Annotated in this window: 39 protein-coding genes; 11 read left to right on the forward strand and 28 right to left on the reverse strand. The window is 67.7% G+C overall.

What is annotated here, in order from left to right; genetic code table 11:
• From A9Z05_RS17415 to A9Z05_RS17425, 3 genes are all read right to left on the reverse strand, one after another.
• Positions 1–1,022, reverse strand: a 1,022-nt coding sequence (locus A9Z05_RS17415) for an enolase C-terminal domain-like protein (RefSeq protein ID WP_256122021.1), incomplete at its 3' end; no start/stop codon positions are given.
• Between the two features lie 62 nt (positions 1,023–1,084).
• Positions 1,085–2,425, reverse strand: coding sequence for an MFS transporter (locus tag A9Z05_RS17420; protein ID WP_069619219.1), 1,341 nt, complete (start codon positions 2,423–2,425; stop codon positions 1,085–1,087).
• A gap of 210 nt (positions 2,426–2,635) precedes the next feature.
• Positions 2,636–3,550 carry a LysR substrate-binding domain-containing protein gene (locus tag A9Z05_RS17425; RefSeq protein WP_249190666.1) on the reverse strand — a complete coding sequence of 305 codons (915 nt, stop codon included), beginning with the start codon at positions 3,548–3,550 and terminating at the stop codon, positions 2,636–2,638.
• A 100-nt stretch (positions 3,551–3,650) separates the two neighbouring features.
• Here A9Z05_RS17425 and A9Z05_RS17430 point away from each other — a divergent pair, with 100 nt between their 5' ends.
• The 3 genes from A9Z05_RS17430 (at position 3,651) to A9Z05_RS17440 (ending at position 6,498) form a co-directional block, all read left to right on the forward strand.
• The gene (locus A9Z05_RS17430) at positions 3,651–4,382 is read left to right on the forward strand and encodes a glutathione S-transferase family protein (protein ID WP_069619221.1); all 732 of its coding nucleotides are present in this window, start codon (positions 3,651–3,653) and stop codon (positions 4,380–4,382) included.
• 130 nt (positions 4,383–4,512) lie between these two features.
• Positions 4,513–5,151 carry a DUF2239 family protein gene (locus A9Z05_RS17435; protein ID WP_069619222.1) on the forward strand — a complete coding sequence of 213 codons (639 nt, stop codon included), beginning with the start codon at positions 4,513–4,515 and terminating at the stop codon, positions 5,149–5,151.
• A 15-nt stretch (positions 5,152–5,166) separates the two neighbouring features.
• Entirely contained in the window at positions 5,167–6,498 is a 1,332-nt protein-coding gene (locus A9Z05_RS17440) for a carotenoid oxygenase family protein (protein WP_069619223.1), read from the forward strand.
• A 22-nt stretch (positions 6,499–6,520) separates the two neighbouring features.
• Here the strand turns inward: A9Z05_RS17440 and A9Z05_RS17445 are convergent, their stop codons facing one another.
• From A9Z05_RS17445 to A9Z05_RS17460, 4 genes are read right to left on the reverse strand one after another with little or no spacing between them, the layout of a single operon-like run.
• A complete protein-coding gene (locus tag A9Z05_RS17445; protein WP_069619224.1) occupies positions 6,521–7,687 on the reverse strand; it encodes an ABC transporter permease in 1,167 nt (388 codons plus the stop codon).
• A gap of 7 nt (positions 7,688–7,694) precedes the next feature.
• Positions 7,695–8,849, reverse strand: a complete 1,155-nt coding sequence (locus tag A9Z05_RS17450) for an ABC transporter permease (protein WP_069619225.1) — start codon at positions 8,847–8,849, stop codon at positions 7,695–7,697.
• Positions 8,850–8,870: 21 nt separating this feature from the next.
• Positions 8,871–9,569: an ABC transporter ATP-binding protein gene (locus A9Z05_RS17455; protein ID WP_069619226.1), complete on the reverse strand. Its 699-nt coding sequence runs from the start codon at positions 9,567–9,569 to the stop codon at positions 8,871–8,873.
• Positions 9,570–9,574: 5 nt separating this feature from the next.
• Complete coding sequence (locus A9Z05_RS17460; protein WP_069619227.1) at positions 9,575–10,780, reverse strand: efflux RND transporter periplasmic adaptor subunit; 1,206 nt, start codon at positions 10,778–10,780, stop codon at positions 9,575–9,577.
• A gap of 338 nt (positions 10,781–11,118) precedes the next feature.
• Between A9Z05_RS17460 and A9Z05_RS17465 the strand changes: the two genes are divergently transcribed.
• The 3 genes from A9Z05_RS17465 to A9Z05_RS17475 all read left to right on the forward strand — a co-directional run bounded on the left by A9Z05_RS17465 (position 11,119) and on the right by A9Z05_RS17475 (position 13,115).
• A complete protein-coding gene (locus A9Z05_RS17465) occupies positions 11,119–11,352 on the forward strand; it encodes a hypothetical protein (protein ID WP_012327737.1) in 234 nt (77 codons plus the stop codon).
• A gap of 51 nt (positions 11,353–11,403) precedes the next feature.
• The gene (locus tag A9Z05_RS17470) at positions 11,404–12,399 is read left to right on the forward strand and encodes an NAD(P)-dependent oxidoreductase (RefSeq protein WP_256122020.1); all 996 of its coding nucleotides are present in this window, start codon (positions 11,404–11,406) and stop codon (positions 12,397–12,399) included.
• 74 nt (positions 12,400–12,473) lie between these two features.
• Positions 12,474–13,115, forward strand: a complete 642-nt coding sequence (locus A9Z05_RS17475) for a LysE family translocator (RefSeq protein WP_069619228.1) — start codon at positions 12,474–12,476, stop codon at positions 13,113–13,115.
• 89 nt (positions 13,116–13,204) lie between these two features.
• On the opposite strand, the gene A9Z05_RS17480 is transcribed toward A9Z05_RS17475, so the two are convergent.
• Positions 13,205–14,488, reverse strand: a complete 1,284-nt coding sequence (locus A9Z05_RS17480) for an MFS transporter (RefSeq protein ID WP_069619229.1) — start codon at positions 14,486–14,488, stop codon at positions 13,205–13,207.
• A 95-nt stretch (positions 14,489–14,583) separates the two neighbouring features.
• On the opposite strand from A9Z05_RS17480, the gene A9Z05_RS17485 reads away from it, so the two are divergent.
• Positions 14,584–15,513: a LysR family transcriptional regulator gene (locus tag A9Z05_RS17485; RefSeq protein ID WP_069619230.1), complete on the forward strand. Its 930-nt coding sequence runs from the start codon at positions 14,584–14,586 to the stop codon at positions 15,511–15,513.
• Positions 15,514–15,697: 184 nt separating this feature from the next.
• On the opposite strand, the gene A9Z05_RS17490 is transcribed toward A9Z05_RS17485, so the two are convergent.
• From A9Z05_RS17490 to A9Z05_RS17520, 7 genes are all read right to left on the reverse strand, one after another.
• Positions 15,698–16,531: an OmpW family protein gene (locus A9Z05_RS17490; protein WP_069619231.1), complete on the reverse strand. Its 834-nt coding sequence runs from the start codon at positions 16,529–16,531 to the stop codon at positions 15,698–15,700.
• An 18-nt stretch (positions 16,532–16,549) separates the two neighbouring features.
• Positions 16,550–17,791: a DUF2957 domain-containing protein gene (locus A9Z05_RS17495; protein ID WP_069619232.1), complete on the reverse strand. Its 1,242-nt coding sequence runs from the start codon at positions 17,789–17,791 to the stop codon at positions 16,550–16,552.
• A 147-nt stretch (positions 17,792–17,938) separates the two neighbouring features.
• Positions 17,939–19,360: a DUF2957 domain-containing protein gene (locus A9Z05_RS17500; RefSeq protein ID WP_069619233.1), complete on the reverse strand. Its 1,422-nt coding sequence runs from the start codon at positions 19,358–19,360 to the stop codon at positions 17,939–17,941.
• Positions 19,361–19,795: 435 nt separating this feature from the next.
• Entirely contained in the window at positions 19,796–20,746 is a 951-nt protein-coding gene (argC, locus tag A9Z05_RS17505) for an N-acetyl-gamma-glutamyl-phosphate reductase (RefSeq protein ID WP_069619234.1), read from the reverse strand.
• Between the two features lie 178 nt (positions 20,747–20,924).
• The gene (locus A9Z05_RS17510) at positions 20,925–21,497 is read right to left on the reverse strand and encodes a flavodoxin family protein (protein ID WP_011546661.1); all 573 of its coding nucleotides are present in this window, start codon (positions 21,495–21,497) and stop codon (positions 20,925–20,927) included.
• A 216-nt stretch (positions 21,498–21,713) separates the two neighbouring features.
• Positions 21,714–22,310: a YbhB/YbcL family Raf kinase inhibitor-like protein gene (locus A9Z05_RS17515; protein ID WP_069619235.1), complete on the reverse strand. Its 597-nt coding sequence runs from the start codon at positions 22,308–22,310 to the stop codon at positions 21,714–21,716.
• Positions 22,311–22,563: 253 nt separating this feature from the next.
• Positions 22,564–23,250 (reverse strand): orotate phosphoribosyltransferase, encoded by a 687-nt coding sequence (locus A9Z05_RS17520; protein WP_011546659.1) that lies wholly within the window; start codon positions 23,248–23,250, stop codon positions 22,564–22,566.
• Positions 23,251–23,709: 459 nt separating this feature from the next.
• Here A9Z05_RS17520 and A9Z05_RS17525 point away from each other — a divergent pair, with 459 nt between their 5' ends.
• Positions 23,710–25,980 carry an NADP-dependent malic enzyme gene (locus A9Z05_RS17525; protein ID WP_069619236.1) on the forward strand — a complete coding sequence of 757 codons (2,271 nt, stop codon included), beginning with the start codon at positions 23,710–23,712 and terminating at the stop codon, positions 25,978–25,980.
• Between the two features lie 177 nt (positions 25,981–26,157).
• Here the strand turns inward: A9Z05_RS17525 and A9Z05_RS17530 are convergent, their stop codons facing one another.
• A complete protein-coding gene (locus A9Z05_RS17530; RefSeq protein WP_069619237.1) occupies positions 26,158–29,748 on the reverse strand; it encodes an indolepyruvate ferredoxin oxidoreductase family protein in 3,591 nt (1,196 codons plus the stop codon).
• Positions 29,749–30,078: 330 nt separating this feature from the next.
• On the opposite strand from A9Z05_RS17530, the gene A9Z05_RS17535 reads away from it, so the two are divergent.
• Positions 30,079–30,273 carry a hypothetical protein gene (locus A9Z05_RS17535; protein ID WP_069619238.1) on the forward strand — a complete coding sequence of 65 codons (195 nt, stop codon included), beginning with the start codon at positions 30,079–30,081 and terminating at the stop codon, positions 30,271–30,273.
• Positions 30,274–30,374: 101 nt separating this feature from the next.
• Here A9Z05_RS17535 and hppD read toward each other — a convergent pair whose 3' ends face one another.
• Entirely contained in the window at positions 30,375–31,472 is a 1,098-nt protein-coding gene (gene hppD / locus A9Z05_RS17540) for a 4-hydroxyphenylpyruvate dioxygenase (protein WP_069619239.1), read from the reverse strand.
• 215 nt (positions 31,473–31,687) lie between these two features.
• Between hppD and A9Z05_RS17545 the strand changes: the two genes are divergently transcribed.
• Complete coding sequence (locus tag A9Z05_RS17545) at positions 31,688–32,203, forward strand: Lrp/AsnC family transcriptional regulator (protein WP_059578229.1); 516 nt, start codon at positions 31,688–31,690, stop codon at positions 32,201–32,203.
• Positions 32,204–32,239: 36 nt separating this feature from the next.
• Here the strand turns inward: A9Z05_RS17545 and A9Z05_RS36965 are convergent, their stop codons facing one another.
• The 11 genes from A9Z05_RS36965 to paaA form a co-directional block, all read right to left on the reverse strand.
• Positions 32,240–32,623, reverse strand: a complete 384-nt coding sequence (locus A9Z05_RS36965) for a DUF805 domain-containing protein (RefSeq protein ID WP_069619240.1) — start codon at positions 32,621–32,623, stop codon at positions 32,240–32,242.
• A gap of 2 nt (positions 32,624–32,625) precedes the next feature.
• The gene (locus tag A9Z05_RS36970) at positions 32,626–33,111 is read right to left on the reverse strand and encodes a hypothetical protein (RefSeq protein WP_069619241.1); all 486 of its coding nucleotides are present in this window, start codon (positions 33,109–33,111) and stop codon (positions 32,626–32,628) included.
• Between the two features lie 18 nt (positions 33,112–33,129).
• Positions 33,130–33,717: a hypothetical protein gene (locus tag A9Z05_RS17560; protein ID WP_069619242.1), complete on the reverse strand. Its 588-nt coding sequence runs from the start codon at positions 33,715–33,717 to the stop codon at positions 33,130–33,132.
• Positions 33,718–34,152: 435 nt separating this feature from the next.
• Positions 34,153–34,788, reverse strand: a complete 636-nt coding sequence (locus tag A9Z05_RS17565; protein ID WP_069619243.1) for a GNAT family N-acetyltransferase — start codon at positions 34,786–34,788, stop codon at positions 34,153–34,155.
• A gap of 232 nt (positions 34,789–35,020) precedes the next feature.
• Complete coding sequence (locus A9Z05_RS17570; protein WP_069619244.1) at positions 35,021–35,626, reverse strand: TetR/AcrR family transcriptional regulator; 606 nt, start codon at positions 35,624–35,626, stop codon at positions 35,021–35,023.
• A 16-nt stretch (positions 35,627–35,642) separates the two neighbouring features.
• Positions 35,643–36,455 (reverse strand): DUF1835 domain-containing protein, encoded by an 813-nt coding sequence (locus A9Z05_RS17575; RefSeq protein WP_069619245.1) that lies wholly within the window; start codon positions 36,453–36,455, stop codon positions 35,643–35,645.
• Between the two features lie 129 nt (positions 36,456–36,584).
• Positions 36,585–37,673, reverse strand: a complete 1,089-nt coding sequence (gene paaE, locus A9Z05_RS17580; protein ID WP_069619246.1) for a 1,2-phenylacetyl-CoA epoxidase subunit PaaE — start codon at positions 37,671–37,673, stop codon at positions 36,585–36,587.
• A gap of 2 nt (positions 37,674–37,675) precedes the next feature.
• Positions 37,676–38,236, reverse strand: a complete 561-nt coding sequence (gene paaD / locus A9Z05_RS17585) for a 1,2-phenylacetyl-CoA epoxidase subunit PaaD (RefSeq protein ID WP_069619247.1) — start codon at positions 38,234–38,236, stop codon at positions 37,676–37,678.
• Positions 38,237–38,261: 25 nt separating this feature from the next.
• A complete protein-coding gene (paaC, locus tag A9Z05_RS17590; RefSeq protein WP_069619248.1) occupies positions 38,262–39,065 on the reverse strand; it encodes a 1,2-phenylacetyl-CoA epoxidase subunit PaaC in 804 nt (267 codons plus the stop codon).
• Between the two features lie 10 nt (positions 39,066–39,075).
• Complete coding sequence (paaB, locus tag A9Z05_RS17595) at positions 39,076–39,360, reverse strand: 1,2-phenylacetyl-CoA epoxidase subunit PaaB (protein WP_069619249.1); 285 nt, start codon at positions 39,358–39,360, stop codon at positions 39,076–39,078.
• A 36-nt stretch (positions 39,361–39,396) separates the two neighbouring features.
• On the reverse strand, positions 39,397–40,395 hold the full coding sequence (paaA, locus tag A9Z05_RS17600; protein ID WP_069619250.1) for a 1,2-phenylacetyl-CoA epoxidase subunit PaaA: 999 nt from the start codon (positions 40,393–40,395) through the stop codon (positions 39,397–39,399).
• A 201-nt stretch (positions 40,396–40,596) separates the two neighbouring features.
• Here paaA and A9Z05_RS17605 point away from each other — a divergent pair, with 201 nt between their 5' ends.
• The gene (locus A9Z05_RS17605; RefSeq protein ID WP_069619251.1) at positions 40,597–41,871 is read left to right on the forward strand and encodes an SGNH/GDSL hydrolase family protein; all 1,275 of its coding nucleotides are present in this window, start codon (positions 40,597–40,599) and stop codon (positions 41,869–41,871) included.
• Positions 41,872–42,106: the final 235 nt, after the last annotated feature.

Consider the following 42,106-nt stretch of genomic DNA (forward strand, 5'->3'; position numbering starts at 1 on the left):
ACCGAGCCCTGCATCGTCCAGAAATGCGGATCGGCGAGCGGAATGTCGACCGCCTGCAGCCGCACCGCATGATCCATTTGCCGCCAGTCGGTCGCGATCATGTTGGTCGCGGTCGGGATCCCCGTCGCGCGGCGGAATTCGGCCATCACCTCGCGGCCCGAATAGCCGCCTTCCGGCCCGCACGGATCTTCCGCGTACGCGAGCAGGTGGCCTTGCCCGCGGCACAGTGCGACGGCCTCGTCGAGCGACCACGCGCCGTTCGGGTCGAGCGTCGTGCGCGCGTCGGGAAAGCGCGCCTTGATCGCCGCGATCGCCTCCATCTCGTCGGCGCCGGCCATCACGCCACCCTTCAGCTTGAAATCGGCGAAACCGTAGCGTTCGACCGCGGCTTCGGCCTGTCGCGCGATCGCGGCCGGCGTCAGCGCCGTCTCGTTGCGTAGCCGGAACCAGGCATCCGATGCGTGAGCGTCGTCGCGATACGGCAAATCGGTGCGACGTCGGTCGCCGAGATAGAACAGGTACGCGAGCATCGGTACCGCATCGCGCTGCTGGCCTTCGCCGAGCAGCGCCGCGACCGGCACGTCGAGGTGCTGGCCGAGCAGGTCGAGCAGCGCGGCTTCGATCGCCGTGATCACGTTGTCGAGCCGCAGGTTGATTTCATGTGGCTGGCGCAGCACGGCCGCCTCGCCGGCAGACGTCACTTCATGGCGGATCGTGCGGCCGGCACCGGCGCCCGCGCCGGACAGCGCCGCGCGCACCGCGTTGAGCGTCGCCTGGTAGCGCCCGATCGACTGGCCGACCACGAGATCCGTCATGCGTTCGAGCGCCTGGCGGATGCCTTCGCCGCCCGGCACTTCGCCGACGCCCGTGTGCCCGCTGCTGTCGTCGAGGATCACGAGGTTGCGCGTGAAGTACGGCGCGTGCGCGCCGCACAGGTTGAGCAGCATGCTGTCGCGGCCGGCGACGGGAATCACCTGCATGCGCGTGACGCGCGGGGTGCCGGCACGGCTGGGTTCGGACATCGGTTCGCTCCTGGTTCCGGTGGCGTGCGGGCCGCCGGACGCGCCGGCGCGGCCCGCGCCGTTCATTGAAGCTCGACGCGGCGGATCTCGCCGACGACGAACAGGTAGCAGATCACGGCGACGAGCGCATGCGCGACGACATAGACGAGCGCGCCGTTGAACGAGCCGCTGCGGTCGACGATATAGCCGATCGCGATCGGCGTCGTGATGCTGGAAAGATTGCCGCACGTGTTGAGCAGCGCGCCGCTCAGGCCGGCGATCTGGCGCGGCGCGGTGTCGGCGTTGACGGCCCAGCCGAGCGCGCCGAGCCCCTTGCCGAAGAACGACAGCGCCATGAACAGCACGACGAGCACGTGCGAATCCGTGTAGTTGCAGACGATCATCGACATCGACAGCAGCATGCCGATCACGATCGGCACCTTGCGCGCGACCGACAGCGACCGGCCCTGCTTGAGCAGCGCATCGGACACGACGCCGCCGAGAATTCCGCCGAGGAACCCGCACACGGCCGGGATCGACGCGACGAGCCCCGCGTTGAGGATCGACATCCCGCGCGCCTGCACGAGATAGACGGGAAACCACGTGATGAAGAAGTAGGTGAGCGCGTTGATGCAGTACTGCGCGACGTACACGCCGACCAGCATCCGGTTTCTCAGCAGCGCCTTCACGTGACGCATCGACGGGCCGTCGGCGCGTGCGCCCGTCGCCTGATCGATGTTGACGAGCGCACCGCCTTCGGCGAGGTAGTCGAGTTCAGCGCGGTTGATGGTCGGGTGCGCCTTCGGGTCGTACATCGTGCGGTTCCACACCAGCACGAACGCGAAGCCGAGCACGCCCATCACCGCGAACACCGACTGCCAGCCGAACGCGTGCACGAGCCAGCCCATCAGCGGCGCGAACACGACGGTCGCCGCGTATTGCGCGGCGTTGAAGATCGCCGACGCGGTGCCGCGTTCGGCGGCCGGGAACCACGCGGACACGATCCGGCTGTTGGCCGGGAACGACGGCGCCTCGGCCGCGCCGACCAGGAAGCGCAGCCCGAACAGCAGCGCGAACGCCGCCGCGCCGCCGAAGAAGCCGATCCCGCCCTGCAGCAGCGTGAACAGCGACCAGAAGAAGATGCTGAATGCGTAGACGATCCGCGACCCGAAGCGGTCGAGCAGCCAGCCACCCGGCAATTGCGCGATCACGTACGACCAGCCGAACGCGGAAAAGATGAAGCCCATCTGCACGTGGCTCAGGTGCAGCGCGCGGGCGAGGCTCGGGCCCGCGATCGCGATCGCCGCGCGATCCGCATAGTTGATCGTCGTGACCGCGAACAGCACGGCCAGCACCAGCCAGCGCACGCGGGTGCGCCGGGCCGTTGCCGACGCGGACGCCGGCAATGCGTGAAGCGGATTCATGACCTGTCTCCTCCGAAGGGCGGAAGGCGCCGTCGTGCGGCAGGCGCGTCGGGTGCGCGCGTAATGTGTGGATGCCGCCGGCGGAGGCCGGGCACCGGACGCCGAGGCGGGCAGGGCGTCCGGGCCATTCTGTCATGTCGGTATTTGCGCTTTCATGCCAATTGCTGACTTGATCGATTCAGCATTTGAATCGATCGATGAAGGGCGCGGTCACGCGCGCGCGTCGTCCGCGCCGCTGCCGTGATGGCGCGCCACGTGCTGCGCGAGAAACTCGACGGCGGCGCGTACGCCGGGCAACTGGCCGCGCCGGTGCGGCATCAGCAGCGTCGTCGTGACGGTGCCGGCGCGCCAACCGGGCAGCACGCGCACGAGCGCGCCGGACGCGAGCCCGGTATCGGCGATCCAGTCGGGCAGGCACGCGAGGCCAAGGCCGGCGGCCGCCGCCTGCAGCAACAGCGTCGATTCGTCGGCCTGCAGCCGCAGGCGCGGCGTCACGTCGACGGTATCGCCGCCGCGCTGCAGCCGCCATGGCTGCGTGCCCGGGTGGAGCCCGTCATGCTGCGCGAGATCGGCCGGCGTGTCGGGCGTGCCGGCCCGCGCGAGATAGGCCGGCGCTGCCACGACGACGATCGGCGACGCCGCGAGCGGCCGTTGCACGAGCGCGGAATCGGGCAGCGGCGCGAAATGGCTGCGCACCGCGATGTCGAAGCCTTCCTGCGCGATGTCGACGAGGCGGTCGCTCGCATGGATCTGCAGCAGCAGCTTCGGATGCGCGATCGCCAGCGCCGGCAGGCACGGCGCGAGGATGTGCTGCGCGACCGGCACCGAGCTCGTGATCCGCACGACGCCGGCCGGCTCGGCGGTTTGCCGCAGCACCGCGTCGCGCGCGCTGTCGGCCTCGATCACGGCCGCGCGCGCATGCTCGAAGAATTCGGCGCCGACCGGCGTGAGCCGGAAGCTGCGCGACGTGCGATGCACGAGCCGCGCGCCGAGCGTGCGCTCGAGTTCGGCCACGCGCTTGCTGACCGTCGATTTCGGCAGGTCGAGCCGGCGCGCGGCCGCCGACATGCTGCCGGCATCCACCGCCTGCACGAACAGGTAGAGATCGTTCAGATTCACTTCCAGCGTCCATATGGAGAAACGACGGGTTTCGATTTTATCGGCTACTGCGCCATCGTTCGCCGTGGGAGCATGACTGCTCGTTCAACTTCCGCGGAATTCCCCGATGTCTCCGATCCTTCTCTACGGTATTCCCGCCGGCTGCTCGTTCGGCTCGATCGTCGCGCTCGAATGGACCGGCCGCCCGTACCGGCTGTCGCGCATCACGATGCCGGGCGCCGTGACGAGCGACGCCTTCGTCGCACTGAACCCCGTCGCCGAGACGCCGGCGTTCGTCACCGCGGCCGGCGACGTGCTGACCGAAAGCATCGCGATCCTCGGCCATATCGGCGCGCAGGCGCTCGACAGCGGCCTCGCGTTTCGCCAGGGCAGCGCGGATTTCGACCGGCTGAACCGGATGCTGGCGTGGCTGAACACGACGTTCTTCAGCGCGTTCGGCGCGCTCTGGTACGTGTACGAACACGGCGCCGAAGGCAGCGAGAAGGCGGCGCTGCAGGCGTACGGCCGCGGCAAGGTGCTGAAGGCGCACCGGCAGCTCGAAGCGCTGCTCGAGCGTGGCGAAGGGCCGTGGCTGCTGGGCGCACGGCGCACGCTGGCCGACGCGTACTTCACGGGAATCGCGCGCTGGGCCGACTATCACGCGGTGTTCGAGCGCGATGCGTTCCCGCGCGTCGCCGCGCTGCGCGCGCGGCTCGCCGACGATGCCGGTGTGCAGTTCGCGCACGCGATCGAGGAGAACCTGCCGCCGCCGGCGTCGTCGGCGTTCGAAGGGCATGTGTCGCTCGACGACGCGCTGGCCAGCGCGCGCGGCATCGTGGCGCCGGCGCGGGCGATCTGATCGGCCACCGCGGTCGCCCCCGCAGGATGGAATTCGGTAACGACGATTTTTTTACCCGGATAATATTGACATTCAATTAATACCCGGATAAAAATAGCGCCATTCCGATTCCAGCCCGCGGGCGACCACGATGACCTCTTCCACGCTCCTTCCTTCTTACACGGCCTTCGACGGCCATCGGCGGCTCGCGTCGGGCCCGCTTGCGACGGTCGCGCTCGCGGTCCGGCAGGCGGCCGGCGACGCGACGCCCGGCACGATCCTGATCTTCAACGACGCGACGGGCCGCTCGATCGACCTCGACCTGCGCGGCACGGCGGACGACATCCGCGCGCGCTATGCGGCGCCGTCGGGCGACGCATCCGGCGGCGCCGGCGAGCCGGCAGGTGCAGGCGCAGGCGCAGGCGAACAGCGCGGCCGAGGCCGGCCGAAGCTCGGCGTGGTGTCGCGCGAGGTCACGCTGCTGCCGCGTCACTGGGAATGGCTCGGCGCGCAGCCGGGCGGCGCGTCGGTCGCGCTGCGCAAGCTCGTCGAGGACGCGCGACGCACGCATGCGGCAGCCGACCGGCACCGCGACGCGCAGGCGCGCGCGTACCACTTCATGTCGGCGATGGCGGGCGACCTGCCCGGTTTCGAGGAAGCCGCGCGGGCGCTGTATGCGAACGATCCGGCGCGGCTGGCCGAGCTGATCGCCGGCTGGCCGGACGACGTGCGCGATCATGCGCTCGCGCTGGCGCGCGGCGACCTGCCGCCGGCCGCCGACGACTGCTGACGGAGCGCCGACGCGATGACCGTATTCGACCTGAACCGCGGCGCGCTCGCGCCGGTCGCCGACGAAGTCGACCTCGTCGACCTGCGCGTGACGGGCGCCATTCCGCGCGAACTCGACGGCGCGTTGCTGCGCAACGGCCCGAACCCGCCGGGCGGCCGCTTCGAAGGCAACGACGTGCTGTCGTGGTGGCCGGAGGCCGCGATGCTGCATGCGATCGCGTTCGACGGCGGCCGCGCGGCCGGCTACCGGAACCGCTGGGCGCGCACGCGGCGCTGGGCTGCCGTCCACGCACCGGGGCAAGTGCCGCATCTTCCCGACACCAATCCGAACGTGAACGTGCTGCAGCATGCGGGCGAACTGCTCGCGCTGGCCGAGGGCGGCGCGCCGCTCGCGATCACCGCCGCGCTCGATTCGTTCGGCGTGCCGGCGCGGCACGCGGGCTTCGACGGAGCGATGACCGCGCATCCGAAGGTCGACCCGGTAACCGGCGAGCTGATCCTGTTCCGCGCGGACTGGCGCGCACCGTGGCTGCGCTACGGCGTCGCGGATGCGCACGGCGTGCCGCGCGTCGATCTCGAGATCGAGCTGGGCGCGCCGTCGATGATGCACGACCTCGCGATCACCGAAACCCGCAGCCTGCTGCTCGATCTGAACGTCGGCTACGACTTCTCGCTGCTGAAGCAGGGCCACCGGATGCCGCTGCGCTGGCACGACGACCGGCCCGCGCGCATCGGCGTGCTGCCGCGCCACGGCGGCGACGTGCGCTGGTTCGGCGTCGAGCCGTGCTTCATCCAGCACGTCGTGAACGCGTACGACTGCGACGCGTCGTGCATCGTGCTCGATGCGGTGCGCTATCCGTCGTTCCTGCGGCTCGACGCGCGCACGGGCCGCTTCGCCGACAACCCGGTCGGCGAGCTGTGGCGTTACGTGATCGACACCGCGAACGGCCTGATCGACGAAGGGCCGCTCGCCGAAGGCGGCATCGAGCTGCCGCGCATCAACGAAAGCCGGACCGGGCGCCGCTATCGCTATCTGTATGCGGCCGAGCAGCCGAATAACGCGGAAATGCGCGGCGTGATGCGCTTCGACCATGTGCGCGGCACGACGATGCACTACGTGGTGCCGGCCGGCGACCAGAACGGCGAGCCGGTGTTCGTGCCGCGCCCGGGCGGCGCGGACGAGGACGACGGCTGGCTGCTCGTGATGGTCTACCGCGCGGCGACGGATACGAGCGACGTCGTGATCCTCGATGCGCGCGCGATCGACGCGGGGCCGGTCGCGACCGTGCACCTGCCGCGCCGCGTGCCGGCCGGGTTCCACGGCGCGTGGGTGCCGCGCGAACGTTGAACGTGTGCGTCGGCGGTGCGCGTCACTGCGCGCGCAGCGCGTCGACGATTTTCAGCCGCGCGGCGCGCATCGCCGGCAGGAACCCGCCGACGAGCCCCATCACGAGCGAGAACAGGAGCGTCTTCACGACGATCGCGGGCGTCAGCACGAAGCGGAACGACAGGTCCGAGAAGGTCTGGAAGTTGGTCGTCGAGAACGACGCGAACTGCATCAGCGACGCGCACGCGAGCCCCGCGACGCCGCCGACGAAGCCGAGCAGCAGCGCCTCCAGCAGGAATGCGGCGAGCACGTTGGTGCGCTTGAAGCCGAGCGCGCGCAACGTGCCGATCTCGGCCACGCGGTTCGCGACCGACGCATACATCGTGATCATCGCGCCGATCATCGCGGCGATCGAGAAGATCGTCGACAGCGTGATGCCGAGGATGTTGATGAACGTCGACAGCGCCTTCGACTGGTCGCCGTAGAAGGTCTGCTCGCGCTTCGCCTCGTCGGTCAGCCGCGGGTCGACGTCGATGTCGGCCTTGAAGCGCGCGAATCCGTCGGCGCTCGGGATGCGCAGCACCATCGACGAATAGCTGGTGCGGCGGAACGACTGCATCAGCTGGTCGACGTCGCCCCAGATCTCCGAATCGAAGCCGCTGCCGCCCGCGTCGAAGATGCCGACGATGGTCCAGTCGCGCTGCGCGAAGTGCAGGCTGTCGCCGAGCTGCGTGCCGCTGAAGCCTTTCGCGATCGCGCTGCCGACGACGATCTCCGACGAGCCGGGTGCGAACGGGCGGCCGGCCACGAGCTTCACGTGCGGCCGCAGCGCGAGGCCGGCCGGCGACACGCCGCGGATCACGACGTTCGACGGCTTGCCGGTCGACGTTTTGACGAGCGAGATCAGCACCACGGCCTCCTTCGACACGAGCGGCCGTCCGTCCGGGCCGAGCGCGACGGCCGGGTGCATCTCGAGCGCGTTGGCCTGCTGATGGTCGATCGAACTCTGGATCTCGGTCTCGGCGCCCTTGCGGATAACCACCGCGTTGTCGGGTTCGCCGGTCGACACGAGCGTTTTCGTGAGGCCCGCATCGAGCATCTGCACCGTCGCGAACACGAAGATCACGAGCGCCATCCCGCCGGCGGTGAGCGCGGTGGTGAGGCGCCGGGTCCACAGATTGCGTGCGATGTAGGTGAGCGGGATCGCCATGCGCGTCTTACCCGATCGCCCGCAGGCCTTCGACCACGCGCACGCGCGCGGCCTGCCACGCCGGCACGAGCGCGGCCGCGAGGCCGACCGCGACCGAACACGCGGCCTGCAGCACGACGGTTTCGGTCGACACCTTGAATACCGGGAAGATGCCGCCCGCCGCCTGCTTGAACAGGCTCGCGGCGGGCGGCGTCGCGAGAATCCCGAGCCCGCCGCCGATCACCGCGATCACGACCGATTCGCCGAACACGATCAGCGCGAGGAACCCGGGGCCGAAGCCGAGCGCCTTCAGCGTCGCGTATTCGGCCGTGCGTTCGCGCGCGCTCATCGCCATCGCGTTGGCCATCACGGCCATGATGATCAGGATCACCACGTACGACACGAGGCGGATCGCCGCGATGATCTGGTTCGACATCGCGACGAAGCCGAGCTGGAACGCCTGCTCGGTCTCGGTCAGCGTTTCGGCGAGCGAGTTCTTGAATACCGCGTCGACGTTGCGCGCGATCGACGCGCCATCGTCGGGGTTCGCGACGCCGAGCACGAACACGCCGACCTGGTCGGCCTGCTTCGGCGTGCGCTTGCGCACCGTCTCGTTCAGGTAATCCCAGTGGAACACCAGTTGACGCGTGATCGTCGAATCGTCGCGGCCGTCGAGGATCCCGCGCACGACGAAGTCCCACGTGCCCGGGTAGATCGTGCCCTTCAGCGGAATCACGTCGCCGACCTTGAAGCCGAACTGCGTCGCGAGCTGGCGGCCGACGAGGCAGCCGCGGCGGTCGCGGTCGTAGTCGGCGCGCTGCTGTGCCGGCAGGATGAATTCCGGATACAGGTCGAGATAGTTCTCCGACACCGCGAAGCTCGCGAAGAAGTTCTTCGGGTCGCGGTAGATGCCGCCGAACCAGTTCGAGCGGACCACGGCCGTCACGCCGTCGACGCCGCGAATGCGGTTCTCGTAGCTGACCGGCAGCGGAAACACCAGCGAGATCGCGTTGCGCGTGACGAGCCGCCCGCTGGACGCGGCCGCCGCGCCCGCGTACCACGCGTCGACGACAGTGTGCAGCAACCCGAACGCGAGCACGGCGATCGTGAGCCCGAGCACGGTCAGCAGCGTGCGCAGCCGGTGCCGCAGCGCGTTGCGGGCGATCAGCTTCAGCACGTACACGGCGCGCGCCCCCGCTGCCGGTCAGCCGGCGTGCCCATCGATCAGTTCCCCTTTTTCCAGATGGACGAGCGAGCGCGCGGCGCCGGCCGCGTGCGCGTCGTGCGTCACCATGATGATCGTCTTGCCGAGCTCGGCGTTCATCCGCTGCAGCATCGCGAGCACGTCGGTGGCCGATGCGCGGTCGAGGTCGCCGGTCGGCTCGTCGGCGACGATCAGTACCGGATCGGTGATCAGCGCGCGCGCGATCGCGACGCGCTGCTGCTGGCCGCCCGACAGCTCGGACGGGTAGTGGCTCGTGCGATCGCCGAGATTCACCATGTCGAGCACGAGCTCGACGCGTTCGCGTCGCTCGCGGCGCGACAGGTGCGTGAGCATCAGCGGCAGCTCGACATTCTCGAACGCGGTGAGCACGGGCATCAGGTTGTAGAACTGGAAGATGAAGCCGACGTTCGCCGCGCGCCATTCGGCCAGTTGCGCCTCGGCGAGTTGCGAGATGTCGAGGCCGCCGACGCGCAGCTCGCCGCTGTCGGGCCGGTCGATGCCGGCCACGAGGTTCAGCAGCGTGCTCTTGCCGGAGCCCGACGGCCCCATCAGCGCGACGAAGTCGCCTTCGCCGATGTCGAGCGTGATGTCGGTCAGCACGGGCACGACCTGGTTGCCGCGCCGGTACGACTTCGCGACGTGGCTGAGCTCGACGAGGGGCGGCCGGGCGTCGTTCACGCGCGCTACTTCTTCGCGACGGCCACTTTCGCGCCGTCCTTCAGCTTCGCGCCCGGCGCGAGCACGACCGTGTCGCCGGCTTTCACGCCGCGCACCGCGACGAGCTCGCCGATCCGCGCGCCCTTCGTCACGGCCACCGCATGCACGGCGTCGTCCTTCACGACGAACACGACCGGCCGGCCGTCGCGCTCGACCACCGCGCTCGCCTGCACGGCCGTCACCGGCTGCCGGTCCTGCGGCGACGCGGGCTTCGACAGGAACGCGATCTTCGCGCTCATGTCGGGCAGCACGCGCTCGTCGCGGTCGACGAAGCGCACCTTCACGAGCACGGTGGCCTTCGAGCGGTCGACGGTCGGCACGATGCGCGACACGCGGCCGGCGAAGCGCATGTCGGGCAGCGCGTCGAGCTGGATCTCGCACGGCTGCTCGGCGCGGATCTTCGCGATGTTCGATTCGGCGACGTCGGCCTCGACCTCGAGCGTCTCCATGTCGGCGATCGTCACGACCGCGCCCTTGCTGTCCGACGCGGACGAGAACGGCGTGATGTTGTCGCCGACGTTCGCGTGCTTCGCGAGCACGATGCCGTCGAACGGCGCGCGGATCACCGTCTGGTCGACCGCCACCTGCGCGGCCTGCGCGTTCGCTTCGGCCGACGCGATCGCGGCCTGGTCGCTGTTGAGCGTCGCGCGCGCCTTGTTCACGCGCGCCGTGTCGGTGTCGAGCTGCGCGGCCGGTACCGCGCCCTTCGGCGCGAGCGCGGCGGTGCGGCGCAGCGCGATTTCGGCGTCCTTCAGTTCGGCCTGCGCGACGCCGAGGTTCGCGCGGGACACCTGCACCTGCGCGCGCGCCTGGGCGAGCGACGCCTGCACGTCGCTGCTTTCGAGCCGCGCGATGATCTCGTCCTGCTTCACGCGCGTGCCTTCGAGCACGCCGAGCCACTCGACGCGCCCCTGGCCCTTCGACGCGACCGCGGCCTTGCGCTGCGGCACGACATAGCCGGTCGCATTGAGCTGCGTGTCGTTCTGGTACGGGTAGGCGGACGTGACGGACGTGGTGTCGACGGTCGGCCGGCCGGTGAGCGCGAGGCCGGCGACGATCGCGATGACGACGAGCGCGGCGGCGACCGCATAGCGCGCCCAGCGACGCCGGCGTGGCGCCGGGGCGATCGGACGCCGGTCGATTTTCAGTTTGTCCAGATTGTGATCGGGCAATTTGAGCGCCTCGAGACGGCGGCGGTCGTGCGACCGGCCGCGACCCGGTTTCCGGGGAAAGGGACGGATGGACGCCAGTATAAGCGTCGCTCCGGCGCCGCGCGAGCCGGTTTGCGGCGCCGCGCGGCGGCGGCCGACGCGGCCGCCCCCCCGGGGAAACCCGAGGATGCAGGCAACGTGTCAACTTGCGGCGAACGCGGTGCGTTATGGAACGAGTGCGCCAGGTTTTGTCGCGACGGAACGGCGAAAGCCGGCCTCGCGGCCTGGGGCTCCGGTGCGAATGCCTCGCATCTCTCATTACCGGTACGTTTGATTTTTTCTCCGCTAAAGGAAGAACAATGAAGAAGACGCTCGCTTCGATCATCGCCGCAGCATTCGCTCTCGCATCGGTTTCGGCATTCGCACAGGCGTCCGCGCCGGCAGCCGACACGTCGGCCGCCGCTTCGGCACCGGCCAAGAAGGATCACAGCAAGCCGAAGCACCAGCTGAAGCACCACGGTTCGAAGAAGGGCCAGGCGAAGGCGGCAGCCGCATCGGCAGCCGGCACGAACGACGCAGGCACGCAGAACTAAGCGGCTCGCGGCCACGGCCGGCGTTGCCGGTCATCGGTCGGCCAACCCCGCATGCTCCGGCATGCGGGGTTTTGTTTTTTCTGGCGCCGGTGCGCACCGCGCCCGGCCGGCGGCAGGCGCTGCAGCGCGCCGGCATCTGTGTTTAACTCGCGGCTTCACGGAGCGAAGGAGCGGGACATGGATCTCGGGTTTATCGGGCTGGGCGAAATGGGGCAGGCGATCGCGACGAACCTGCTGAAGGCGGGCCACACGGTGCGGGTCTGGAACCGGTCGCGCGAGCGGGCCGAGCCGCTCGCGGCATTCGGCGCGCGGATCGTCGACACGCCGGCCGACGCGTTTCGCGGCGATGCGGTGTTCTCGATGCTCGGCGACGATGCGGCCGCGCGCGCGGTGTTCGACGACGCGCTGCTGGCCCAGGCGCCGCGCGGGCTGATCCACGTGAACATGGCGACGGTGTCGGTCGCGCTCGCCGAATCGCTCGCGCACGCGCATGCGTCGCGCGGCATCGACTATGTCGCCGCGCCGGTGATGGGGCGGCCCGACGTCGCGGCCGCCGCGCGCCTGACGATCATGGCCGGCGGCCCGGCCGAGGCGATCGACCGCGTGCAGCCGCTGTTCGATGCGATCGGCCAGAAGACCTGGCGGTTCGGCTCGCTGCCGCAGCATGCGAACGTCGCCAAGATCGCCGCGAACTTCACGCTCGCGTCGGCGATCGAGACGCTCGGCGAGGCGTCCGCGCTGCTCGGCGCGCACGGCGTCGCGATGCGCGATTTCCTCGACGTGATCACCAGCAGCGTGTTTCCGGGGCCCGTCTACGAAGGCTACGGCGCGATGATCGCCGAGCGGCGCTACGAGCCCGCGCGCTTCAAGGCGCGGCTCGGGCTGAAGGACGTCCGGCTCGCGCTGGAGGCGGGCGACGCGACGTCGGTGCCGCTGCCGGTGGCGAGCGTCGTGCGCGACAGCCTGCTCGACGCGCTCGCGCACGGCGGCGGCGACCAGGATTTCGCGGTGCTCGGCGAGGCCGCGCTGCGCCGCGCCGGCCGCTGACGCGCCAGAAGCGCGCTGCGCACGGCATAATCGACAGTCCGTTTTCCCTACATTTATTTCAGGCAGAGGCAGTCATGAACTTGCATACGTGGTGGCTTTTCGTGGCGACGGTGTTCGTCGTGTCGGCGATTCCGGGCCCGAACATGCTGCTCGTGATGACGCACGGCGCGCGCCACGGGCTGCGGCGCTCGTCCGCGACGATGGCCGGCTGCCTGAGCGCGCTGGTGCTGATGCTCGCGGTTTCCGCGGCCGGGCTCGGCGCGGTGCTCGAGGCATGGCCGGCGACGTTCGATGCGTTGCGCTTCGCGGGCGCGGCCTACCTGATCTATCTCGGCGTGAAGGCGTGGCGCGCACGGGTGGACGACGCGCCGGCGGCCGACGTCGATGCGGTGTCGCAAGCGGCATCGGCATCGGCATCGCGCGTCGCACTGTTCCGCAACGGCTTCCTGGTCGCGGGCAGCAACCCGAAGGCGATCCTGTTCGCGGCCGCGCTGCTGCCGCAGTTCATCAACGCGGCCGAGCCGACGCTGCCGCAGTTCGGCATCCTCGTCGTCACGTTCGCGGTGATCGAGGTGAGCTGGTATCTCGTCTACGCGTCGTTCGGCACGCGCATCGGCGCCACGCTGAAGAGCCAGAGCGTCGCGAAGGTGTTCAACCGGCTGACGGGCGGGCTGTTCGTCGGCTTCGGCGCGATGATGGCGCTGGTCCGGCACTGATTCCCGGCCGACCCCGGCGTACCGAACGCCCCGTCCCTCGCGAGAGGGCGGGGCGTTCGGCTTTTGGGCGCCGCTTCACCGGTGCGTGCTCACGCACGCGGCCGATCCAGCGCCGCCGCGCCGGCCCCGCGTCCGGTCGCCAGCCCGAACACGGCTGCCGCGCCGGCGAACGCGAGCCCGACACCACACACCGCGCTCCAGCCGCCCCATGCCCACGCGCTGCCCGCGAGCGCCGCGCCGAGCGCGCCGCCGACGAAGAACAGCCCGACGAACAGCCCGTTCAGGCGTCCGCGCGCGGCCGGGTTCAGCAGGTTGATCGCGCGGCGACCGATCGTCTGGTCGACGATCACGCCCGCATCGAGCAGCGCCGCGCCGCCGGCCAGCAGCGCGAGCGCGACGCCGCGATGCGCGTGCGTATCGAAATCGAACCAGCCTGCGCCGGCGACGCCGAGCACGACGAGCGCCGCGAGCATCGTGCCGTGCGCGAGCCGCTGCGCGGTCGGGCCGTGGCCGCGGTCGCCCGCGCGGCCGGCGAGCGGCGTGACGATCGCGCCGCTCGCGCCGGCGAACGCGAACAGCGCGATGCCGTGCAGATCGAGCGCGAACGGCGGCTGTGCGAGCCGCAGCCCGACGGCGGTCCAGAACGCGCTGAACGCGGCCATCGCGAGCGCGGCCGACAGCGCATGCCGGCGCAGCACCGGCTCGGCGGCAAGCAGGCGTCCCATCGACGCGAGCAACGCGCGGTAGCTGGCCGTGATCGACGGCGTGCGCGCCGGCAGGCGCAGCGCGAGCACGACGGCGATCGCCGCGTTCGCGAGCGCGGCCAGCAGATAGAACGCGCGCCAGCCGGCCGATCCCGCGATCAGGCTCGCGAGCGGCCGCGACAACAGGATCCCGAGCATCAGCCCGCTCGTCACGTTGCCCACCGCGCGGCCGCGCTGCGCGTCGGGCGCCATCGACGCGGCCATCGGCACGAGCATCTGGATCACGCTCGACGCCGCGCCGGCCACCAGCGTCGCAAGCAGGAACACGGTCCCCGACCGCGTGAAGGCGGGCAGCGCGAGCGCGGCCGCGCAGACGGCGAGCGTCGCGACGATCAGGCGGCGGTTCTCGAGCAGGTCGACCAGCGGCACGAGCAACGCGAGCCCGGCCGCGTAGCCGAACTGCGGCAGCATCGCGACGAGGCCGGCGAGGCCGGGCGGCAGGTGCAGGTCCGCGCTGATCGGGCCGGTCAACGGCTGCGCGGCGAACAGGTCCATCACGATCACGCCGACCGTCGCGGCGAAGAACAGCGTCATGCCGGTGCTCAGTGCGGGCGGCGCGGCGACGGACGGAGAAGCAGGTGCGGAGCAACGATGGGCAGGGCAGTTCATTGCAAACCAGTGGGAGGTCGAAGGAACTCCCATCGTAGGTGCCCGATGTTTATGCGACAATTGAAATATGTCTAACATGATTATGCGAGTTTGTTTTGAATACGCGTGATCTCCAGGCGTTCGTCGCGGTCGTCGACAGCGGGTCGATGGTCGCCGCGGCCGCGAAGCTCCACCTGACGCAGCCGGGCCTGACGCGGCGCGTGCAGAACCTCGAAACGCTGCTCGGCGTGCCGTTGCTCGAACGGCAGAGCAAGCCGCTGAAGCCGACCGCCGCCGGGCGCGACGTCTACGCGCTCGCGCGCAACGTGCTTGGCGCGGTCGACGAGCTGTTGGCGGCGGGCACACCGGACAGCGAGCCGTCGGGCGAGCTGCGCATCGGCGTGCCGCCGTTTCTGTCCGAACTGGCGCTGGAGCGGCCGGTCGACCGGCTGCGCGACGCGTTTCCGCGCCTCACGCTGCGCGTGACGGCCGGCTGGTCGCCCGCGCTGGTGCAGGGCATCGAGCGCGGCGCGCTCGACGTCGCGACCGTGATGGTGCCCGCGAGCGCGGCGCTGCCCGACGCGCTGACGGCGACGCTGCTCGCCACGCAGCCGACGGTGCTCGTCGCCGCGCGCGATTTTCCGCTGCCCGACGGCCCGCTGTCGCTCGACACGCTGTCGGGCTTTCCATGGGTGCTGAGCCAGGACGGCTGCGGGATGCGTTCGGCGCTGAGCCGTGCGCTCGGCGCGGCCGGGTTGCCGTTCGACGTCGCGGTCGAGGCATTCGGCTCGGAACTGCAGTTGTCGCTCGTCGCGCGCGGTGCCGGCATCGGCATCGCGCCGCCGAACGCGCTGGCGCGCAGCGCGCATCGCGATGCGCTGAGGGTGGTGGAAACGGCGGGGCTGGAAACGCGGATCAACGTATGGATCGTGCACGGCACGTTGCCGGGCCGCCTGATGCGGCCGGTCGCGCTGCTGCGCGACGCGCTGGGCGAAGTGCTCGACGGGGAGAATGAAAAGGGGTCGGGCGCCGTCACGACGGGCTAGAGGCCGCGTTCGAGGGAAAATCCTTATTTTCTCTACGGAAATGTTGCATTGCGGAAACTGATTCGCTATGATTGCACCTGTCTCCTCCATGTCTCCTCTGATATGGATTCAGCCCGCCGATCAGGCGGGCTTTTTTTTGCCTGCGATTGTGTCGCGGCATGCCATTCGCCGGCGGTCGCCGCGCTCAGAACTTGTACGTCATCCCGACGTAGCTGATGATCGGGTCTGCCTTCAGGTCCGATTTCGATTCGGCGAGCACCGAGCCGTCCGCCGCCTTGATCGTCACCGTCGACGTCGTCTTCAGCGGGATGTAGGTCACCGACGCGACCAGCCCGAAGTGTTCCGTCATGTTGTATTGCAGGCCCGCGTTGAACACCGGCTGCCACGACGACGACGCCTTCGCCTCCACCGAGGTCGTGCCCGGCTTGCCCGCGCCCGCCGCGAGGATCGCGCCGAGGTTGTCCTGCGTCTGCTTGATGAAGTTCGTGTTGAGCTGCAGGTCGCTGAACCAGTTGTACGACACGCCGAGGCCGAGGAACGGCCGGAACTTCGCGGTCGCCTGCCCGAAGTAGTACTGCAGGATCACCGCCGGGCTCCACTGCCGCACGCTCTTCACGATCGGATTGACCGAGGCCAGCCCGATGTTCTGCGTGCCGAGCGCGCCGGCCGGGCCCGGCGGCTTGATCGTGCCCTGGCCCGACACCTTGAACACCGGCGGCACGCCGGCCACCGACGTGACCGCGATGTGGTCGGTCAGGAAGTGGCTGACCGTCAGGCCCACCGTGTCGGCGCCGCTCGTGTGCAGCCCGGTGCCGGCCGACGTGAACGACGGCGGCAGCCGCAGCGGCGTGTTGATCGGCGTCGGCGCGACGTGGGTCGTCATCGGCGTGCTGCTCTGCTGCGGCATGATGTGGAACCAGCCCAGCGTGACGACGTTGCTGCCGGCGCTCTGCGCGTGCGCGGCGAGCGGCGCCACGGCGGCGGCGCCGGCCGCCGCGCAGAGAAGGGTTTTCTTCATCACGGCTTTCCCCTCCGCTTACTGGACGAATGCGCCGATCGTGAAATACGGCGTCGATCCCGCGTTGTCGAGGAAACCGAACACGCCACCCGAGAAGATGAACTTGCCGGTCGGCGACGTGCTGCCCGAACCCGTGTGGATCGTCGTGACCGTGCCCGGCACCTTCTGCGTGTAGTCGAGGTCGAGCACTCTCGTGAGCGACGCCTGCGACGGCTGGAACGGATCGAGCAGCGTGGCCTGCTTGTCGATCAGCGCGGTGGTCCGGTAATCGAACTGGCTGTCGACGCCGATGTATTCGCCGTTCTGCGAACCGGCCGCGACGGCCGTCTGCGGCGCGAGGATCGAGATGCTCGATTCGTCGTCGGCGGTCAGGCCCGGCACGCCGTTGCTGTCCGGCGTCGGGTTCGGGTTCGCGACCCCCGTGCGCACGAGGATCGGCACGAGCTGGTTGCGCAGCTTGCCGACGACCATGAAGCCCTTGCCCTGCGGCGTGGCCGACAGCGTCGGCTTCAGCTGGCTCGCGTAGTTGTTCGACTGGAACGCGCCGCTGCCATCGGCCGACTGCACGAAGTTCGTCCCCTGCTGCGTGCACGCGCCGCCGGCGAACTGGCCGGTCGTGTCGCACTTGGTCCACGTGCCGTCCGCGTTGATCGTCACCTTCGCGTCGATCGACGCCGGCCCGAATTTCTGCGACGGCACTTCGCCGAAGCCGATGTGGCTGTACGTGCCCGCGACCTTCGTGATGTCGGTTTCGATCGACGAGAAGCCGATGAACGGGTAGTACGGGAATTTCGTGTCGGGCACCGCGGCCTGGCCGAGCACGCCGTCGAACTGGATCTCCTTGCCGGGAATCGTGCCGCCCGCGACGCCGAAGCCGACGAAGATGCGCGCCGGACGCGACGCATCGAGGCTCGCGCCGTTCAGGCGAAATGCGCACTGGTTCAGCTTGTTGGTCGGCAGCAGCGTTTCCTGCGTGAGCGTGCCGCTGTCGACGGTGCCCGCGCGGGTCGGCGTGACGGTGCCGGTCTTTTGCGGCACCGCCGATTCGACATAGGTGACCTGCCAGGTCATCTTGGTCGTGTCGAGCTGGACTTTCGCGAGTTCGCCGCTGCCCGCGCCGCCCGTAAACACGGTGTTGTAGTCGAGCGAGGCGGGGCAAAGCCGCTCTTCGACGAGCGGCGGCGGGTTGTCGCTGCCGCCGCCGCAGGCGGAAAGAAGGGGGGCGGCAAAGGCCGCCGCCAGAACGAGGTTGCGCTTCATGTTGCTCCTCCAGATTTGTCTTGTGCGGCGGCCAGCTCCCTGTCGGCCGCTTCTGTTGGTCGTGCTCGTCTTGCTTGCGCCGTGCCGGGCGCCTTCGTGCCTTCCCTGCGTCACGCGGCGGCAGGCCGGCCGCCGCGTCCTCGATCGCTACTTGCTGATTTGCGCGCCCACGCCGAAGTACGGGGTCGACGACGTCGTCGCATTCGCCGACGTCGACGTGACACCGCCATTCACCGTGCCCTGGATCAGCGCCGCGTACAGCCCGCCCGTCGCGATCACCACGCCCGAGGCGGACGGGTAGCTCGCGCCGCTCGGCGGGGCGGTCTTCGCGTTCAGGAGGCCCGGCGTCGTCTGACCGTAGTCGAGCGTGAAGCCGTCTTCCTCGGCCTGCGTGGACGGATTGATGAACGACGCGTTGCCGCCGCGGATCAGCGCGGCCGTGTATTTGAAGTTCGAGTCCGCGCCCGCGTAGCCGCCGTCGATCGCGCCCGACGTGATCGCCGTCGCCGCACCGAGCACCGCGATGCCCGATTCGTCGTCGACCTGCGCATCGACGTGCAGCGGCGGCGTGCCGAGGTTCACGTTGCCCGTGCGCACGATCACCGGAACCGTCGCGCCGTTGAGCTGGCCGATCACCATGTGTGCGCTGGCCGACTTGCCGGTCGCGCCGACGATCGGCAGTTGCGTCTGCGGCAGCGTCTGCGGCGCCTTCGTGCTGTCGAAGTAGCCGCCCTTCGCGCTCGTTTTCCACGGATCGCCGGTCGTCTGGCAGCCGCCCGAGCCGCTCGACGTGCATGCGCCGTTCGCGTCGAACGTCTCGCTCGAGTTCGAGCCCTTCGTCGCGTAGTTGCCCGACGGCACGAGGTGGTAGAGCAGTGCGTTGTACGTGCCCGGCAGTTTCGACAAATCGGTCGTCGTGTTCGCGAAGCCGAGGAACGGATAGAAGTCGAAGTGACGGTTCGGCACCTGGCCCACGTTCTGAACGACGCCCGGGATGATCGTCAGCCCGTCGTACTGGATCGTCGCGCCGGGAATGCCGCCGCCCGCGACGCCCATCCCGACCAGCAGCATCGGCGGGTTCGCCTGGTTGAAGTCGGCGGCCGTCGAATAGGTCGAGCCGTCCGGCGCGGGGCCCGTGCCCGGCGTGAGGACGAACGCGCAGCGCGTCTGCTCGGCGGTCGGCAGCGTGCCGGTCGGCGGATGGATGACCTTGCCGGTGATGGTCGTGCCGACGCGGCTCGGCGTGACGGTGCCCGTCTTCAGTGGAATCGGCGATTCGAGCCACTTGAGCGTGTAGGTCATCGCGACCGCGTCGATGTTGACGCTGACGATCTCGCCGCTACCCGCGCCGCCGAGATACGTGCTCTTCACGATATCCGCGTTGGCCGGGCACAGTGCGCCGTTGATCGGCTGCGAAGGCGGCTGCCCTTGCGTGCCGCAGCTCGAGCCGGAACATTGGGGCGCGTTGATCGGCGCGAGCGCGCCGCCTGAGTCCCCCCCACCACATGCAACCAGGAAAGGGGCAATGGCAAAGGCCGTTGCCACCCCCTTCGATAAGGTGTGCGACATGCCGCTGTCTCCAATCGTTTAATTGTGCGAGCTAATGTCGCTGCCTGGGTTTTTGCTGTCAATTGATGAACCCGTCTAAAAAAGGCGATTGAAACGGGAGCTGCGAATTGAATGCTTGCCCAATAAGGAAAACGGTAAGAATTTAAACGCGGGACGGGCTGCCGAAAGCTGTCTCAGTGGGGGATGTGCGACGCTCGGCACGCTCTCTCGTAGCGCCTTCCGGCGTATGACGGGACGTTTAAATCGACGGTATCCGGTTTATCCCTATTCGGGATTGACTGGATCGGGAAGGGGCTGGATTAATCCGCTTGTAATCGCGCAATCGAAAGCTTGTAAATATTTGTAAATACGCGGGGTGGTGTTTTTATATATTGCCTGATACGGGCAAATAAAAAGCCGGCCAATGGCCGGCTTTGCATGGCATGCGATGTTGAATCAGCGTTTGAGGCCCGCGTCCTCGGCCGCGCCGATGTTGAGGTTCATGCACTGGATCGCGGCGCCCGACGCGCCCTTGCCGAGGTTGTCGAGGCGCGCGACCGTGACGAAGCGTTCCGCGTTGCCGAACACGAACAGGTCGACACGGTTCGTATCGTTGTTCGCCTGCACGTCGAAGAAGCCGCCGTCGAGGTTCGCGTCCGCATCGAACGGTGCGACGCGCACGAACGCTTCGTCCGCGTAGTACTCGGCGAACACGCGCTGCACGTCCTGCGGCGTCGCGCGCTTCGCGAGCTGCTCGGGCGTGAAGTAGGTCGTCACCGCGAGGCCCTTCAGGAACGGGCCGACGATCGGCGTGAAGATCGGCGCGTGCGCGAGGCCCGTGTGCGCGGCCATTTCCGGCAGGTGCTTGTGCGCGAGGCCGAGCGCGTACGGGCGCGGGCTCGCGAGCTTGCCGCCCGGCGCGGCGCTTTCGTATTCGGCGATCATCGACTTGCCGCCGCCGCTGTAGCCGGTGATCGAGTAGCTGTGCGCGGCGAACGTCGGCGCGACGATGCCCGCATCGACGAGCGGACGCATCGCGAGCACGAACGCCGACGCGTGGCAGCCGGGCACCGCGATGCGCTTCGACGTGCGAATCTTCTCGCGCTGCGCGCGGGTCAGCTCGGGCAGGCCGTAGGCCCAGTCGGCGCTGGTGCGGAACGCGGTGCTCGCGTCGATCAGCGTGGTGTCCGGGTTCTCGACGAGCGACGCGGATTCGCGCGACGCGACGTCCGGCAGGCACAGAAACGTGACGTCCGACGCGTTGATCAGGCGGCGGCGCTCGTCGACGTCCTTGCGCTTCGCTTCCTCGATGCGCAGGATCTCGATGTCGCTGCGTGCCGACAGGTATTCGAAGATCTTGAGGCCGGTCGTGCCTTCCTGGCCGTCGACAAAAACTTTGGTGCTCATTTCGCTCTCACTGAATGAAACGGGAGCCGCGGCGCCCTGAAACCGCCATTTTAAGACGTCATCCGGCGGCACTGCAGCGCGCGCGGCGAAAAAAGACGGCCGGCGGGCCGTCTTCATGTCCGTCTTTGTGTCCCTTTGACGCTCGCCGGTACGCGCGCGGGCCGGTGACGAGGCATGCTCAGCGGGCGCCGGCGTCCCAGCGGGCGGTCGCTTCGGCGACGCGCCGGCCGAATGCCTTGCCGGTCTCGAGGTCGCCCGGCAGCGGCCCCTCGTCGGGCGTCGCATCGGCCGGCGATTGCGCGAGCAGGCCCGTGGAGCCGCCGAGGTAGTTGATGTCGTTGCGCGTGGCCGCCTTCGAGTTCGCCGGCATCAGGCTCGTGCCGACCCACACCATCCCATGCTGCATTGCCAGCGTGACGAAGTATTGAATCGTCGAGAACTTGTCGCCGTTCATCGTCGCCGAGTTCGTGAAACCCGCGGCGATCTTGTCTTTCCATTTCTGCGTGAACCACGCTTTCGACGTGGCATCGGCGAATTGCTTGAACTGCGCCGACGGGCCGCCCATGTAGGTCGGCGCGCCGAAGACGATCGCGTCCGCCGCGTCGAGCGCGGCCCAGCCTGCGTCGTCGAGATCGCCGACGGCGATCAGGCGCACGTTCGCGCCGGCGTCCTGCGCGCCGGCGTGCACGGCTTCGGCCAGTTTCTGCGTGTGACCGTAGCCGCTGTGATAGACGATGACGATGTTCGACATGAAGCGTTCTCCGGAAAGGGACGGGAACGGCGGGCCGCCGGCTCGCCGCGTCACGCGTCGCCGGCAGGCGGCGCGACGGTCGCGCGGCACGGAATGCCGCGACCGGTGAGAACGAGTCTAGCAAGCCGAAATGACGAGACGACGTGTGCGTGCGGCGCACCGAAATTCGCGGCGGCCGGCAATCGCGGCGCCGCCGCCGGGCGGGACGCAGCGCGGCTACTGGCCGTAAGTGACCGTGAGTTGCGCGGTGCCGATCGCGAGCGTGCCGATCTCGTGCTCGAACATCGGCGCGGGGCGACCCTGCGAAATGCGCAGGTCGGTGCCTTTCAGCGCGTAGACGGTGACCACGTAGCGATGCGGCTTGCCGGGCGGCGGGCACGGGCCGCCGTAGCCGTCGATCCCGTAGTCGTTGCGCGCCTCGCTCGCGCCGATGCGGCGCAGGAAGCCGGATGCGCTCGCGTCGGCCGGCAGGCTCGTGACGGTCGCCGGAATGCCCGCGACGGCCCAGTGCCACCAGCCATGCCCGGGCGCATCGGGATCGAAGATCGTGACCGCGTAGCCGCGCGTGCCGGGCGGCGGGTTGCGCCATGCGAGTTGCGGCGAGCGGTTCGCGCCCTTGCAGTCGCCGCGGTCGAACACGTTCGCGGCCCGCACGCGGGCGCCGGGCGTCAGGTCGTCGCTCGTCACGGTGAACGGGCCTTCCGCATGCGCGGGCAGCGCCGCGAAAACGGCAGCGCACAGGAGGGCGGGGAGGCGGAACGCAGACGGGCGGCCCGATGGCGCAGGCGGAGTGATCCGGCGATCCACACGCATATGGCGCTTCTCCCGTCACGTGGGCCGGGCCGCGGCGCCCGGCATTGTTGGCGTTGTGTGTTGCCCGCGCCGCTGGGGGCGGCGATGGGTCAAGTCTAGCATTAGGGTTCGATGAGGGGTTCGATGAGCGACGCACACCGGCGCCCGCGATTGCGATCGGTCAGCGCGCCCGGTCGGCGGACGAAAAAAAGCCGCCTGCGATGAAGCAGGCGGCTTGTTCAGCCAGCGCGCCGGCACGCGTGCCGGCGTGGCGTCATTCCTTCGGGGCCGTCGCGCCGCCGTGCGCGGCCGACCATTCGGCCGGTGCGTGCAGGAATTTCTCGACTTCGTCGAGCGTCTTCGTCTCGAAGTAGCCCGACGCCTTCGCGACGCGCAGCACGTCCCACCACGTGGCGAGCGCGTGCAGGTCGACGTCGATGTCCTTCAGGACCGACACGCTTTCCTTGAAGATGTCGTAGTGGAACAGCACGAAGCAGTGGTTCACCGTCGCGCCCGCGGTGCGCAGCGCGTTGACGAAGTTGATCTTGCTGCGGCTGTCGGTCGTCAGGTCTTCCACCAGCAGCACGCGCGAGCCTTCCTCGAGATGGCCTTCGATCTGTGCGTTGCGGCCGAAACCCTTCGGCTTTTTGCGCACGTACTGCATCGGCACCATCATCCGGTCCGCGATCCATGCCGCGAACGGGATGCCGGCCGTCTCGCCGCCCGCCACCGCGTCGATCTGCTCGAAGCCGATGTCGCGCGTGATCGTCGTTTCCGCCATTTCCATCAGCGCACGGCGCACGCGCGGATACGAGATCAGCTTGCGGCAGTCGATATAGACGGGGCTTGCCCAGCCGGACGTGAAGATGAACGGTTTTTCGGCATTGAAGTGCACCGCCTGCACTTCGAGCAGGATTTTGGCGGTCGTATCCGAGATCGACTGACGATCGTAGCCTGTCATGGGCATTCCTTGGGTGATGAGCGAGGAGCGGGCGCGGGCCCGATGGCGCAGCAAGGGGAACCTGCCCGGAGGGCCGGGGCGCGATCGGCGGGCCAATCGCATCGCTGCGCGCGTAGCCCGCTATTTTACCCGATCCAGGCCGGTTTTCGGCGGAATTCGTGCGGTTCGGTGCGCGGCTCGCCACCGGCGAAACAAACGGGGCGCGACCAGTCCGACGCAGAGGCCGGGGATGCGGCGGTGCACCAACGGAGGTCATTTAGGGGGTGTACACTAGGCGGCCCTAAGAAATCGTTCAGTACTTTGTACTTTCCTCTTGCCATCCGCCAAGGTTCGATGGCGTGCCGATCCGGCGCGTCGCGGGCCGTCTCTCAGTCGACCATCCCCTCGATTCAAGCAGACGCGGCCGAAGGTGCTGTGTACTGAGTCGTCAATATTTCGCATGTCTCTCGCAGGTCAATCATGGACGAACAACTGAAGCAGGCCGCTCTCGCTTATCACCTGAACCCGAAACCCGGCAAGATTTCGGTCACCCCGACCAAGCCGCTGTCGAACCAGCTCGATCTGTCGCTCGCGTATTCGCCGGGCGTCGCCGCCGCGTGCGAGGCGATCCACGCCGATCCGCTCGACGCGCAGAAATACACGTCGCGCGGCAACCTCGTCGGCGTGATCACGAACGGCACGGCCGTGCTCGGCCTCGGCAACATCGGCCCGCTCGCCGCGAAGCCGGTGATGGAAGGCAAGGGCTGCCTCTTCAAGAAATTCGCGGGTATCGACGTGTTCGACATCGAACTGTCGGAGTCCGACCCCGACAAGCTCGTCGAGGCGATCGCGATGCTCGAGCCGACGCTCGGCGGCATCAACCTCGAGGACATCAAGGCGCCGGAATGCTTCTACATCGAGCAGAAGCTGCGCGAGCGCATGAAGATCCCCGTCTTTCACGACGACCAGCACGGCACCGCGATCATCGCGTCGGCCGCGATCCTGAACGGCCTGAAGGTCGTCGGCAAGAAGCTCGCCGACGTGAAGCTCGTGTGCTCGGGCGCCGGCGCGGCCGCGATCGCGTGTCTGGACCTGCTGGTGAACCTCGGCCTCACGAAGTCGAACATCCTCGTCGCCGATTCGAAGGGCGTGATCTACGAAGGGCGCGGCAACCTCGATCCGTCGAAGCAGCGCTATGCGGCGAACACCGACGCGCGCTCGCTCGCCGACGCGATCGTCGGCGCGGACGTGTTCCTCGGCTGTTCGAGCGCGGGCGTGCTGAAGCAGGACATGGTCAAGACGATGGGCGAGCGCCCGCTGATCCTGGCGCTCGCGAACCCGGAACCGGAAATCCGCCCGGAGGACGCGAAGGCCGTGCGCCCGGACGCGATCGTCGCGACCGGCCGTTCGGACTACCCGAACCAGGTCAACAACGTGCTGTGCTTCCCGTTCATCTTCCGCGGCGCGCTCGACGTCGGCGCGACGACGATCACGGAAGAAATGAAGCTCGCGTGCGTGCGCGCGATCGCCGAGCTGGCCCAGGAAACCGACCAGAGCGAGGAAGTCGCGAAGGCGTATGAAGGCCATTCGCTCGAGTTCGGGCCGGACTACCTGATTCCGAAGCCGTTCGATCCGCGCCTGATCATCAAGATCGCGCCGGCCGTCGCTCAGGCCGCGATGGATTCGGGCGTCGCCACGCGCCCGATCCAGGACATGGACGCGTACCGCGAGCAGCTCGGCGCGACCGTCTACCGCACCGGCATGGTGATGCGCCCGGTGTTCGCGACCGCGAAGCAGAAGGAGGCCCGCATCGTGTTCGCCGAAGGCGAGGACGAGCGCGTGCTGCGTGCCGCGCAGTTCGTGCTGCTGGAAAAGATCGCGAAGCCGATCATCATCGGCCGTCCGTCGGTCGTCGACATGCGCCTCGCGAAGATCGGCTCGAAGCTGAAGGCCGGCACCGATTTCGAAATCGTCGATCCGGAAGACGACGCGCGCTACCACCGCTACTGGCAGGCGTATCAGGAGATCGGCGCGCGCGACGGCGTGACGCCGGAAGTCGCGAAGGCCGCGATGCGCAAGTTCAACACGCTGATCGGCGCGATGCTCGTGCATCTGGGCGATGCGGACGGGATGATCTGCGGGATGATCGACACGTTCCACAGCCACCTGAAGTTCATCGAGCAGGTGCTGGGCCGCGCGAAGGGCGCCGAGCACTTCGCCGCGATGAACCTGCTGATGCTGCCGGGCCGCAACCTGTTCGTGTGCGACACGTACGTGAACGAGCTGCCGAGCGCCGACCAGCTCGCCGACATGACGATCCAGGCCGCGGCCGAGATCGAGCGCTTCGGCATCACGCCGAAGGCCGCGCTGCTGTCGAACTCGAACTTCGGCAGCGCGCCGTCGGCGTCGTCGCGCCGGATGGCCGAGGCCCGCAAGCTGATCGTCGAACGTGCGCCGAACCTCGAAGTCGACGGCGAAATGCACGGCGACGCGGCGCTGTCGGAACTGATCCGCAAGCAGGCGTTCCCGGGCACGACGCTGTCGGGCGAGGCGAACCTGCTGATCATGCCGAACGTCGAAGCGGCGAACATCGCGTACAACCTGCTGAAGATGGTCGGCGGCGAAGGCGTGACGGTCGGCCCGTTCCTGCTCGGCGCGGCCAAGCCGGTCCACATCCTGACGCCGGCCGCGACCGTGCGCCGGATCATCAACATGACGGCCGTTGCCGCCGCGAACGTGAACACGAAGTAAGTCCACGCTCGCGTGTGCCGCGCGTCACGCGCGGCGCAATGAAAAACGCCACGGAACCTGCGTTTCGTGGCGTTTTTTTTGCCTGAACCCGAAGGGGCGACGGCGGCGCGGGCAGCGCGTCCGGGGGAGGGCCGTCCGGACCGCGACCGCCCGCCGCGCCGCGCCGCGCGCCGTGACTTATGCGACCTGTTGATGCGACTGGCCGCCTGCCGGCGAACGCCACTTCGCGAGCAGCGTGTCCCACTTCTGCCGCACCGCGCGCAGATTGTTCTCCTTCACGTGGCCGTAGCCGCGAATGCCGTCCGGCAGCGCCGCGAGCTCGAGCGCGAGCGGCCGGTTGGCCGCGTTCAGCTTCGCCAGCACCTCGCCGATCAGCGCTTCGTATTCGCCGATCAGCGCGCGCTCGGTGCGGCGCTCCGCGGTGCGGCCGAACGGATCGAGCCCCGTGCCGCGCAGGAACTTCGCCTTCGCGAGCAGCCGGAACGCCGACATCATCCACGGGCCGTACGCCTTCTTCACGAGATGGCCGTGGGCGTCCGTCTTCGCGAACAGCGGGGGCGCGAGGTGGAATTTCAGCTTCCAGTCGCCTTCGAACTGCGCGGTCAGGCGCGCGAGGAACGCGGGATCGGACTGCAGCCGCGCGACCTCGTATTCGTCCTTGTACGCCATCAACTTGAACAGGTTGCGCGCGACCGCCTCGGTCAGCGGCTCCTGCACCGTGTCGCCGTCCGCCAGCGCGCGCTCGGCGGCGCGCACCTTGTCGACGAATGCCGCATAACGCGACGCGTACGCGGCGTTCTGGTACGCGGTGAGGAATTCCACGCGCTTCGCGATCAGCGCGTCGACCGCCTTCTTCGTATGCAGCGAGATCACCGTGGCGCCTTGCGCGGGGCGGGCGTCGCCGGCCGCGGCCTGCTTCACGCTGGCCAGGTCGTACGCGGCGCGGCGGCCCCAGTCGAACGCCGAGCGGTTCTTGTCGACCGACACCGCGTTCAGCTCGATCGCGCGTTCGAGCGACGCGAGCGTCAGCGGCAGCCAGCCCTTCTGCCATGCGTAGCCGAGCACGAACGGGTTCGTGTAGATCGCGTCGCCGAGCAGCGCGACCGCGAAGCGGTTCGCGTCGATGAAGTCGACCGATTCACCTGCCGCCGCGCGGATGTCGTTCTCGGCGGACAGGCCGGGGAACGCCCAGTTCGGGTTCTTGATGAACTCGGCGGTCGGCGTCTGCGCGCTATTGACGACCACGCGCGTCGTGTCGTGCCGCATCCGCGACGTGCATTCGTCGCCGGCCGTGACGATCGCGTCGCAGCCGATCACGAGATCGGCTTCGCCCATCGCGATCCGCGTCGCATGGATGTCGGTCGGCGCGTGCGAGATCTGCACGTGGCTCATCACCGCGCCGCCTTTCTGCGCGAGGCCGGTGACGTCCAGCACGGTCACGCCCTTGTTTTCCAGGTGCGCGGCCATCCCGAGCAGCGCGCCGATCGTGACGACGCCCGTGCCGCCGACGCCGGTGACGAGCACGCCGTATGCACGGTCGATCGCCGGCAGCGCCGGTTCCGGAATCGGCGGCAGCGCACCGCCGTCGACCGCCACCGCCTTCGGCTTCTTCAACTGGCCGCCCTCGACCGTGACGAAGCTCGGGCAGAAGCCCTTCACGCACGAGAAGTCCTTGTTGCAGCTCGACTGGTTGATCTGGCGCTTCGTGCCGAATTCGGTTTCCAGCGGCTCGACCGACAGGCAGTTCGACTGCACCGAGCAATCGCCGCAGCCTTCGCACACCGCGTCGTTGATCACGACGCGTTTTGCCGGGTCCGGATACGTGCCGCGTTTGCGGCGACGGCGCTTCTCGGTCGCGCAGGTCTGGTCGTAGATCAGGATCGTCGTGCCCTCGATCTCGCGCAGCTCGCGCTGCACGTCGTCGAGCTGGTCGCGGTGGTGGATCGTCACGCCCGGCGCGAGCAGCGCCTTCTGGCTGTCGTACTTTTCCGGCTCGTCGGTGACGATCACGATCTTCTTCGCGCCTTCGGACGCGAGCTGATGCGTGATCTGCGGCACCGTCAGCACGCCGTCGACCGGCTGGCCGCCCGTCATCGCGACCGCGTCGTTGTAGAGGATCTTGTAGGTGATGTTCGCTTTCGACGAGATCGCCGCGCGCACCGCGAGGAGGCCCGAATGGAAATAGGTGCCGTCGCCGAGGTTCGCGAACACGTGCTTCTCGTCCGTGAACGGCGCCTGGCCGATCCACGGCACGCCTTCGCCGCCCATCTGGCTGAAGGTGCTCGTGCTGCGGTCCATCCACACCGTCATGTAGTGGCAGCCGATCCCGGCGATCGCACGCGAGCCTTCGGGCACGTTGGTCGACGTGTTGTGCGGGCAGCCCGAGCAGAACCACGGCTTGCGCTCGGTCTGCACGTGCGGCTTCGCGAGCGCCATTTCCTTCGCGTTGATCACCGCGAGCCGCGCGGCGATGCGCGCGCGCACGTCGGACGGCAGCTCGAACTTATCGAGGCGCGTCGCGATCGCCTTCGCGATGATCGCGGGCGACAGCTCGTAGTGCGCGGGCAGCAGCCAGTTGCCCATCGGCACCGACCATTCGCCGCCGGCGCCGTCCTTCTCGTCGAACTTGCCGAACACGCGCGGGCGCTGCGCGTCGGGCCAGTTGTACAGCTCTTCCTTGATCGCGTATTCGAGGATCTGGCGCTTTTCCTCGACGACCAGGATTTCGTCGAGGCCGCGCGCGAACGCCTGCGCGCCCTGGGCTTCGAGCGGCCACACGCAGCCGACCTTGTACAGGCGGATGCCGATTCGCGCGCAGGTTTCGTCATCGAGGCCGAGGTCGATCAGCGCCTGGCGCACGTCGAGGTACGCCTTGCCGCCGGTCATGATCCCGAAGCGCGCATGCGGCGAGTCAATCTCGATCCGGTCGAGCTTGTTCGCACGCACGTAGGCGAGCGCCGCGTACCACTTGTAGTCGAGCAACCGCGCTTCCTGCACGAGCGGCGGATCGGGCCAGCGGATGTTCAGCCCGCCTTCCGGCAGGATGAAGTCGGTCGGCAGCACGATCTCGGTGCGATGCGGGTCGATGTCGACCGACGCCGACGATTCGACGACGTCCGTCACGCACTTGAGCGCGACCCACAGGCCCGAGTAGCGGCTCATCGCCCAGCCGTGCAGGCCGAAGTCGAGATATTCCTGCACGTTGGACGGGAACAGCACCGGCAGCCCGCAGGCCTTGAAGATGTGCTCGGACTGGTGCGCGAGCGTCGACGATTTCGCCGCGTGGTCGTCGCCGGCCAGCACCAGCACGCCGCCGTGCTGCGACGAGCCGGCCGAGTTCGCGTGCTTGAAGACGTCGCCGGTGCGATCGACGCCCGGGCCCTTGCCGTACCACATGCCGAACACGCCGTCGTACTTCGCGCCGGGGTACAGGTTCACTTGCTGGGAGCCCCACACCGCGGTGGCGGCGAGATCTTCGTTGAGGCCGGGCTGGAAGACGATCTGGTGGGCGGCCAGATGCTGCTTGGCTTTCCACAGCGACAGATCGAGGCCGCCGAGCGGCGAGCCGCGGTAGCCGGAGATGAAACCGGCCGTATTGAGACCGGCGGCGCGGTCGCGTTCCTGCTGGAGCATCGGCAAGCGCACGAGGGCCTGGATGCCGCTCATGTACGCGCGGCCGCGTTCCAGCGTGTATTTGTCGTCAAGCGTGACGGACTTCAGCGCGGCTTCTAGCGACGCGCGTTGGTCTGCGTCTAGCGGGGCATTCATTAACTGTCTCCTCCACCCGGTCTGGGATCACCAAAACTTCGGTTGCGTCGGCATCTTTTGGACGCGTCTGCAGTGGCCGGCATGTTCGCCGGTTTTAAGGGATGGTAGCACTGGGGCAAACCCGCCGCCCATCGGTCGCAACGCGGGGGAAATGGCGGCCACGCACCATGAAACAGGGCGAGATGATGCGTTACATCATGTAAAAGCATGTAAAGCGGCGTTGATCTGCGGGCAAATGCCGTTAATCTTGTCGGCCTGCCGGAGGTGCCCGGCCGCGTGGGTTCGTTCCGACGCAGTCGGGGAGGCGCCGGCAGTTTTACAGGAGGTGCAATGAACACACGTCATATCCAGAGTTTCCTGATCGTGTCCGCCGCGTTTTTCGCGATGACCGGCCCGGTGCACGCGCGCGGCGCGAGTGCACTGGCGGCAGCCGGCGCGCAGATGCGTCAGATCGTGCCGGCCCAGGACGCCGCGGCACAGCCGTCGCTCGAGCGTGCCGCCGAGTCGAAGGCGAACGTGCGTTGATGCGGTCGCGCGGCCCGCGGGCTGCGCCGGCATGTAAAAAGGGCGGCCGGATCGCGCGGCCGCTGCTGGTTGCCCGGAGCCGCTGCCGCGCGGCAGGTGCGTCAGGCCTTGTCCTGCACGACGCCGCGGCGGATCTGGTCGAGCTCGATCGATTCGAACAGCGCCTTGAAGTTGCCTTCGCCGAAGCCCTGGTTGCCCTTGCGCTGGATGATCTCGAAGAAGATCGGGCCGATCTGGTTTTCGGTGAAGATCTGCAGCAGCAGGTCGTCGCGTGCGCCGTCGATCAGGATCTTGCGCTTCTTCAGCTCGTCCAGCGATTCGCCGTGGTTCGGCACGCGGCGGTCGACCAGTTCGTAATACGTGTCGATCGTGTCGAGCAGCTTCACTTCCTTGCTGCGCAGCCCGTCGACCGCCTGATAGATGTCGCTCGCGCCGAGCGCGATGTGCTGGATGCCTTCGCCGTGATACGCGTCGAGGTATTCCTGGATCTGGCCGGCCGTGTCCGAGCCTTCCTCGTTGATCGGGATGCGGATCTTGCCGCACGGCGACGTCATCGCCTTCGACTTCACGCCCGTCACCTTGCCTTCGATGTCGAAATAGCGCACTTCGCGGAAGTTGAACAGGCGCTCGTAGAACTCCGCCCATTCCTGCATGCGGCCGCGATGCACGTTGTGCGTCAGGTGGTCGATGTAGGTGAGGCCGTGGCCGACCGGGTTCGGATTCGCACCGGGAATCGGCTCGAAGTCGACGTCGTAGATGCTGATGTCGCCGATCGCGCCCGGCTGCGCGCCGTTCTTGCCGCGCCAGCGGTCGACGAAGTAGATCAGCGAATCGCCGATGCCCTTGATCGCCGGGATGTTCAGCTCCATCGGGCCCGTCTTGTTGTCGAAGCCCCATGCGCCGAGCTCCAGCGCGTGCTTGTAGGCTTTTGCAGCGTCCTGCACGCGGAACGCGATCGCGCAGATCGACGGGCCGTGCAGCCGCGCGAAGCGTTGCGCGAACGAATCGGGTTCGGCGTTGATGATGAAGTTGATGTCGCCCTGGCGGTACACCGTCACGTCCTTATGGCGGTGGCGCGCGATCGCGGTGAAACCCATCCGTTCGAACAGTTGTCCGAGTGCTTTCGGGTCCGGCGCCGTGTATTCGATGAATTCGAAGCCGTCGGTGCCGACGGGGTTGTCCCAGGTGGGGATCTGCATGTCGTGTCTCCTGTGCGGGGCGATCGGCCGGGGCGGCGTGTGCGTGCCCGGCGTGGTTCGAGGTTCGACGGCCGCGCCGGCGGTGAGCGGGCGCGGCAAGCCGAGACATGCGACAGAGTGTAGCGGGCGGCCGCGAGCGGAAACTTGCGAACTTAATCGCCCACGCCTACGATGGCGCAATTTCCAGTCTCGAAATAATCAATGGAGGGCAGAAGATGGCGCAAGCCGAATTGGATGCCATCGACCGGCGAATTCTCGCGATTCTTCAGGAGAACGGGCGCCTGTCGAACCAGGAGATCGCCGAGCGCGTGAACCTGTCGCCGAGCCCGTGCCTGCGGCGGATCCGGCGGCTCGAGGAAATCGGCGTGATCACCGGCTACGTCGCGCTGCTGAATCCGCAGAAGCTCGGGCTCGACCTGCTCGCCTACGTGAGCGTGCGCCTCGAAAAGCGTGGCGGCCTCGCGCCGGTCCGGGCCGACGAGACGTCGGCGCGCGCGGGCGCGACCCACGCGGAGCTGTTCCGCGCGGCCGTGCAGACCTGGCCGGAAGTGGTCGCGTGCCATGCGATGACGGGCGACATGGATTACCTGCTGCGCGTGCAGGTCGAGGACATGGCGCATTTCTCCCGCTTCGTGCAGGAGCATCTGCTGCATCACCCGTCGGTGATCGACGTGAAAACGAGCTTCTCGCTCGATTGCTTCAAGGAAACGACGGCGTTGCCGATTCGTTGATGGGCGACGTGTGACGTCGATGAGGCGTGCGGGCGTCTACGCGGCGCGGCGCGGATCGGGACCGTAGCGGTTACCGGCGTTGCGCGGTGCGAGCCACAGCGACACGAGGATCACGATGGGGGCGGCGAACAGGAAGTAGCCGATGCACAGCAGGCCGGAGCGATTGCTGTCGTGCAGACGCCTGACGTTGTAGGTGAGGGTTGCGCATAGTGACGCGAGCCCCGCGCCGAACAGCAGGAATGACGTCAGTGTTGCGTCGGCGGAAAGTCGGTTGTGTGACCATTTGATCAGCGTGATCAGAAGGTAAAAGAGCGGGTAATGGCCTAGCAGGAAGTACAAGAAATCGCGGCGCCGCTCTCGGCCACGAAATGACAGCATGCGCCGATAGCCGTTCAGCCATGCATGCAGCGCGGTTTTCATCGTCATCTCCAGCAATGGCGGTGGCGTACGAACAGCAGGGTGATACCGATGTCGATGGCAACACAGACGGTTGCTGCTATCGCGATCCAGAAGGCGGGAATGTGCGGTAAGGGGAGTAACAAGGGGATGCTCAACGGTGCGGCGGCTGCCGTCGCGGCGAGGCGGGCGAGAATAATCACGTGCGCCCCCCAAGTGCTTGCCGCCGCGACAGCGACAAGCAGCAACGTTGCGACGGTGCGAGCCTTGGCCGATGTGATGTGGGTATGGAAGAAGGAAATTCCGATGCTTACGGCCGCGCCAAGCATACCGAAGGCGATAGTGGTCCGAAGTTGATCGACGAACATCTGCGATGGCGGCCCGGCGACCAGCCATGCGGCATGCGTGTTGGCGAGGTTGCCTATGAACTTATTGTGGACGGTGAAGCCCAGCAGGCCGCCGAGCACGGTAAAGAGGGCCAGCGATATTGGCTTGGCGGGGGGGAGGCGCATGTCGCGACAGACGAAAGTTCAGAAATTCAACGATGGAAATGTCGTGCGCAGATCACGCAGGGCGCTGTCGATTTCGCTGATTGTATTGAGTCGGATAAGCTCGCGGGTTCGGCGATGGTATTTCGCCATTGCAGTGGCCGGAGACTGTCCGCCATGACGCTGCATAAATACGGATTTTGCGTGCCGGTAGAGTTGGATGTCCGGTAGGGGATCGGTACCGAAGATATAGGGAGAGCGAACCTTTAGCGTATATTCCTTGGTCATGAATTCGGGCAAGAGATTGCCGATCTTGGGCAATGGAGTGACGTTATTGACGAAGCCAGCATATTCAAGCACCAGTGTGGTTTTACCGTTGGGGCGCGTGACGACATCGATACCAAACGCTCCCTTGAGCATTTGCCACATGGTCATCTCGCCAGCCAGGGCCCGTTGATTGTCGACGTAAATATCGGCAGTCTCATACAATTGGGCAACGATCCGGTAGATTTGCAGATTGGACGGGCCAATCGTGTTGGCCAACGATGGCAGTCCGTTTTTTGCATGCAGTTGCTCGATCAACAGATAGGCCCCGGTGGGCTGGCCGTAATCGATGCGTTGTCCTGTCATACCCCCATCCTCGCAACATGAAATAGACGAAGCGGGCAAATAGATTCGATGGGTGAAGGCGTGACCCGCGTATGGAGAAACCTGGTGGACGGTCCGTCCCCCTCCGATCTTTCGCCGACTGAAATAAGTGGCCGATCATCTATCGGCAGGCGGCAAAAGATCAATGGGATAGGTACGAAAGTGAGCGCTCTTCTGCGAGAGTACCGTCCAGCGACAGACGAGCTCAACTGCGCTTTGCCAGCGACCGCTTAGCCGGGCGCGCGGGAAACATACCGGGATATCGACTGCCAAGGGGCGGCAGTATCGGCGACGCGATGGCGTGACGGCGATGTCGACATCCATCGGACGCATGGAGCACGAAAGGCGGCGCGTCCCGTTCCCGCACGCTGCAACGACAGCGTGCGAGGTACCTGAGATTGGCGAGTCAGGTCGGCGTCAAGCCGGCATCAGCGATTCAATGAACTTCGTCGTGCGGCGCGCCTGACGCTTCATCGCATAGTCGAACACCGCAGCCTGTTCCTGCAGCATCTCGGCGATGATCGTCGAGTGGTCGGCCGGCGGCAGCGACAGGTACGCATCGGCTTCGCCGTACGCGTACTCGATCCGCATCCCGGACTTCTTCGCGATGTGCATCATCGTCGCGTTGCGCGACAGGCAATGCATGTACAGCATCGTCACGTGCGTGTTGCGGCTGCGGATCGCCGCGCGCTCGAACAGCTTCGAGCCGACGCCGCGGCCGCGCGCGCTTTCGAGCACCGACACGCCGAATTCGGCTGTGCGCGTGTCGCCCTCGGCCGGCAGATAGGCCAGGTGGCCGACGCCGATCAGTTCGAGGTCGTGGTCGAACACGCCGAACACCGTATCGCGACCGAAGTCGATCGTGCGGACATAGTTCTCGATCACGTGGTCGGGCACCATCTGGCCGAAGCGCAGCAGGCGGTCCTCTTCGTCGAGCGAGAGAAAGTGGGTGAGCATCTGCTCACGGTCTTTGGAAGCCAGTTCCCTGACGAGAACCGGCGCAGTACCGACCTTGCCGACAGCATCGGCACGGTCGTTGAATTGCGTGTTCATCGTGGGTTCCTCAGTGTGGGTGCACAAGCGGGTTGTGCAATGCAGCAGCATTTTACCCGAGCGAGGTTGGGGAAAACCCGTATTTGACGTTGTTTGTGCTGAGGAGGAATTCTAAATCTGCTTAGTTCATCCAATAACTCATTGATTTTGAACGGATTTAAAATTCATCATATGAAATGTGCGGCATCCGGCCCCCTGTGCCCGTCACGCAACGCATGCTGCTGCGCGGCAATCAGGCCGCCGTCGACAGCCCGTGCTCGATCAGGTCGATCACCTGTTCGGCGAAGTCGCGGTAGCCGAGGCGGCCGCCCGGCTTCAGCCACGTGAAGGTCCAGTTGATCATCCCGAACACCATCATCGTCACCGACGTCTGGTTTTCCTTGGAGATGCGGTCCGGGTACGCGCGCGCGAGTTGCCGCGTGAACGCCGCGACGATGTCGCGCTGGCGGTCGAGCACGATTTCACGCTGCGCGTCCTCGAGATACTTCACGTCGTTGAGCAGCGCGACGTGGCGGCTGTGCGACGTCTCGTATTCGGCGAGGAACGCGCGCACGAGTTCGGCGAACGCGTCGCGCTCGCTGAGACCGCGCCGCTGGCTCGCGCCCTCGACCTCGGCGATGATCAGCATCAGCCGTTTCGTGTAGCGGTCGAGCAGGTCGAACAGGATCGCTTCCTTGCTCTCGTAATAGTGATAGAGCCGCGCCTTCGACGTGCCGCTCGCGGTCGCGAGATCGGACATCGACGTGCTCGGGTAGCTCGTCTGCGCGAATTTCTCGGCGGCCAGGTCGAGGATCTGCTCGCGCTGGGATTCGTGGTCGGGCGCTCGGGTTCGGGCCATGGTCGAATGCGGAAGATTAGCGGTGCGCGGCGGCGCGCACCTGCGTGGAAGAGAGGGCGTCGGGCGCGTCGTCCTGCAGCTCGAGCCGGCCGGCGGTCGCGAGTTCGCGGCAGCGCCACCACGCGATCGAGTCGCTGACGAACAGCCCGCCGCGGTCGGCGGCGGCCATGATGCTGCCGACGAGGCGCCGTGCCGGCTGCCAGTCGGCTTCCGCGCGCGCGACGATCAGTGCGTCGAGATCGGCGTAATGGCCGCTCTTGATCGTGTTGCTGACCCAATAACGCAATTCGGCGTTCAGGTGCTTCGCCTCCTGCCATTCGAGCGCGAGGCGGCCGATACGCAGAACCGAGACCGGCGCGGCCGCCGGCCGCTTGCGCGCCAGTTCCGCGGGCGAGAACATCCCGGTCGCGCAGGCCTGGTCGGTGCGCGACAGCGCTGCGCGCTGCGCGGCATCGAGATCGGCGGCCGACAGCCGCACCTCGTTCAGGCGCTGCGGCACATTGCGCAGGTGATAGGCGACGCGGCGCAGCAGCAGTTTGTCGCCGACGCTCGGCGCGTGCCACACGACGACCTGGCCGGTCTCCGTCGCGAGCTGGTCGAGGCGTGCGAATTCGCTTTCGATTTCCGCGTTCCAGTCGGGAATCTGGTCGCCGAGCACGTGCTGCCAGAAGGTGGCGCGCGTGTCGGGCGTCTCGTCGGCGCCCTTCAGCGGCCCGACGCCGAGATCGTCGAGCAAACCGACGACGCGCTCGTCGCGTCCGGCTTGCGCGAGGGCCTCGCGCAGCGACGCGGCGGCGGTGCCGCCCTGAATCACATGAATGGTACTCATCGGCCTGTCGTCAACAAAAGAAAACCGCCGGCCGGGCGGACGTTGCGATGTCCGGCCGGCCGGCGGCCCCTAGTGTAAGCGAGATGTGTGACGGCGAGAAACCTGTGCGCAGCGACGGTCCGACGCCGCTCAACGCTCGTCGAAGCTCACGACGACCTTGTCGCTGATCGGGTGGCACTGGCACGTGAGCACGAAACCGTCCTTGACTTCGTGCTCCTCGAGCGTGTAGTTCTTCTCCATCCGCACTTCGCCTTCGACCACCTTCGCGCGGCACGTGCAGCACACGCCGCCCTTGCACGCGTACGGTAGCGCGAGGCCCGCGCGCAGGCCTACGTCGAGCAGGCTTACGCCTTCGTACGGCAAGCGCAGCTTGCGCTTCTTGCCGTCGAGCACGATCTCGAGGTCGGCGGCCGGCGTCTGGTCGGTGATCTCGACGACCGGTGCGCCGGCCTGCGGCAGCGGCGTGCCGAAGCGCTCGACGTGCACCTTCGCCTGCGGCACGCCGGCCGCCTTCAGCGCGGCTTCGGCCGCGTCCATCATCGGCGCCGGGCCGCAGATGAACGCCTCGTCGATCGCGTCGGCCGGCGTCAGCGTCGCGAGGAATTTCGCGCATTTCGCCTGGTCGAGCACGCCGTTGAACAGCTCGACGTCCTGCAGGTCGTCCGACAGCACGTGATAGAGGACGAAGCGGTTCATGTAGCGGTTCTTCAGGTCCTCGAGCTCCTCCGCGAACATGATCGCGTCGACGCTGCGGTTGCCGTAGATCAGCGTGAACGTGCTGCGCGGCTCGAGCTCGAGCGTCGTCTTCACGATCGCGAGCACCGGCGTGATCCCCGAGCCGCCGGAAAACGCGACGTACTGCTTGCCGTGGTCGGCGTTCAGGTGCGTGAAGAAGCGGCCGTCCGGCGTCATCACGTCGATCGTGTGGCCGGGCTTCAGCGTGTCGAACGCGAAGTTCGAGAAGCGGCCGCCGCGCACGCGCTTGATGCCGATGCGCAGTTCGCCGTCGCGATCGTAGTCCGTCGTGCCGACGCAGATCGAATACGAGCGGCGCGTCTCCTCGCCGTCGATGTGGGTCTTCAGCGTGACGAACTGGCCCTGCGTGAAGCGGTATGCGTCGCGCAGCTCGGGCGGCACGTCGAACGAGACGGTCACGGCGTCGGCGGTCTCGGGCCGCACGTCGCGGATACGCAGCGGGTGAAATTGCGGGGTCGCCATATTCAGTAGGGTTTGAAGTAGTCGAAGGGTTCGCGGCAGTCGACGCAGCGATACAGCGCCTTGCACGCCGTGGACGCGAATTGCGCGAGACGTTCGGTGCGCGCGGAGCCGCAGCGCGGGCAGGCAGGAGCCGCGGCCGGCCGCGGCACGAAGCGCACGACGTTCTCCCGCGGCGCGGCGCTGCCGCACTGGCCGGCCGGCGGCGCGATGCCGTACGCGCGCAGCTTGTCGCGCGCTTCCTGCGTGATCCAGTCGGTCGTCCACGCGGGGGCGAGCACCGTCTCGATCCGATGCGGCGGCAGGTCGGCGGCCTGCAGCGCGGCGGCGATGTCCTCGGCGATCTGCGACATCGCCGGGCAGCCCGAGTAAGTCGGCGTGATCACGACTTCGAGCCGGCCGTCAGCCGCGCGGCGGACATCGCGCAGGATGCCGAGCTCGCGGATCGACACGACCGGGATCTCCGGATCGGGCACGGCCTCCAGCACGTCCCACGCGCGAGCGAGCAGCGGATCGTCGCGGTGCGCGGCGGCGTTGTGGGCGGGGGCGGCGGTCTGGGCGGACATCGTCGGGCTCCGTGGCGTGGGCCGGTTACCAGCTCGCGCCGGGGTGCTGACGCGCGAGGCTCTGCATTTCGGCGAGCAGGTAGCCCATGTGTTCCGAATGCTCGCCCTGCTTGCCGGTCGTCACATGCTTCACCGGCGCCGGCAGCGCGAGCGTGGCCTCCGCGAGCGCGTCGTCCACGTCCGCGCGCCACGCGGCCTCGATCGCGGCCGGCGCCGGGCCGATGCCAGCGGCGGCGATCGCGTCGTCGATCGCATCGGCGGCGAAGCATTCGCGCGTGTACGGCATCAGGTAGTCGAGCGCGGCCTGCGCACGGCGGTGCGATTCGTCGGTGCCGTCGCCGAGGCGCACGAGCCATTCGCGCGCATGCTGGACGTGATAGCGGGTTTCCTTTACCGATTTCGCGGCGATGGCGGCGAGCTGCGTGTCGGTCGACGTTTCCAGCGCGCTCCACACGTGCAGCATCAGCGCCGCGTACAGGAAGTTGCGCACGATCGTCACCGCGTAGTCCTTGTCGGCGTGCGCGGTGCCGGAGACCGGGCCGTAGTGCGGCAGTTCGGCGAGCGTGAAGTTCGCGAACTCGCGCTCGGTGCGGAAGTACGCGTAATCGTCTTCCGTCTTCGCCGCGCCGGTCAGCTGGCGCTCGAGCTCGGCCGCGTGCGTATAGAGCATGCGCGCCTGGCCGATGAGGTCGAGGCTCATGTTGGTGAGCGCGATGTCTTCCTCGAGGATCGGGCCATGGCCGCACCATTCGGCGTTGCGCTGACCGAGGATCAGCGCGTTGTCCGCGAGGCGCAGCACGTAGGAGAGGTGTTCGGGCGTGGTCGTCATGGCGCGGGCGTTACATGTGGTTGACTTCGTCGGGCAGCGTGTAGAACGTCGGGTGACGGTAGATCTTGTCGCCTGCCGGCTCGAACAGTTCGGCCTTCTCGCTCGGATCCGACGCGGTGATCGCCGACGACGGCACCACCCAGATGCTCACGCCTTCCTGGCGGCGCGTGTAGACGTCGCGCGCCATGCGCAGCGCCATCGTCGCGTCGCCGGCGTGCAGGCTGCCGCAGTGCTTGTGGTCGAGGCCCTGCTTGCTGCGCACGAACACTTCCCAGATCGGCCATTCCTTGTTCATCGCTTTCTCCTGATTCCTGAATTCGGGGGTTGCCGCTCAGGCGGCGTGCTGTTCGGCGCGGGCGCGGCGCTTCGCCTCGTGCGCGAGCGCGGCTTCGCGCACCCAGGCACCGTCCTCGTGTGCTTTCACGCGAGTCGCGAGGCGTTCCTTGTTGCACGGGCCGTCGCCATTGACCACGCGCCAGAATTCGTCCCAGTCGATCGCGCCGTAGTCGTAGTGGCCGCGCGCCTCGTTCCATTTCAGGTCGGGGTCGGGCAGCGTCACGCCGAGCACCTTTGCCTGATCGACCGTCGCGTCGACGAATTTCTGGCGCAGGTCGTCGTTCGAGATCCGCTTGATGCCCCATTTCGCGGACTGACTGCTGTGGACCGAATCGGCGTCGCTCGGGCCGAACATCATCAGCACCGGCCACCACCAGCGGTCGACGGCCTGCTGGACCATCGCGCGCTGCGCGTCGCTGCCTTTCATCATCGACAGCAGCGCATCGAAGCCCTGGCGCTGATGGAACGACTCTTCCTTGCACACGCGGATCATCGCGCGCGCATACGGGCCGTACGTGCAGCGGCACAGCGGGATCTGGTTCATGATCGCGGCGCCGTCGACGAGCCAGCCGATCACGCCGACGTCGGCCCAGGTCGGCGTCGGGTAGTTGAAGATGCTCGAGTATTTCGCCTTGCCGGCGTGCAGCGCGTCGATCAGCGAGTCGCGCGATACGCCGAGCGTTTCGACCGCGCTATACAGATAGAGGCCGTGGCCGGCTTCGTCCTGCACCTTCGCGAGCAGGATCGCCTTGCGCTTCAGGCTCGGCGCGCGCGAGATCCAGTTGCCTTCGGGCAGCATGCCGACGACTTCCGAATGCGCATGCTGCGAGATCTGGCGTACCAGCGTCTTGCGATATGCGTCGGGCATCCAGTCCTGCGGTTCGATCTTGCCGTCCGCGGCCATCATCGCATCGAACCGCGCCTGCTCGGGCGACTCGGCTGCGGCGTCGAGCGGCGCGACGTTGCCGGGGATGTCGAGGGATTGCGTGTACATGGCGAAAGCTCTCGTCCGGTTGAATGTGTGCGAATTATAAACCAACCGACCGGTCGGTTAATAAATTTGTTGCGGATTTGCGATGGGGTTCGGGTAAACGAGGCACGCCGGGGCGCGATCAGGTCGCGCAAGTGCGCCCTCGCGCGTGGGTCTCGCGTCTTCTGCGGCACAATGCCTGCTTTCCGATGAGGATTTTTGCCGATGTCATTTCGAAGCAGTTTCGCCGCGGCCGTGCTGGGCGCGGCCGTTTTCGCGTCGCCGCTCGCGGCGTCGGCGGCGTCGGCCGCGCCGGGCGGTTGGGTCGCGGCGTGGGCGACCGCGCTGCAGCCGATTCCCGACCTTGCCGCACCGCCGCCGCTCTACCGTGCCCCCGACGTGGCCGGGCGAACCGTTCGGCAGATCGTCTACCCGACCGTGTCCGGGCGAGCCGCGCGGATTCGCGTGAGCAATGCATACGGTCGCACGCCGCTGGTCGTCGAGGCCGTGAGCCTCGCGCGGGCCGGCGAAGGGGCGGCGCTCGCCGGCGGCGCGGTCGTGCCGGTCCGGTTCGGCGGCAGCGCGTCGGTGACGCTCGCGCCGGGCCAGGCGCTCGAAAGCGATCCGGTGTCGATCGACGTGACGGCCGCGCAGCCGTATGCGATCAGTCTCCAGATGGGACCGAACCAGCGGATGACGGTCTGGCATCGGGTGTCGAACCAGTTCAACTATGTGTCCGCGCCGGGTGATCACGTGGGCGATCCGGGCGCCGGCGCGTTCCGCACCCGCTTTACTCAATATGCATGGGTGACGGAGCTCGCCGTCGAAGCTGGCTCCGCGCGCGGCAGCGTCGCCGCAATTGGCGATTCGATCACCGACGGGTTGCGCTCCAGCGTGAACCGGAACCGCCGCTGGCCCGACGCGCTCGCACGCCGGTTGATGGCGTCGGGCGCCGATTCGATCGGTGTCGTGAATCTCGGCATCAGCGGTAACCGGCTGCTCAGCGATTCCGCGTGCTACGGCACGTCGCTGGCGTCGCGGTTCGAGCGTGACGCGCTGTCGCGCTCGGGTGTGAAGGCGGCGATCGTGCTGATCGGGATCAACGACATCAACTTCGCGGCGATGCCGCCGCGCGCGGGGCTCGATTGCGATCACCCGCATACGCAGGTGACGGCAGCGTCGCTGATCGACGGCTATCGTCGGCTGATCGAGGCGGCGCATCGCCAGGGCGTGAAGGTCTTCGGCGCGACGCTGACGCCAGCGGCGTTGCCGGCCGGACGCGAAGCGATCCGGCTCGAGGTGAACCGGTGGATTCGGAGCGGCGGCGGGTTCGACGGCGTGGTGGACTTCGACGCTGTGTTGCGCGACGCGGCGCGCCCGAGCGTGCTGCAGCGCCGATACGATAGCGGCGACGGCATCCATCCGAGCGATGCGGGCTACACGGCGATGGCCGACGCGGTGCCGGTCGAGCAACTGCAGGCTGCGGTGGGCGGCAAGTGACGCGCCTCTATATATAGAGGGAAAGGTTGCCGACGGCCTGCGGGCCGCCGGCGCGAGATCGGTCATCGAGCCCAAAGCCGCCGTGCACGTCAGCGCACGGCGGCTTTTTCAAACTTTCTTCACAAAGAGCTTGCGCGGATGGAGGCAGGTGCTTAGAATCACGCCTCTTTCGCGCTAACGAAAACACGGCGCGGGGGGGGAAGGGAAGCGGTGTTGTCGGGTTCGGGATGTAGCG

It is taken from the genome of Burkholderia sp. A2 (assembly GCF_001729305.1).
GTDB classification, from domain to species: Bacteria; Pseudomonadota; Gammaproteobacteria; order Burkholderiales; family Burkholderiaceae; genus Burkholderia; species Burkholderia sola.

Coding starts and splice junctions, on each gene's coding strand:
- A9Z05_RS17535 (WP_069619238.1), top strand. CDS start 30,079: ATGAACACACGTCATATCCAGAGTTTCCTGATCGTGTCCGCCGCGTTT.
- A9Z05_RS17525 (WP_069619236.1), top strand. CDS start 23,710: ATGGACGAACAACTGAAGCAGGCCGCTCTCGCTTATCACCTGAACCCG.
- paaE (WP_069619246.1), bottom strand. CDS start 37,673: ATGGCGACCCCGCAATTTCACCCGCTGCGTATCCGCGACGTGCGGCCC.
- A9Z05_RS17475 (WP_069619228.1), top strand. CDS start 12,474: ATGAACTTGCATACGTGGTGGCTTTTCGTGGCGACGGTGTTCGTCGTG.
- A9Z05_RS17465 (WP_012327737.1), top strand. CDS start 11,119: ATGAAGAAGACGCTCGCTTCGATCATCGCCGCAGCATTCGCTCTCGCA.
- A9Z05_RS17495 (WP_069619232.1), bottom strand. CDS start 17,791: ATGAAGCGCAACCTCGTTCTGGCGGCGGCCTTTGCCGCCCCCCTTCTT.
- A9Z05_RS17500 (WP_069619233.1), bottom strand. CDS start 19,360: ATGTCGCACACCTTATCGAAGGGGGTGGCAACGGCCTTTGCCATTGCC.
- A9Z05_RS17480 (WP_069619229.1), bottom strand. CDS start 14,488: ATGAACTGCCCTGCCCATCGTTGCTCCGCACCTGCTTCTCCGTCCGTC.
- A9Z05_RS17570 (WP_069619244.1), bottom strand. CDS start 35,626: ATGGCCCGAACCCGAGCGCCCGACCACGAATCCCAGCGCGAGCAGATC.
- paaA (WP_069619250.1), bottom strand. CDS start 40,395: ATGTACACGCAATCCCTCGACATCCCCGGCAACGTCGCGCCGCTCGAC.
- paaC (WP_069619248.1), bottom strand. CDS start 39,065: ATGACGACCACGCCCGAACACCTCTCCTACGTGCTGCGCCTCGCGGAC.
- paaB (WP_069619249.1), bottom strand. CDS start 39,360: ATGAACAAGGAATGGCCGATCTGGGAAGTGTTCGTGCGCAGCAAGCAG.
- A9Z05_RS17470 (WP_256122020.1), top strand. CDS start 11,404: ATGCTCCGGCATGCGGGGTTTTGTTTTTTCTGGCGCCGGTGCGCACCG.
- A9Z05_RS17575 (WP_069619245.1), bottom strand. CDS start 36,455: ATGAGTACCATTCATGTGATTCAGGGCGGCACCGCCGCCGCGTCGCTG.
- hppD (WP_069619239.1), bottom strand. CDS start 31,472: ATGCAGATCCCCACCTGGGACAACCCCGTCGGCACCGACGGCTTCGAA.
- A9Z05_RS17490 (WP_069619231.1), bottom strand. CDS start 16,531: ATGAAGAAAACCCTTCTCTGCGCGGCGGCCGGCGCCGCCGCCGTGGCG.
- A9Z05_RS17530 (WP_069619237.1), bottom strand. CDS start 29,748: ATGAATGCCCCGCTAGACGCAGACCAACGCGCGTCGCTAGAAGCCGCG.
- A9Z05_RS17435 (WP_069619222.1), top strand. CDS start 4,513: ATGACCTCTTCCACGCTCCTTCCTTCTTACACGGCCTTCGACGGCCAT.
- A9Z05_RS36970 (WP_069619241.1), bottom strand. CDS start 33,111: ATGCGCCTCCCCCCCGCCAAGCCAATATCGCTGGCCCTCTTTACCGTG.
- A9Z05_RS17605 (WP_069619251.1), top strand. CDS start 40,597: ATGTCATTTCGAAGCAGTTTCGCCGCGGCCGTGCTGGGCGCGGCCGTT.
- A9Z05_RS17560 (WP_069619242.1), bottom strand. CDS start 33,717: ATGACAGGACAACGCATCGATTACGGCCAGCCCACCGGGGCCTATCTG.
- A9Z05_RS17420 (WP_069619219.1), bottom strand. CDS start 2,425: ATGAATCCGCTTCACGCATTGCCGGCGTCCGCGTCGGCAACGGCCCGG.
- A9Z05_RS17510 (WP_011546661.1), bottom strand. CDS start 21,497: ATGTCGAACATCGTCATCGTCTATCACAGCGGCTACGGTCACACGCAG.
- A9Z05_RS36965 (WP_069619240.1), bottom strand. CDS start 32,623: ATGAAAACCGCGCTGCATGCATGGCTGAACGGCTATCGGCGCATGCTG.
- A9Z05_RS17565 (WP_069619243.1), bottom strand. CDS start 34,788: ATGAACACGCAATTCAACGACCGTGCCGATGCTGTCGGCAAGGTCGGT.
- A9Z05_RS17520 (WP_011546659.1), bottom strand. CDS start 23,250: ATGACAGGCTACGATCGTCAGTCGATCTCGGATACGACCGCCAAAATC.
- paaD (WP_069619247.1), bottom strand. CDS start 38,236: ATGTCCGCCCAGACCGCCGCCCCCGCCCACAACGCCGCCGCGCACCGC.
- A9Z05_RS17545 (WP_059578229.1), top strand. CDS start 31,688: ATGGCGCAAGCCGAATTGGATGCCATCGACCGGCGAATTCTCGCGATT.
- argC (WP_069619234.1), bottom strand. CDS start 20,746: ATGAGCACCAAAGTTTTTGTCGACGGCCAGGAAGGCACGACCGGCCTC.
- A9Z05_RS17445 (WP_069619224.1), bottom strand. CDS start 7,687: ATGGCGATCCCGCTCACCTACATCGCACGCAATCTGTGGACCCGGCGC.
- A9Z05_RS17430 (WP_069619221.1), top strand. CDS start 3,651: ATGTCTCCGATCCTTCTCTACGGTATTCCCGCCGGCTGCTCGTTCGGC.
- A9Z05_RS17515 (WP_069619235.1), bottom strand. CDS start 22,310: ATGCGTGTGGATCGCCGGATCACTCCGCCTGCGCCATCGGGCCGCCCG.
- A9Z05_RS17440 (WP_069619223.1), top strand. CDS start 5,167: ATGACCGTATTCGACCTGAACCGCGGCGCGCTCGCGCCGGTCGCCGAC.